General features: G+C 67.0%; 62 protein-coding genes, 4 tRNA genes and 1 pseudogene (2 of these 67 only partly in view). 18 read left to right on the top strand and 49 right to left on the bottom strand.

Annotated elements, in window-relative coordinates; all coding sequences use genetic code 11:
- On the bottom strand, positions 1-1,013 hold the 5' portion of the coding sequence (gene rfaE2 / locus HZ989_RS09790; protein WP_209320654.1) for a D-glycero-beta-D-manno-heptose 1-phosphate adenylyltransferase. Its footprint begins 460 nt before the window's first position; the window shows 1,013 of its 1,473 coding nt (coding positions 1-1,013); it begins with the start codon at positions 1,011-1,013; its stop codon lies beyond the left edge, outside the window.
- 17 nt (positions 1,014-1,030) lie between these two features.
- On the bottom strand, positions 1,031-1,897 hold the full coding sequence (kdsA, locus tag HZ989_RS09785; RefSeq protein ID WP_209320653.1) for a 3-deoxy-8-phosphooctulonate synthase: 867 nt from the start codon (positions 1,895-1,897) through the stop codon (positions 1,031-1,033).
- A gap of 117 nt (positions 1,898-2,014) precedes the next feature.
- Between kdsA and HZ989_RS09780 the strand changes: the two genes are divergently transcribed.
- Positions 2,015-3,487 (top strand): deoxyribodipyrimidine photo-lyase, encoded by a 1,473-nt coding sequence (locus HZ989_RS09780; RefSeq protein ID WP_245162334.1) that lies wholly within the window; start codon positions 2,015-2,017, stop codon positions 3,485-3,487.
- 33 nt (positions 3,488-3,520) lie between these two features.
- Complete coding sequence (locus tag HZ989_RS09775; protein WP_209320651.1) at positions 3,521-4,741, top strand: cyclopropane-fatty-acyl-phospholipid synthase family protein; 1,221 nt, start codon at positions 3,521-3,523, stop codon at positions 4,739-4,741.
- Here the strand turns inward: HZ989_RS09775 and HZ989_RS09770 are convergent.
- Positions 4,728-6,302, bottom strand: coding sequence for a cryptochrome/photolyase family protein (locus HZ989_RS09770; protein WP_209320650.1), 1,575 nt, complete (start codon positions 6,300-6,302; stop codon positions 4,728-4,730). The genes HZ989_RS09775 and HZ989_RS09770 overlap by 14 nt on opposite strands.
- On the opposite strand from HZ989_RS09770, the gene sseA reads away from it, so the two are divergent.
- A complete protein-coding gene (gene sseA / locus HZ989_RS09765) occupies positions 6,301-7,131 on the top strand; it encodes a 3-mercaptopyruvate sulfurtransferase (RefSeq protein ID WP_209320649.1) in 831 nt (276 codons plus the stop codon). The two genes, HZ989_RS09770 and sseA, sit on opposite strands and share 2 nt — an antisense overlap.
- A 3-nt stretch (positions 7,132-7,134) precedes the next feature.
- Here the strand turns inward: sseA and HZ989_RS09760 are convergent, their stop codons facing one another.
- Positions 7,135-8,448 carry a dicarboxylate/amino acid:cation symporter gene (locus tag HZ989_RS09760; protein ID WP_209320648.1) on the bottom strand — a complete coding sequence of 438 codons (1,314 nt, stop codon included), beginning with the start codon at positions 8,446-8,448 and terminating at the stop codon, positions 7,135-7,137.
- 47 nt (positions 8,449-8,495) lie between these two features.
- On the bottom strand, positions 8,496-9,608 hold the full coding sequence (locus tag HZ989_RS09755; protein WP_209320647.1) for an amino acid ABC transporter substrate-binding protein: 1,113 nt from the start codon (positions 9,606-9,608) through the stop codon (positions 8,496-8,498).
- Between the two features lie 97 nt (positions 9,609-9,705).
- Between HZ989_RS09755 and metC the strand changes: the two genes are divergently transcribed.
- Positions 9,706-10,872, top strand: a complete 1,167-nt coding sequence (metC, locus tag HZ989_RS09750; protein WP_209320646.1) for a cystathionine beta-lyase — start codon at positions 9,706-9,708, stop codon at positions 10,870-10,872.
- Positions 10,873-10,907: 35 nt separating this feature from the next.
- Here the strand turns inward: metC and HZ989_RS09745 are convergent.
- The 9 genes from HZ989_RS09745 to HZ989_RS09705 all read right to left on the bottom strand — a co-directional run bounded on the left by HZ989_RS09745 (position 10,908) and on the right by HZ989_RS09705 (position 16,453).
- A tRNA-Arg gene (locus HZ989_RS09745) sits at positions 10,908-10,984 on the bottom strand.
- 155 nt (positions 10,985-11,139) lie between these two features.
- Positions 11,140-11,445 (bottom strand): ETC complex I subunit, encoded by a 306-nt coding sequence (locus HZ989_RS09740; protein WP_209320645.1) that lies wholly within the window; start codon positions 11,443-11,445, stop codon positions 11,140-11,142.
- 182 nt (positions 11,446-11,627) lie between these two features.
- A tRNA-Pro gene (locus HZ989_RS09735) sits at positions 11,628-11,704 on the bottom strand.
- Between the two features lie 49 nt (positions 11,705-11,753).
- Positions 11,754-12,230 (bottom strand): DUF192 domain-containing protein, encoded by a 477-nt coding sequence (locus tag HZ989_RS09730; protein WP_209320644.1) that lies wholly within the window; start codon positions 12,228-12,230, stop codon positions 11,754-11,756.
- Between the two features lie 21 nt (positions 12,231-12,251).
- On the bottom strand, positions 12,252-12,812 hold the full coding sequence (locus tag HZ989_RS09725; protein ID WP_209320643.1) for a cold-shock protein: 561 nt from the start codon (positions 12,810-12,812) through the stop codon (positions 12,252-12,254).
- Positions 12,813-13,021: 209 nt separating this feature from the next.
- A tRNA-Glu gene (locus tag HZ989_RS09720) sits at positions 13,022-13,096 on the bottom strand.
- A 59-nt stretch (positions 13,097-13,155) separates the two neighbouring features.
- Complete coding sequence (gene recJ / locus HZ989_RS09715; RefSeq protein WP_209320642.1) at positions 13,156-14,973, bottom strand: single-stranded-DNA-specific exonuclease RecJ; 1,818 nt, start codon at positions 14,971-14,973, stop codon at positions 13,156-13,158.
- The gene (glpX, locus tag HZ989_RS09710; RefSeq protein WP_209320641.1) at positions 14,973-15,929 is read right to left on the bottom strand and encodes a class II fructose-bisphosphatase; all 957 of its coding nucleotides are present in this window, start codon (positions 15,927-15,929) and stop codon (positions 14,973-14,975) included. Before glpX ends, recJ begins: the two co-directional genes overlap by 1 nt.
- 62 nt (positions 15,930-15,991) lie before the next feature.
- The gene (locus HZ989_RS09705; protein ID WP_245162333.1) at positions 15,992-16,453 is read right to left on the bottom strand and encodes a hypothetical protein; all 462 of its coding nucleotides are present in this window, start codon (positions 16,451-16,453) and stop codon (positions 15,992-15,994) included.
- 69 nt (positions 16,454-16,522) lie between these two features.
- Between HZ989_RS09705 and phaC the strand changes: the two genes are divergently transcribed.
- Both phaC and HZ989_RS09695 read left to right on the top strand, forming a co-directional pair.
- Positions 16,523-18,484 carry a class I poly(R)-hydroxyalkanoic acid synthase gene (gene phaC / locus HZ989_RS09700; protein ID WP_209320640.1) on the top strand — a complete coding sequence of 654 codons (1,962 nt, stop codon included), beginning with the start codon at positions 16,523-16,525 and terminating at the stop codon, positions 18,482-18,484.
- Positions 18,481-18,855 (top strand): hypothetical protein, encoded by a 375-nt coding sequence (locus HZ989_RS09695; RefSeq protein ID WP_209320639.1) that lies wholly within the window; start codon positions 18,481-18,483, stop codon positions 18,853-18,855. The genes phaC and HZ989_RS09695 overlap by 4 nt, the downstream gene beginning before the upstream one ends.
- Here the strand turns inward: HZ989_RS09695 and msrB are convergent.
- From msrB to HZ989_RS09670, 5 genes are all read right to left on the bottom strand, one after another.
- Positions 18,836-19,342, bottom strand: coding sequence for a peptide-methionine (R)-S-oxide reductase MsrB (gene msrB / locus HZ989_RS09690; RefSeq protein ID WP_209320638.1), 507 nt, complete (start codon positions 19,340-19,342; stop codon positions 18,836-18,838). The genes HZ989_RS09695 and msrB overlap by 20 nt on opposite strands.
- A gap of 238 nt (positions 19,343-19,580) precedes the next feature.
- Positions 19,581-20,516: an N-acetyl-gamma-glutamyl-phosphate reductase gene (gene argC, locus HZ989_RS09685; protein WP_209320637.1), complete on the bottom strand. Its 936-nt coding sequence runs from the start codon at positions 20,514-20,516 to the stop codon at positions 19,581-19,583.
- A 256-nt stretch (positions 20,517-20,772) separates the two neighbouring features.
- The gene (rpsI, locus tag HZ989_RS09680; protein ID WP_245162523.1) at positions 20,773-21,252 is read right to left on the bottom strand and encodes a 30S ribosomal protein S9; all 480 of its coding nucleotides are present in this window, start codon (positions 21,250-21,252) and stop codon (positions 20,773-20,775) included.
- Positions 21,253-21,294: 42 nt separating this feature from the next.
- Complete coding sequence (rplM, locus tag HZ989_RS09675) at positions 21,295-21,771, bottom strand: 50S ribosomal protein L13 (protein ID WP_371812895.1); 477 nt, start codon at positions 21,769-21,771, stop codon at positions 21,295-21,297.
- 184 nt (positions 21,772-21,955) lie between these two features.
- Positions 21,956-23,047, bottom strand: coding sequence for a COX15/CtaA family protein (locus tag HZ989_RS09670; protein ID WP_209320635.1), 1,092 nt, complete (start codon positions 23,045-23,047; stop codon positions 21,956-21,958).
- A 134-nt stretch (positions 23,048-23,181) separates the two neighbouring features.
- Here HZ989_RS09670 and HZ989_RS09665 point away from each other — a divergent pair, with 134 nt between their 5' ends.
- Positions 23,182-23,433, top strand: a complete 252-nt coding sequence (locus HZ989_RS09665; RefSeq protein ID WP_209320634.1) for a transglycosylase — start codon at positions 23,182-23,184, stop codon at positions 23,431-23,433.
- Positions 23,433-23,657, top strand: coding sequence for a DUF2842 domain-containing protein (locus HZ989_RS09660; RefSeq protein ID WP_209320633.1), 225 nt, complete (start codon positions 23,433-23,435; stop codon positions 23,655-23,657). The genes HZ989_RS09665 and HZ989_RS09660 overlap by 1 nt, the downstream gene beginning before the upstream one ends.
- A 69-nt stretch (positions 23,658-23,726) precedes the next feature.
- On the opposite strand, the gene HZ989_RS09655 is transcribed toward HZ989_RS09660, so the two are convergent.
- The 7 genes from HZ989_RS09655 to HZ989_RS09625 all read right to left on the bottom strand — a co-directional run bounded on the left by HZ989_RS09655 (position 23,727) and on the right by HZ989_RS09625 (position 27,911).
- A tRNA-Pro gene (locus HZ989_RS09655) sits at positions 23,727-23,803 on the bottom strand.
- Positions 23,804-23,864: 61 nt separating this feature from the next.
- Positions 23,865-24,293: a MerR family transcriptional regulator gene (locus HZ989_RS09650; protein ID WP_209320632.1), complete on the bottom strand. Its 429-nt coding sequence runs from the start codon at positions 24,291-24,293 to the stop codon at positions 23,865-23,867.
- A complete protein-coding gene (locus HZ989_RS09645) occupies positions 24,293-24,592 on the bottom strand; it encodes an integration host factor subunit alpha (protein WP_209323091.1) in 300 nt (99 codons plus the stop codon). The genes HZ989_RS09650 and HZ989_RS09645 overlap by 1 nt, the downstream gene beginning before the upstream one ends.
- A gap of 102 nt (positions 24,593-24,694) precedes the next feature.
- Positions 24,695-25,672, bottom strand: a complete 978-nt coding sequence (locus tag HZ989_RS09640) for a beta-ketoacyl-ACP synthase III (RefSeq protein ID WP_209320631.1) — start codon at positions 25,670-25,672, stop codon at positions 24,695-24,697.
- Positions 25,669-26,715, bottom strand: a complete 1,047-nt coding sequence (gene plsX, locus HZ989_RS09635; protein WP_245162522.1) for a phosphate acyltransferase PlsX — start codon at positions 26,713-26,715, stop codon at positions 25,669-25,671. Before plsX ends, HZ989_RS09640 begins: the two co-directional genes overlap by 4 nt.
- A 129-nt stretch (positions 26,716-26,844) precedes the next feature.
- Positions 26,845-27,375 carry a DUF177 domain-containing protein gene (locus tag HZ989_RS09630; RefSeq protein ID WP_209320630.1) on the bottom strand — a complete coding sequence of 177 codons (531 nt, stop codon included), beginning with the start codon at positions 27,373-27,375 and terminating at the stop codon, positions 26,845-26,847.
- Positions 27,372-27,911 (bottom strand): ubiquinol-cytochrome C chaperone family protein, encoded by a 540-nt coding sequence (locus tag HZ989_RS09625; protein ID WP_209320629.1) that lies wholly within the window; start codon positions 27,909-27,911, stop codon positions 27,372-27,374. The genes HZ989_RS09630 and HZ989_RS09625 overlap by 4 nt, the downstream gene beginning before the upstream one ends.
- A gap of 89 nt (positions 27,912-28,000) precedes the next feature.
- Between HZ989_RS09625 and HZ989_RS09620 the strand changes: the two genes are divergently transcribed.
- Complete coding sequence (locus HZ989_RS09620; protein ID WP_209320628.1) at positions 28,001-28,480, top strand: outer membrane protein assembly factor BamE; 480 nt, start codon at positions 28,001-28,003, stop codon at positions 28,478-28,480.
- 101 nt (positions 28,481-28,581) lie between these two features.
- Here HZ989_RS09620 and HZ989_RS09615 read toward each other — a convergent pair whose 3' ends face one another.
- The 20 genes and pseudogenes from HZ989_RS09615 to HZ989_RS09530 all read right to left on the bottom strand — a co-directional run bounded on the left by HZ989_RS09615 (position 28,582) and on the right by HZ989_RS09530 (position 45,406).
- Positions 28,582-30,729 carry a sodium-translocating pyrophosphatase gene (locus HZ989_RS09615; RefSeq protein WP_209320627.1) on the bottom strand — a complete coding sequence of 716 codons (2,148 nt, stop codon included), beginning with the start codon at positions 30,727-30,729 and terminating at the stop codon, positions 28,582-28,584.
- Positions 30,730-30,914: 185 nt separating this feature from the next.
- A complete protein-coding gene (locus HZ989_RS09610) occupies positions 30,915-31,340 on the bottom strand; it encodes a hypothetical protein (protein ID WP_209320626.1) in 426 nt (141 codons plus the stop codon).
- 37 nt (positions 31,341-31,377) lie between these two features.
- Complete coding sequence (gene thiL, locus HZ989_RS09605; protein ID WP_209320625.1) at positions 31,378-32,367, bottom strand: thiamine-phosphate kinase; 990 nt, start codon at positions 32,365-32,367, stop codon at positions 31,378-31,380.
- A 4-nt stretch (positions 32,368-32,371) separates the two neighbouring features.
- Positions 32,372-32,902, bottom strand: coding sequence for a transcription antitermination factor NusB (gene nusB, locus HZ989_RS09600; protein WP_209320624.1), 531 nt, complete (start codon positions 32,900-32,902; stop codon positions 32,372-32,374).
- Positions 32,899-33,360 carry a 6,7-dimethyl-8-ribityllumazine synthase gene (gene ribH / locus HZ989_RS09595; protein WP_209323089.1) on the bottom strand — a complete coding sequence of 154 codons (462 nt, stop codon included), beginning with the start codon at positions 33,358-33,360 and terminating at the stop codon, positions 32,899-32,901. The genes nusB and ribH overlap by 4 nt, the downstream gene beginning before the upstream one ends.
- Positions 33,357-34,493 (bottom strand): 3,4-dihydroxy-2-butanone-4-phosphate synthase, encoded by a 1,137-nt coding sequence (ribB, locus tag HZ989_RS09590; RefSeq protein WP_209320623.1) that lies wholly within the window; start codon positions 34,491-34,493, stop codon positions 33,357-33,359. The genes ribH and ribB overlap by 4 nt, the downstream gene beginning before the upstream one ends.
- Positions 34,490-35,080, bottom strand: coding sequence for a riboflavin synthase (locus tag HZ989_RS09585; RefSeq protein WP_209320622.1), 591 nt, complete (start codon positions 35,078-35,080; stop codon positions 34,490-34,492). Before HZ989_RS09585 ends, ribB begins: the two co-directional genes overlap by 4 nt.
- 3 nt (positions 35,081-35,083) lie before the next feature.
- Entirely contained in the window at positions 35,084-35,716 is a 633-nt protein-coding gene (locus HZ989_RS09580; RefSeq protein ID WP_209320621.1) for a RibD family protein, read from the bottom strand.
- A complete protein-coding gene (gene nrdR, locus HZ989_RS09575; RefSeq protein ID WP_013269296.1) occupies positions 35,716-36,192 on the bottom strand; it encodes a transcriptional regulator NrdR in 477 nt (158 codons plus the stop codon). Before nrdR ends, HZ989_RS09580 begins: the two co-directional genes overlap by 1 nt.
- A gap of 9 nt (positions 36,193-36,201) precedes the next feature.
- Positions 36,202-37,497, bottom strand: a complete 1,296-nt coding sequence (gene glyA, locus HZ989_RS09570) for a serine hydroxymethyltransferase (protein ID WP_209320620.1) — start codon at positions 37,495-37,497, stop codon at positions 36,202-36,204.
- Positions 37,498-37,562: 65 nt separating this feature from the next.
- Positions 37,563-37,742, bottom strand: coding sequence for a hypothetical protein (locus tag HZ989_RS09565; RefSeq protein WP_209320619.1), 180 nt, complete (start codon positions 37,740-37,742; stop codon positions 37,563-37,565).
- Entirely contained in the window at positions 37,742-38,083 is a 342-nt protein-coding gene (locus tag HZ989_RS15355) for an aminotransferase class I/II-fold pyridoxal phosphate-dependent enzyme (protein ID WP_371813002.1), read from the bottom strand. Before HZ989_RS15355 ends, HZ989_RS09565 begins: the two co-directional genes overlap by 1 nt.
- Positions 38,084-38,189: 106 nt before the next feature.
- Positions 38,190-38,417, bottom strand: a pseudogene (locus HZ989_RS15350) (aminotransferase class I/II-fold pyridoxal phosphate-dependent enzyme); the annotation flags it as partial.
- Complete coding sequence (locus HZ989_RS15345; RefSeq protein ID WP_371812892.1) at positions 38,333-38,995, bottom strand: aminotransferase class I/II-fold pyridoxal phosphate-dependent enzyme; 663 nt, start codon at positions 38,993-38,995, stop codon at positions 38,333-38,335. The pseudogene HZ989_RS15350 and the gene HZ989_RS15345, both read right to left, overlap by 85 nt.
- A gap of 83 nt (positions 38,996-39,078) precedes the next feature.
- On the bottom strand, positions 39,079-39,984 hold the full coding sequence (mmsB, locus tag HZ989_RS09555; RefSeq protein ID WP_209320618.1) for a 3-hydroxyisobutyrate dehydrogenase: 906 nt from the start codon (positions 39,982-39,984) through the stop codon (positions 39,079-39,081).
- 64 nt (positions 39,985-40,048) lie between these two features.
- Complete coding sequence (locus HZ989_RS09550; RefSeq protein ID WP_209320617.1) at positions 40,049-40,813, bottom strand: class I SAM-dependent methyltransferase; 765 nt, start codon at positions 40,811-40,813, stop codon at positions 40,049-40,051.
- Positions 40,814-40,874: 61 nt separating this feature from the next.
- Complete coding sequence (locus HZ989_RS09545) at positions 40,875-41,648, bottom strand: class I SAM-dependent methyltransferase (RefSeq protein WP_209320616.1); 774 nt, start codon at positions 41,646-41,648, stop codon at positions 40,875-40,877.
- A 64-nt stretch (positions 41,649-41,712) separates the two neighbouring features.
- Complete coding sequence (locus tag HZ989_RS09540; protein ID WP_209320615.1) at positions 41,713-42,750, bottom strand: enoyl-CoA hydratase/isomerase family protein; 1,038 nt, start codon at positions 42,748-42,750, stop codon at positions 41,713-41,715.
- Positions 42,747-44,270: a tryptophan halogenase family protein gene (locus tag HZ989_RS09535; RefSeq protein WP_209320614.1), complete on the bottom strand. Its 1,524-nt coding sequence runs from the start codon at positions 44,268-44,270 to the stop codon at positions 42,747-42,749. Before HZ989_RS09535 ends, HZ989_RS09540 begins: the two co-directional genes overlap by 4 nt.
- Complete coding sequence (locus HZ989_RS09530; protein WP_209320613.1) at positions 44,267-45,406, bottom strand: acyl-CoA dehydrogenase family protein; 1,140 nt, start codon at positions 45,404-45,406, stop codon at positions 44,267-44,269. Before HZ989_RS09530 ends, HZ989_RS09535 begins: the two co-directional genes overlap by 4 nt.
- A gap of 251 nt (positions 45,407-45,657) precedes the next feature.
- On the opposite strand from HZ989_RS09530, the gene hemB reads away from it, so the two are divergent.
- Positions 45,658-46,662 (top strand): porphobilinogen synthase, encoded by a 1,005-nt coding sequence (gene hemB, locus HZ989_RS09525; RefSeq protein WP_209320612.1) that lies wholly within the window; start codon positions 45,658-45,660, stop codon positions 46,660-46,662.
- A gap of 60 nt (positions 46,663-46,722) precedes the next feature.
- On the opposite strand, the gene HZ989_RS09520 is transcribed toward hemB, so the two are convergent.
- Positions 46,723-47,235: a hypothetical protein gene (locus HZ989_RS09520; RefSeq protein WP_209320611.1), complete on the bottom strand. Its 513-nt coding sequence runs from the start codon at positions 47,233-47,235 to the stop codon at positions 46,723-46,725.
- A gap of 93 nt (positions 47,236-47,328) precedes the next feature.
- Between HZ989_RS09520 and HZ989_RS15280 the strand changes: the two genes are divergently transcribed.
- The 3 genes from HZ989_RS15280 to HZ989_RS09505 are packed head-to-tail and all read left to right on the top strand — an operon-like array spanning position 47,329 to position 48,485.
- Positions 47,329-47,619 carry a DUF4160 domain-containing protein gene (locus tag HZ989_RS15280; RefSeq protein ID WP_371812889.1) on the top strand — a complete coding sequence of 97 codons (291 nt, stop codon included), beginning with the start codon at positions 47,329-47,331 and terminating at the stop codon, positions 47,617-47,619.
- Positions 47,597-47,869, top strand: coding sequence for a DUF2442 domain-containing protein (locus tag HZ989_RS09510; protein ID WP_209320609.1), 273 nt, complete (start codon positions 47,597-47,599; stop codon positions 47,867-47,869). Before HZ989_RS15280 ends, HZ989_RS09510 begins: the two co-directional genes overlap by 23 nt.
- A 7-nt stretch (positions 47,870-47,876) precedes the next feature.
- Entirely contained in the window at positions 47,877-48,485 is a 609-nt protein-coding gene (locus HZ989_RS09505; RefSeq protein ID WP_209320608.1) for a peptidylprolyl isomerase, read from the top strand.
- Positions 48,486-48,722: 237 nt separating this feature from the next.
- Here the strand turns inward: HZ989_RS09505 and HZ989_RS09500 are convergent, their stop codons facing one another.
- Both HZ989_RS09500 and HZ989_RS09495 read right to left on the bottom strand, forming a co-directional pair.
- Positions 48,723-49,589, bottom strand: a complete 867-nt coding sequence (locus HZ989_RS09500) for an NAD(P)-dependent oxidoreductase (RefSeq protein ID WP_209320607.1) — start codon at positions 49,587-49,589, stop codon at positions 48,723-48,725.
- Positions 49,586-50,092, bottom strand: a complete 507-nt coding sequence (locus HZ989_RS09495) for a flavin reductase family protein (protein WP_209320606.1) — start codon at positions 50,090-50,092, stop codon at positions 49,586-49,588. The genes HZ989_RS09500 and HZ989_RS09495 overlap by 4 nt, the downstream gene beginning before the upstream one ends.
- A 96-nt stretch (positions 50,093-50,188) precedes the next feature.
- Between HZ989_RS09495 and HZ989_RS09490 the strand changes: the two genes are divergently transcribed.
- From HZ989_RS09490 to HZ989_RS09470, 5 genes are all read left to right on the top strand, one after another.
- Positions 50,189-50,530: an MmcQ/YjbR family DNA-binding protein gene (locus HZ989_RS09490; RefSeq protein ID WP_209320605.1), complete on the top strand. Its 342-nt coding sequence runs from the start codon at positions 50,189-50,191 to the stop codon at positions 50,528-50,530.
- A gap of 75 nt (positions 50,531-50,605) precedes the next feature.
- Positions 50,606-51,451, top strand: a complete 846-nt coding sequence (locus HZ989_RS09485) for a serine aminopeptidase domain-containing protein (protein WP_245162332.1) — start codon at positions 50,606-50,608, stop codon at positions 51,449-51,451.
- Positions 51,452-51,511: 60 nt separating this feature from the next.
- Positions 51,512-52,348: an aldo/keto reductase gene (locus tag HZ989_RS09480; RefSeq protein WP_209320603.1), complete on the top strand. Its 837-nt coding sequence runs from the start codon at positions 51,512-51,514 to the stop codon at positions 52,346-52,348.
- Positions 52,349-52,388: 40 nt separating this feature from the next.
- Positions 52,389-52,637, top strand: coding sequence for an XRE family transcriptional regulator (locus HZ989_RS09475; RefSeq protein WP_209320602.1), 249 nt, complete (start codon positions 52,389-52,391; stop codon positions 52,635-52,637).
- Between the two features lie 231 nt (positions 52,638-52,868).
- Positions 52,869-53,594: the 5' end (the start) of a UbiD family decarboxylase gene (locus HZ989_RS09470; RefSeq protein ID WP_209320601.1), read on the top strand. 801 nt of this gene lie beyond the right edge of the window; 726 of the gene's 1,527 nt are visible here — the first part of the coding sequence; it begins with the start codon at positions 52,869-52,871; its stop codon lies off the right edge, out of view.

Raw genomic sequence — 53,594 nt, 5'->3', positions numbered from 1 at the left:
AGATCATCCAGCGCCGTGACCTTGGCCAGGGCCGCGCCGGCATGCTGGCTCATCTCGGCCTCGATCAGTTCGGCGGGCGTCACCACCGCCGTACCGCTCTTTCCGACCACGACGCCCGACGCCAGGATCGCCAGTTGCACCGCCTGCTCCAGCGATGCGCCCGCGCCGAGCGCCAGCCCGAGCGCCGCCAGGCCCGTGTCCCCCGCGCCGGAGACGTCGAACACCTCGCGCGCACGGCCGGGAAAATGCCGGGCCGGCTCGCCGCGCCGCATCAGGCTCATGCCCTTGCCCGCCCGGGTGACGACGATGGCTTTCGCGGTCGTGGCGGCCAGCAGGGCCTCGAGCGCGGCCTCGATCTCCGCGTCGGTCTCGACCGGCAGGCCCGTGGCACCGGCCAGTTCCGAGGCGTTGGGCTTGATCAGGTCCACCGCGCCATAGCGGGCGAAGTCGCGCCCCTTGGGATCGACGATGACCACCGCGCCCGTGTGCTGGGCCTGCCAGAGGGCCGAGCGGATCAGCCGTTCGGTCACCACACCCTTTGCGTAGTCCGACAGAAGAATGGCGGAAGAATCTGAAAACACGTCCTCGCGAGCGAAACCGCCGACGGCGATCTCTTCCTCGTCCAGCCGCATCAGCTGCTGGCCGCCGGAGACATAGCGGGTCTTGACGACCGTGCCGGCGGGGCCGGTTCGGTCGATGAAATCCTCGATCCGGGCTTCCGCCGCGACCAGCCGGGCCAGTTCCTCGCCCGCCGCATCCGCGCCGGTGACGCCGCCCAGGCGGGCCAGACCGCCGAGCGCCGCCACGTTGCGGGCCACATTGCCGACCCCGCCGGGCATGGAGACCGTGCGACGGGACCGGAGCACAGGGATCGGAGCCTCGGGCGAGATCCGGCTGACATCGCCATAGACGTAGCGATCCAGCATCAGGTCACCGACGCAGGCCACCGTCTGGTCGCGCGCGCGGTCCAGCAGGCTCTGCAGGGTGCCGAGATCGAGGGTGCGGTCAGCCATGACCCGACCTATCGGATTCAGGCGGCCTTCGCCATCCGCGCTTTCGACAGGTCATCATAGGCCAGAAGTTCCGCGGCCAGGGCCTCGAACTGATCCAGCGGTACCATGTTGGGGCCATCCGACGGCGCATGGTCGGGGTCCTGATGCGTTTCCATGAAGACCGCGTCCACACCGACCGCCACGGCGGCACGGGCCAGGACCGGGACGAACTCGCGCTGCCCTCCGGACGATGTGCCCTGCCCGCCCGGCTGCTGGACCGAGTGGGTCGCGTCGAACACGACCGGGCAGCCGATGTCGCGCAGCACGGGAAGCGCGCGCATATCGCTGACGAGGGTGTTGTAGCCGAAACTGGCCCCGCGCTCGCACGCCATCACGTTCGGATTGCCCGCGCCGACGACCTTGGCGATGACGTTCTTCATGTCCCAGGGGGCCAGGAACTGGCCCTTCTTGATGTTGATGGCCTTGCCCGTCGCGGCGGCGGCCAGCAGCAGGTCCGTCTGGCGGCTGAGGAAGGCGGGGATCTGCAGCACATCGACGGCCTGGGCGGCCACGCGCGCCTGTTCCTCGGAGTGGACATCGGTCAGGACCGGCAGGCCGGTGACCTGACGGATCTCGTCGAAGATCGGCAGCGACTGGTCCAGGCCCAGCCCACGCGCGGCATTGGCGCTGGTGCGGTTCGCCTTGTCGAAGCTGGTCTTGTAGATGATGCCGACGTTCAGGCGCTGCCCGATCTCCTTCAGGGCGTGGGCCATTTCCAGTGCATGCTGGCGGCTTTCCAGCTGGCAGGGACCGGCGATAAAGGCGATGCGAGCGCCGCCGCCGATGACGACGGGCTGTGTGATGCCGTTGCCGGACAGGGTGATGACGGCGTTGGGGGCGCTCATGGGCTGGCCTTCTGAAAGCGACGTTCTGACGGGTGGTGCGTTGGCCCTTGCACCCTTATGGGGCGGTCAGGTGGCCGTTCGCGCCTGATGTTTCAACCTATCACGGAGACTCGCGGCGTGACCACCAAGGCGCAAGACGGTTCGGCCCCCGTCATCCTGTGGTTTCGCCGCGACCTGCGGCTGGCGGACAATCCGGCCCTGAACCAGGCCTACGCGACCGGTCGGCCGATCCTGCCGGTCTATACTCATGACGAAGGCGCCGGCGTTCGTGCCGCGGGCGCGGCGTCGCTGTGGTGGCTGGACAAGTCGCTGCGGGCTCTGGCGACCTCGCTGGCCGGGCGCGGCGCGACCCTGATCCTGCGCCGCGGCGACGCCGAAACGCAGCTTCGGCGACTGATTGACGAGACCGGGGCCGATGCCATTTTCCTGAACCGGCTGTTCGAGCCGGCCGCCTGGACGCGGGACGCCGACATCGCCCACAGGCTGAAGGCGGACGGCATCGAATGTCGGGGCTTCAACGGATCGCTGCTGGCCCGTCCCGGATCGCTGCTAAACGGCTCGGGAGGCCCCTACAAGGTCTTCACGCCCTTCATGAAGGCCCTGCGTGCCCGGGCCGAACCGCCGGCCCATACGAACGGACCGCGTGCCTTTGGCGGAGCACCGCACGTCGCCGGCGACGATCTGGACGACTGGGGCCTGCACCCGACCCGACCCGACTGGTCCGGGGGCTTCGACTGGGCGCCGGGCGAGGATGGCGGCATCGCCGCCCTGCACCGGTTCGTCACCGAAGGCCTGAAAGACTATGCCGACGGTCGCGATCGCCCGGCCCAGGCCGCGACCAGCCGCCTGTCGCCTCATCTGCATTTCGGCGAGATCAACCCCTGGCGCGCCTGGATCGCCGCCCGTGATGCAGCCGATGCCGGAACGGTCGCGCCGGATCAGGCCGACAAGTTCATCGCCGAACTGATCTGGCGCGATTTCTCGGCGCATCTGCTCCACCATTTCCCGACCCTGCCCGACAAGGCCTTCCGGCCCGAATATGACGCCATGCCGTGGCGCGAGGACGAGGCGGGCTTCACCGCCTGGACCCGGGGCCTGACCGGCTATCCCATCGTCGATGCCGGGATGCGGGAACTCTGGGCCACCGGCATGATGCACAATCGCGTGCGCATGATCGTCGCCTCCTTCCTCATCAAGGACCTGCTGATCGACTGGCGCAGGGGCGAGGCCTGGTTCTGGGACACGCTGGTCGATGCCGACCTTGCGTCGAATTCCCAGAATTGGCAGTGGGTCGCTGGATCCGGGGCCGATGCATCACCGTATTTCAGAATATTCAATCCGGTCACCCAGGGTCAGAAATTCGATGCCGAGGCTCGCTATGTCAAACGCTGGATCCCGGAACTGGCCCGCCTGCCCGCCCGATGGGCGCATGCGCCGTGGGAGGCTCCGCCGGAGGTCCTCCGCGACAGTGGCGTCCGTCTCGGCGCGACCTATCCCCGGCCTATCGTCGATCACGCGAGGGCCCGCGATCGCGCCCTCGCGGCGCTCAAGACCGTCACCGCCGAAAGACAAGATGCCGCAGCCGATTGACCGGCGTTCGGCCTTCGACGCAGGTTGCCGCTCATGACTGTCCAGACTGCTCACACCGAGGTCGCCCCCGACCGCACGCCGCGTGTCTTCTCGCTTCTGATCCGCCTGCTGTCGGCCAACTGGACCTACGGGCTTCTGACGCTGACCCTTCCGAATGGCGAGGTGCACCGTCTGGAGGGCGAGACGCCGGGGCCGCATGCCGTCATGACCGTGCTGGACTACCGCTTCGCCGGCCGGGTGCTGGCCAATGGCGACATCGGCTATGCCGAGGGCTATATCGCCGGTGAATGGGACAGCCCGCATCTGGCCGTGCTGCTGGAGACCCTGGCCAACAACTACGACCATATCCGCCGCCTGTTCGACGGCAATGTCGTCATGCTGGCGGTCAACTGGATCGCCCACAAGCTGAACCGCAACAGCCGTCGCGGGTCGCGGAAAAACATCACGGCCCACTATGATCTGGGAAACGCCTTCTATGCCGAATGGCTGGATTGCACGATGACCTATTCGTCGGCGAAGTTCCTGAACCCTTCCGAGCCGCTCGAGATCGCCCAGACCCGCAAATACGCCGCCCTGGCCCGGGCCATGGACCTGAAACCGGGCATGAGTGTGCTGGAGATCGGCTGCGGCTGGGGTGGTTTCGCCGAATATGCGGCCAGAGAGGTCGGGGCGACCGTCACGGGCGTCACCATTTCGCAGGAACAGCACGACCTGGCCCGGGAGCGTCTTTTCCGGGCGGGCCTGTCCGGCCGAACCAGCATCGAGCTGATGGATTATCGTGACATCACGGGCACCTACGACCGGGTCGCCTCCATCGAAATGTTCGAGGCGGTGGGCAAGGAATACTGGGGGGCCTATTTCGACAAGGTCCACGACGTGCTGAAGCCCGGCGGCCGCGCGGGCCTGCAGATCATCACCATCCAGGAAGACCTGTTCGAGGAATACAACGCCCGGACCGACTTCATCCAGAAATACGTCTTCCCCGGCGGCATGCTGCCGTCCGAGGCACGGCTGCAGCCGGTGGTCGAGGCTGCGGGGCTGAGCTGGGACAGCGTGGACCGCTTCGGCATCGACTATGCGGACACGCTGAGCCGCTGGGATCAGCAGTTCCAGTCGGCCTGGGACGACATCCGCAAGATGGGGGGCTTCGACGAGCGGTTCCGCCGCCTGTGGCGCTTCTATCTGGCCTATTGCGAGGCCGGTTTCCGGTCGCGCCGGACCGACGTGATCCAGCTGGCCCTCACCCGGGCCTGACCACGGCACCCAGCATCGTCCGTGCGGCCTCGGCCTCTTCCAGCAGGGCAGCCCGGCGCTCGGGACCGAAATTGTCGAGCGTGCGATAGGGCATGGCCAGCCGGACGTTGTCGCGCAGTCGGGGCCGGTTGCGCTCCAGAAAACCCCAGTACAGCCGATTGAAAGGACAGGCCTTTTCGCCCGCCTTTGCCTTGACGTCATAACGGCACGATCCGCAGTAGTCGCTCATGCGGTCGATATAGGCCCCCGACGCGGCATAGGGTTTGGACCCCACGATGCCGCCGTCGGCGAAGGTCGCCATGCCGCGGGTGTTGGGCATCTCCACCCATTCATAGGCATCGGCATAGACGCTCAGATACCAGTCGTCGACGGCGTCAGGGTGCACGCCCAGCAGCATGGCCAGATTGCCGGTCACCATCAGCCGCTGGATGTGGTGGGCATAGGCATTGTCCCGCGTCGTGATGACGACGTCGGCCACGCAGGCCATGTCCGTCTCGCCGGACCAGAAGAACCCCGGCAGCGCGCGATCGGCGTCCAGGAAGTTCCGCTGCCGATACTCCGGCACCTTCAGCCAGTAGATCCCGCGCACGAACTCGCGCCATCCCAGGATCTGGCGGATGAAGCCCTCGACCGCGTTCAGCGGGGCGCGACCCGACCGGTATTCCACCTCGGCCCGACGACAGGCATCCAGCGGGTCCAGCAGGCCCAGATTGATCGAGGTCGATATCAGCCCATGCCACATCCACGGCTCGCCCGTCGCCATGGCATCCTGCCAGTCGCCGAACCGGGGCAGGACCTGCGTCAGAAAGTCGGCCAGAACCCTCTCGGCCTGCCCGGCCGTCGTTGGCCAGCCGAAGGCCCCGGTGGTGCCGAAATGCTCCGGAAACAGGCGCTCGACATCGGCGATGGCGTCGACGGCCACGGTGTCCGGCGGCGTCCGAAGTCGCTTCGGCGGGCGCACGCCCCTGGTCAGCCCCTTCCGGTTCTCGGCGTCATAGTTCCATTTGCCGCCCACGGGCTGCCCATCGTCGAGCAGAATGCCCGTCGCCTTTCGCATCTCGCGGTAGAAGAACTCCATCCGTAGCTGGGACTTGCCCGAGGCCCAGCGCCGGAACCGGTCGTGGTTGCAGATGAAGCGATCGTCCTCCCGGATTTCCGGGCTCACCACGATTGACGCTGCAAACGCCGACAGCGCCTCCGCCAGCCGCCACTCGCCGCATTCGGTCATCACGACCGCATCGAAGGGCTGATCCGCCAGCGCCCGCTTCAGCTCGCCGAAGATGCTGTGGGTATTGCCGGCATCATCGATGCGGACGTATCGAACCGTCACGCCCCTCGCCTCAAGCCTCAGCGCGAAGCTGCGCATGGCGGCGAAGATCAGGGCGATCTTCTGTTTGTGGTGGCCAACATAGGTCGCCTCATCCCGCACCTCGGCCATCAGGACCACGTCGCGGCCCGGATCGAGGTCGCGCAGCGCCGAGAGGCCGTCCGACAGCTGATCGCCCAGAACCAGCCTCAGGGTGGCTCTGCCTTCGTTGTTGCGCGTGCTAGTCTCGGCCATGGCCTCGTTCCTGATCTCCACCGACGACCTCGCCCGCGACCTCGGCGCGCCCGACCTCCGGATCGTCGATGCCTCCTGGCATCTCGACGGCCGCGACGCCCGCGCAGAGTTCGAGCGAATGCGAATCCCGGGCGCGGTCTTCTTCGACCTCGACGCCGTGTCAGACCACAGCACGGACCTGCCGCATATGCTGCCCACCGCCGCAGCCTTCGCCGAAGCGGCGGGCGCGCTGGGGATTTCATCAAGCGACCGGATCGTCGTCTATGACACCGTGGGCCTGTTTTCCGCCGCCCGGGTCTGGTGGACCTTCCGGCTGATGGGCGCGCGGGACGTCCGCGTACTCGACGGCGGGCTTCCGCTCTGGCAGGCCGAGGGACGCTCGACCACGTCGGGTCCCGTCTCGCCACGACCCGCTGCCCGCTTCGAACCCCGCGAAAGACCCGATGCCGTGGCCGACATGGCGACCGTGCTGGCGGCCCTCACCGGTGACGCCCAGATCGTCGACGCCCGCCCCGCGCCCCGCTTCATGGGCGAGGCCGCCGAGCCGCGCGCGGGTCTGCGCTCCGGCCACATGCCCGGCGCGCTGAACCTGCCCTTCAAGGCGCTGCTGGACGACACCGGCCGCCTGCTCCCGGCGGCTGACCTGAAAGCCCGCTTCGCAGACGCAGGCGTGACCTTCGACCGGCCGATCATCACCAGCTGCGGTTCCGGCGTGACGGCCGCCATCCTGACCCTGGCCCTCGCGGAAATCGGCGAGGACAGCGCCCTCTACGACGGGGCCTGGGCCGAATGGGGCGGCCGGCCGGACACGCCGGTGGTCACCGGCTGATCATCAGGCCGGAGGCGCAACCGGATAGGGCTCACCCTTGGGCACCACATCGTCGGTCTCGCCGCGTGAGACCACGGTCGCCAGCACCAGGTCACCCGTGACGTTCAGCGTGGTGCGGCACATGTCCAGGAACCGGTCGACGCCCAGGATCAGGCCGATGCCCTCGGCAGGCACCCCGACCATGACCAGGATCATGGCGACGACCGGCAGGGACCCGGCCGGAACGCCGGCGGTGCCGACGCCGCCCAGGATGCAGACCAGCATCACGACGACCTGCTGGGTGATCGACAGCTCGATCTGGAAGAACTGCGCCAGGAACAGCACGGTAACGCCCTCGAACAGGGCCGTGCCGTTCTGGTTGGCCGTCGCCCCCACGGTCAGGACGAAGCGCGCGATCTTGCGCGGCAGGTGAAGTTCTTCCTCGGCCGCCTTCAGCGACACCGGCAGGGCCGCGTTCGACGAGGCGGTGGAGAAGGCCACCACCATCGGCTGGCGCACGCCATGGAAGAACCTGAACGGATTCATGCCCCCGCCGATCCAGACGACCAGCGGATAGACGACGAACATGTGGATCGCCATCGCCCCCACAGCCACGCCGACATAGGCGGCCAGCCGGACCAGCAGGTCCCAGCCGAACACCGCTGCCAATTTGAACATCAGGCAGGCGATCGCCAAAGGGGCCAGCTTGATGAAAAGATTGATCAGCTTCATCGTGACTTCCAGCAAGCCCTCGATGGTCCTCTGCAATTCATCGGTGGCTGGCGATCTGGCCATGACCAACCCAATTCCAAAGAACAGGGCGAAGATCATAACTGGCAAAATCTGGTTCTCCGACGCTGCCGTGAAGACATTGGAAGGGATCAGATCCAGAAAGAACTGGTCGAACTGCAGCCCAGAAGAGGCTCGGTCGACAATCTCTGTCGCTCCGGCCGCGCCCTGGGCCAGAAGCTGCTGAGCCAGCTCGGGCGGCACCCCGTCACCGGGTCGGAAATAGTTGACCATGGCAAGTCCTATGGCCACGGCAATCCCCGACACCACGATGGTCAGTAGCAAGGTCTTTATGCCTGCCCGCCCCAGAGACTTCAGATCGCCCATCTCGGCTACCCCGACCACAAGGGCTGAGAAAAGAAGCGGGATTACCATCATGAAGAGCAGCTTCAGGAAGATCTGGCCGATCGTCCCTGCGATCACGATGGGCAGCCAATCGGCGTCCGGCTGGAGCGCGAAATTGACCCACAGCCCGCCGCCCAGCCCGACCGTGAAGCCGATCAGCATCAACCAGTGAAGCGCGATCCCGCCCTTTTTCGTCGTGTTCATTCGTCCCCCGGAGGTGCCGACCGCGACGTGCGCGAGCCGATCGGATGTCAGCGGACCGGCAGGCCGTAGATCAGACCGGCCGGTCGAGCGTTCCATTGTGCATTGAGACCACGCGCCAGGTCGAGGGCCGATTGCGAACCCAGGTTTCTGTCGAAGACTTCACCGTAGTTTCCGACGCTGCTGATGGCGTCCCTGGCCCAGTCATCGGACAGACCCATCCGGGACCCGAACGCGCCTTCGGCCCCCAACAGGCGTCGCACCCGGGGATCACGCGACTCCCCGGCCTGGGCCTCGACATTGGCCTGGGTCACGCCCAGCTCCTCGGCCATGATCAGGGCGTTCTGCGTCCAGCGCACGATCGCCGTCCACTGCTCGTCGCCACGGCGGACGACAGGACCCAGCGGTTCCTTCGAGATGATGTCGGGCAGGATCACATGCTGGCCCGGGTCGGCCAGCGTCGTCCGTGCCGCCGCCAGCGCCGACACATCCGCTGACAAGGCGTCGCAGGCCTCGCGGCCATAGGCCTGCCGCGCAGCCGCTTCACTCGGCAGGACGACCGCGCGATATTCGATGCCCCGGCTCCTGAAATAGTCTTCGACGTTCAGTGCGCTGGTCGAGCCTGACTGCACGCAGATACGCGCGCCGGTCAGTTCGGTGGCGCTGTTCAGGTTCAGGGCGCGCCGAACCAGAAAACCCTGGCCGTCGTAATAGTTGATGCCGGCGAAGCTCAGATTGCCCGCCGTGTCTCTTTCCATCGTCCAGGACGTATTGCGCCAGAGGACGTCGATCCGACCGTCCGCCAGGGCCTGAAACCGGTTCTCCGCCGTCAGCGGCACGAAACGGACGGCGTCCGCGTCCCCCAGCACCGCAGCCGCCAGAGCGCGACAGAAGTCCACGTCGAACCCGCGCCACTCGCCGCGATTGTCCGTATAGGCGAAGCCGACGAGGCCCTGATTGACCCCGCAGTTCAGACGCCCCCGCCGCTTCACGGCCGTCAGGGTCGCGCTCTCGGCAACGGCGGCCGATCCGGCCCGGGCGGCCACGGTGGTCGTCGAAGGGGTTTCCGGGGCCTGGGCATCCGGCTTTCCGCAGGCGACCAGCAGCGCCAGGGCGGCAGCGGCCGCTGTCCAGATGCCAAAACCCGTGGCTCGCCGGCCCATGTTTCGTCCTGCATTGCGCATGCGCGACTCCCGTCGCCCGCGGCACCCCGCTGCTTTAGAAGACTTTGACGATCCCTCCGCAACCCTGGAGATGCCGATGGCACCGCTTTCCGATCGCACGCGACTGATTGCGACCGCCACACGACGCGGCGGCGGTCGTCGGCCGGTCAATCCGCCCATCGAACGGGCGTCCACCCTCCTGTCCGACTCCGTCGGCGATATGCGCGACGGGTCGCTGGGACCACTCTACGGGATCGAGGGCACGGCCTCGCAGGTCGCGCTGCGACGGGCGATCGCCGACCTTGAAGGTGCGACCGACTGCTGGCTTGCACCGTCGGGTCTGATGGCCGTCACCCTGCCACTCCTGGCTCTGACGCGTCCGGGGGACGAAATCCTGACGACGGATGCTGTCTATGGCCCGGTCCGACGGTTCCTGAACCGTCACCTGGCCGCCCGGGGCATCAACACACGGTTCCATCCCGCCGAAGCCTCCGCCGCCGAAATCGTCGCTGCCATCGGGGAACGCACCCGGCTGATCCTGATCGAGTCCCCTTCATCGCTGACGTTCGAGATGATCGATGTCCCCGCCCTGGCCGCCGAAGCCCGCGCCCGGGGCATCGTGACGGTGACCGACAACACCTGGGCGGCGGGACTCGGGTTCAAGCCCCTCGCGCACGCGGTGGACGTCAGTGTGCAGGCCCTGACCAAATATGTCGGTGGTCACTCCGACCTGATGCTGGGCGCGGTATCGGCTATCCGGCCCGAGGTCTGCAGGGCCTTGGCCGAGGCGGTGGAGGATATCGGCGTGTGCGTTTCACCCGACGACGCCTGGCTGGCGCTCAGGGGCCTGCGAACCCTGCCCTTGAGATATGCCGAACAGGCCCGGTCTGCGCTGGAGATCGCGAGGTGGCTGGCTGTGCGACCAGAGGTTTCCCGTGTGCTCTATCCTGCCCTGCCGGGTGACCCGAACCACGCCATCTGGTCTCGTGATCATGTCGGCGCGGCCTCCCTGTTCGGGGTGGTCATGAACGGCGGCGACGCGGCGGCGGCCCATGCTCTGCTCGACCGGCTGACCCTCTTCGGCCTCGGCTATTCCTGGGGCGGGTTCGAGAGTCTCATTACCTGCGAGACGCCGCAGATGGCCTGGAGGACATCGCCGCCCCGCCTTGAGGGGCCGCTGCTGCGGCTGCACATCGGACTGGAAGACCCGGCCGAACTGATCGCCGATCTGGACGCCGCCCTCGAAGGCTGGCGGAGCGTCTGACCGTCGATTTCGGGCATCGCTCTGTTTCAGGGAAATGGCGCACCCAGCAGGACTCGAACCTGCAACATCCCGCTTAGAAGGCGGGTGCTCTATCCGGTTGAGCTATGGGTGCTCCTGGCGCGGGACAAACCATGGCCCACAGAGGGTGCGTTAGCCGCAAACCCTGTCGCGGCTCAAGTCGCGACCGACCGTGTCGGGCGCGATAGCCGCCCTGAACACCGCGGCTCAAGTCGCGACCGACCGTGTCGGGAGCGACAGCCGCCCTTTCTAATGCGTCCAGGGCTGCTTGCGGTTGGTGGCGAAGTTGTCGGCATAGGCCTTCAGGATGACGGGCGGCTCCTGCGGCTCGTGCAGCCGGAATGGAATGCCGTGCCGCTCTGCATAGGCGACGGCCTCCTCGCGGGTCTCGAACGAAAGCCGCACCTGGCCGTTCATGTCCGAGGAACTGGTCCAGCCCATCAGCGGATCGATCGTGCGCGCAGACGCGGGTTCGAAGTCCAGCCGCCAGTCCTTCGACCTGGCCTTGCCCGACTGCATTGCGGTCTTGGCGGGGCGATAGATGCGCGCCAGCATGATGGTATCTCCACTAAAGGTCGCTCAACCGGCTGAGCGCCGCGTGCGAAGCGATGGCCACCCTTACCAATACCGGGCTCAAGCAGCGAGCGACCGCGTCGCGAGCGGTAGCCACCCTTACCAATAATGGGCTCAAGCAGCGAGCGACCGCGTCGCGAGCGGTAGCCCTCGTCAAGAAGGCCTGGTCGGAGTGAGAGGATTCGAACCTCCGACCCTCTGGTCCCAAACCAGATGCGCTACCAGGCTGCGCTACACTCCGGCGGAGGGGTCTGCCAGCATCCGGCCTTCACCGCAACGGGAAGATGGCCTCACGGTTTGAAAAAGGGGTGCCTGACGGTCGACCCTGGCACGGCCCCGATTTCCTCTGCGCGGCCCGCACGCAACTCCAGGACGCCATTGGCGGCACCGTTCGACGGCAATGGCACCTCGGAATACGGCGTGGCATGGCTCGCGATCGAGATGATGCGGCCGGTCGGATCGATGTAGATGATATCCAGCGAGCTGGGCGTGTTCTTCATCCAGAAGGCCTGCTCTTCGGCGACGGGGAACTGGAACAGCATGCCGCGATCCTCATCCAGCGGCGGGCGGAACATCAGCCCGCGCTGACGCTCGGCCTCATCGTCGGCGATCTCGACGAGGAACGGGTGCTCGCCGCTTGCGGTGACGATGGTGAGCGGCTCAAGCGGTCGACCTGCCGAATCGACTGGCCCGGTGTCCCCGGCACAGGCCCCCGTCAGAAGCGCCAGGCCCAGCCCGGCGGCGATCAGCAAACGTCTCGACAGCATATCCGCCCTTTCGGGGCGGGATCAGCCGCCCGGCTTGATTTCGGCAACCACCAGGCCCTTGGGCCCCGATGCGAAGCGTACCGCAACCGTCTCGCCCGGGACCAGATCGTCCAGCCCGCAGCGACGCAAGGTCTCGATATGGACGAAGATATCGCCCGGATCGGTTTCACGCACCACGAAACCGTATCCCTTGGTACGGTTGAACCATTTCACGACGGCCGGTTCCAGATTGCCCGTTGCGGTCGGGGGCGCCGACAGGCCGCGGGCATCGGACTTCAGTCCGTCGTAGCCCGCGCGACGGGGCGCGACCATCTCCGGCTCGCCGACTCCGAGGTCGTGAACCCTCACGACCTGCCAGCCCTTGGCGCGCCGGGCGCAGTCGCAATCGATCGCAGCGCCCTCGTCCGCCAGGTCCAGACCGGCATCCCGCAGGCTGGAAATATGCAGGAGAACGTCCTTGCGATCGGTCCGATCCGGGTCGTCGGGCACGATAAAGCCATAGCCCTTTCCCGGATCGAACCACTTTACGCGTCCGGCGACACGGACCACATCGGTCGTCTCCAGACTCTCAAATTCGGACACGTCAAGCCCCCCGCCTGCATGTCACGCAGACCTGCTTCCATTTAACACAGTTCCATGAACGCTGGAAAAGCGAAAAACACACGTTTCCAGCCTGGGGTGCGGCGGTCACTGGTCGAATGATGCGCAAAAGCGCCCATACTCTCGACAGCAAGGCGCGCACCGTCATCGGCGAAAGCGGCGCGATAGCGATGTCGGGGGCAAATCCCGCGTGGCAGTCCCTAGGGGAGTCGAACCCCTCTTTTCAGGTTGAAAACCTGACGTCCTAACCGATAGACGAAGGGACCGCTGCGCGAGAGCGGGCGATATAGCGGGCGATTCCGGGGGGCGCAAGCGCCGTTTCGACCTAAACCGCCATGCGGGGATCGGCGATGTCCTCGATCTCCAGCTGAACGCCCTTGCGCCCGTTCCAGTCGTCCGCCTTCAGACGACCGACGATGCTCAGACCGCCCTGCCCGGCCAGCAGGGCCTTGCCTGTCGGCAGGTCCGCACACCGCCAGGCGATCGCCTTGATCGACGATCCGTCCGCTCCGACGAGGCGGCATCGCACATGGCCGCCATTCATCTGCACCGGCTCGCGGGCCTGAACGCCGCTGAGGGCGAACAGCGGCTCGGGGTTGGCGGGGCCGAAGGGGGCCAGACGTTCGAACCCCTCGAACAGCGCGCGCGTCGCGGCACCCGGATCGATCAAGGCATCCACCTCGACCCAGTCCAGCGCATCGGCGTCGGCCTGTTCTCCGGCGAGCACCGTGTTCAGAAATCCCCGCAGGGCGTCGATACCGTCCGGCCGGACGGTCAGGCCGGCCGCCATGGCATGGCCCCCGCCGGCCATCAGAAGACCCTCGCGCCACGCGGCCTGGATCGCACGGCCCAGATTCATGCCCGGCTGCGATCTGCCCGACCCCTTTCCGACGCCCGCGACGGCGTCCACGCCGATCACCACGACGGGCTTGCGCCACCGCTCGCGCAGTCGCCCGGCCACGATCCCGACCACCCCCGGATGCCAGTCCTCGCCCGAGACGACGACCACCGCCGATCCGTCCGCATGATGACCCGCGGCTTCGACCCGGCGTGTCGCCGTCTCTGTGACCTCGCGCTCCACCTCGCGGCGGGCGATGTTCAGCGCGTCCAGTTCCTCGGCCAGGGCGCGCGCCTCGTCCGGATCGTCGGTGGACAGCAGACGCGCGCCCAGATCCGCCCGACCGATCCGGCCGCCCGCATTGATGCGCGGGCCAAGAACAAAGCCGGCGTGGCTCGACTTGGCCGGTCCGGGCTCGCTACCCGCAACGGCCAGCAGCGCCCTCAGCCCGGGATTGCCCCAGTTCGACATGACTTTCAGGCCAAGCCCCGTCAGCGCGCGGTTGAACCCGGTCAGTCCGGTGACGTCGCAGATGGCTCCCAGGGCCGCGAGGTCCAGCCACTGGCGAATATCGGGCTCCGGCGTCTCCGCAAAAAGGCCCCGCTTGCGCGCCTCGCGGTTCAGCGCCGCCAGCAGGACGAAGACGACACCCGCCGCCGCCAGATTGCCCTGACCGGAGGTGTCTCCCGGACGGTTCGGATTGACCACGGCAATGCAGGCCGGCGGTTCCTCGCGCATCATGTGGTGGTCGATCACCACGACGCGCAGACCGATCGCGCCGGCATGGGCGATAGCCTCGTTCGCCGCGGCCCCACAGTCGACCGTGATGACCAGATCGGCCCCGGAAGCCTTCAGCCGGTCGAACGCCATCGGACTGGGGCCATAGCCCTCGGTCAGGCGATCGGGGACATAAAGGGGCAGATCGTGGCCCAGCGCCCGGAACCAGCGGACCAGCAAGGCCGCGCTGGAGGCGCCGTCGACGTCGTAGTCGGCGAAAACGTGGATGCGCTCGCCGGCCTCGATCGCGGACACGATGGCCTCCGCCGCGACGTCCATATCCATGAAGCTGGACGGGTTGGGAAACAGCGCCTTCAGCGTCGGCTCCAGAAAGTCGGCTCCCTCCTCCGCCTTCACGCCGCGAGCCGCCAGGGCGCGCGCCAGCGGTTCCTCCAGACCCAGCCCCTGCATGAGAGCGCGGATGACGGATGCCTCCGCCGGCCGCTGTCTCCAGGCACGCCCGGACAGGGAGCGCGCGACATCGAGGAACCCCGGCGTCAGCAGCGCGGCCGGCGGTCCATCGGCCATCAGAGGGGACGGGTCGTGCGAATGCGGCGCACGGTCCGGGTCGAGGAATCCATCACCAGCGTGTGGGTCGTGACGAAGTGGGCACCCATCTGAACCCCATCCAGCATGGCCCCCTTGGTCACGCCGGTGGCGGCGAAGACGGCATCCTTCGAGACCAGTTCATGCAGGTCGTATTTGCGATCGAAATCCGTGACGCCCGTCCGCTGGGCCCGCGCGCGCTCATCGTCGTTGCGGAACAGCAGCCGTCCCTGGAAATGCCCGCCGACACACTTCAGCGCCGAGGCTGCCAGAACGCCCTCGGGCGCGCCGCCCGATCCCAGGTACAGGTCGATGCCGGTCTCTGGCTCGGCCGTGTGGATCACCCCCGCGACGTCGCCGTCGGTGATCAGCATGACCCTGGCACCGACCTCGCGCAGGGCGGCGATCAGGGCTTCGTGGCGGGGGCGGTCCATGACGCAGACCGTGATCTGGTCCGGTCTCACGCCCTTGGCCGAGGCCAGGGAGCGGACATTGTCGCCCGGCGTCATGTCCAGATCGACGGTGCCCGGCGCATAGCCCGGCCCGATCGCGATCTTGTCCATATAGGTGTCGGGCGCGTGCAGCATGCCGCCGCCGGCCGACATCGACAGGACCGTCAGGGCATTGGCCATGGCCTTGGCCGTCAGGGTGGTGCCTTCCAGCGGATCAAGGGCGATGTCGATGACCGGGCCTTTGCCGGTGCCGACCTTCTCGCCGATATAGAGCATCGGGGCCTCGTCGCGCTCGCCCTCGCCGATCACGATCTTGCCGTCGATGTCCAGGCTGTTCAGCGCGGTGCGCATGGCGTCGACCGCCAGCTGATCGGCGTGCTTTTCATCTCCGCGCCCGATCTGGGCCCAGGAGGCGATGGCCGCCAGTTCAGTGACCATGGCGGCATCGGCCGCGAGGGTCGAGGCGAAGGGGGCCGTATCAGCCATGTGAAATACTCCTGAGCGGGATGATCCCCGGATTCTCTCGGCCGGGCGATGGATTTCGCGGATCAGCGCGGCGCGGGTGCCCGATCGATCGGCGGCGGGGCGGTACCGCGGCGGCGCTGCTCGGCGGCGAAAGCCTCCACATCGGCCTGTGTCTGCGCGGTGGCCGGCGCGATCTGCCGGGCGTCGATGCGCACCCGGGTCTCGGCAGCAAACACCAGGGGATCGCCCAGGGTCCATTCGATTCGCGAGGCCTCGCCGGCCAGGGCGCCTGCGGAGGCCTTCAAGGTATTGACACGCGCTGCGACCTCGAGCGGCTGTGGCGTATCGGTCGCCGTTGCCGGGAAGTCCGCCCAGCGCGGATACTGGCGATTGGCATCGACGAGCGCCTGGACGCGCGGTGCCACCGGCGAGGAGGCATCGGTCGTCGGGTCAAACGCCGCAGCGCATCCGGACGTCCCCGCCAGGAGCAGCAGCAGACCCGCTATCTTTTTCGCCTGATGCGCGTTCATGTCGGGGCTGGTCATATGCCATGATGATGACAGGCGGAAGGGCGGAGCAGGCCCGGACCGATCAGGAAGCGCAGAGAGGACCCCATGGCCCGTACCCCGACCCCACCGCCTCCCACGCTCGCCGCCGCCAAGGCTCCACGCAAGGCGGGTCGCCCGACGTCCGCCAAACCGCGCGCCTCCAAACCCAAACCCGCCGCCAGGCCTGAGCTGGAAGCCATCCCGGAACCTGTTCGCGGCCCGGACCCGCAAACGGCATCGCCCTTCGCCCTGCCTGATATGGCCGCCGATCAGCGCCAGATGATCGAGACCCTGTCGCTGAATCTGGCCCGCGCGGCCATGACGGCCCAGTCCGCCATCGCCGAGGCTGCCCTCAGCCAGGCCGACCGGCCGGCCGCCCTGTCACCCGACCCGTTCAACGTCGGCCCGGCGATGAACTCGGTGATGACCAGCCTGGCCGCCCGCCCGGACAAGCTGTTCGCCGCCCAGGCCGACCTGTTCAATCGCTATATGGACCTGTGGGCCTCAACCACCCGCCGCGCGGCGGGCGAGGAGCCGCCCCAGCCATCGAAGGACAAGCGATTCAAGGATCCGGCCTGGTCCGAGAACCCCATGTTCGACATGATGCGCCAGTCCTATCTGGTCACCTCGGACTGGATGAACGGGCTGGTCTCGTCGGTAGAGGACGTCGATCCGATCACCAAACGCCGTGCCGAGTTTTTCACAAAGCTGCTGACCGACGCCTTCTCCCCGTCCAACTTCCTGGCCTCCAACCCCGCCGCGCTGAAGGCCATGGCGGAGACCAACGGCGAGTCGCTGGTCAAGGGGATGCAGAATTTCGCCGCCGACCTGGAACGCGGCATGGGCAAGCTCAAGATCAGCCAGGCGGACTACGGCAAGTTCGTCGTCGGCGAGAACGTCGCCACCGCGCCCGGCCAGGTCGTCTGGCGCGACGAACTGTTCGAACTGATCCAGTTCGACGCCGCCACCGACAAACAGCGCGCCATACCGCTGCTGATCTTCCCGCCCTGGATCAACAAATTCTACATCATGGATCTCCAGCCGGAGAACTCCATGATCCGCTGGCTGTCGGCCCAGGGGTTCACGGTCTTTGTCTGTTCATGGGTGAACCCGGACATCGACAAGGCCGACTTTGGCTTCGACGATTATCTGGAAAAAGGGATCTACCGCGCGGTCGAAAAGGCGCTGGAGCAGTCCGGATCCAAGACGCTGAACACCGTCGGCTACTGCATCGGCGGGACGCTGATGGGGGCGGCCCTGGCCCATATGGCGGCCCGGAAGGACACACGCATCGGCGCGACCACCTTTTTCGCCGCCCAGCACGATTTCGCCGAGGCCGGCGATCTGCTGCTGTTCACAGACGAACACTGGCTGGCCCAGATCGAGGAACAGATGGACGCGGCGGGCGGCGTCCTGCCCGGCGCGGCCATGGCCGAGACCTTCAACGCCCTGCGCGCCAACGACCTGATCTGGTCGTTCTTCGTGTCCAACTATCTGATGGGCAAGTCACCGGCGGCGTTCGACCTGCTGTTCTGGAACGCAGATCAGACGCGGATGCCGAAAAAGCTGCACATGGACTATCTGCGCTCGATGTACGGCCAGAACCTTCTGTCGAAGGGCGAGTTCAGCATCGGCGGCATCACGGTCGATCTGTCGAACGTGAAGATCCCGCTGTATTTCCAGGCCAGCCGCGAGGACCATATCGCGCCGATGAACTCGGTCTATCGCTCGGCCAGAGCCTTCTCGAACGCTGACGTGACCCTGACCCTGGCGGGGTCGGGCCATATCGCAGGCGTCATCAATCCGCCGTCGGCGAAGAAATACCAGCATTGGACCAATGCCGCCCTGCCCCCGTCTCTGGCGGAATGGCAGGCAGGGGCGGTCGAACATCCGGGCAGCTGGTGGAACCACTGGGCCACCTGGCTGCATGACAGGTCCGGTGAGTGGATCGATGCGCGCGATCCGAAGACGGGGCCGCTGAAGCCCATCGAGCCGGCCCCCGGCAGCTATGTGAAGGTCAAGTCTTGAAGGTCGAGCCCAATCTGCTGCTGGCCGTCGCCACCGGCACCGCCCTGGTCCTTCTTGTCCTCACCGCCGGGACCTTCGGCCGCCCCGACTATCTGTTTCGCTATTCGGTCATCGCGATCGGCTTTTCGGCCTGCTACGTCGTGCTCAACACCCTGATCGAAAGCCGCGCGGTCGCCCCGCCCCGGCCCATGGTGTCGCGCGAGGTCCGCGCCCTGCCCTGGGCGGCCTTCATCCCGGCCTTCGTGCTGCTGTCGGCGGCGGTGCCCGTGATCCTGACAGGCCGCGACTTTGCCCTGCTGGTCATCGTCTGCACCGTCCTGTTCGGGCTGACCGTGCGCTCTGCCATGCGCGTCAGGCCGGCTGGAACGTAAGCGCCACGCCATTGTTGCAATAGCGCTTGCCCGTCGGACGCGGACCGTCATCGAAGACGTGGCCCTGATGCCCCAGGCAGCGGGCGCAATGGTATTCGGTCCGCGGAATGCCGATGGCGAGATCGGTCTTGAACCCCAGCGACCTCGGGATGAAGTCATAGAAGCTGGGCCAGCCGGTGCCCGAATCGAACTTGGTCTGCGACCGGAACAGCGGCAGTTCGCAGCCCCGGCAGACGAAGGTTCCGGCCCGGTGCTCGTCGTTCAGCGGGCTGGTGCCCGGCCGCTCGGTCGCCTCGTGACGCAGCACATTGTAGCTGGCGGCCGGCAGCCGCGCGCGCCACTGGGCATCGGTGATCCGGCGGAACGGCGAGTTCGCATACTGCGCCTCCGACGCATCCGCCTCTCCGGGCGAGGAACAGGCCGCAAGCCCGGTGGCGGCGGCACCGAGCAACAGGGTGCGGCGCGAGGTCGTGAAGGTCTGGGTCATGATCTCACATACGTCGGGAAGACGCGCGAGGTTTCAAGGTGCCGGATGGCCTCTCCCCTCTTTCGTCATCCTCCGGCGAGCGCAGCGAGACCGGGGGACCCAGCGGCGCCGAAGGCGAACTGTTCAGGCAGGATGCTTGGAGCGACGCACTCCGCGACAGGTTCGCGCTCTCGCGCGCCGCTGCGTCCCCCGGTCTGCGCCGCTGGTGCGGCTTGCCGGAGGATGACGAAAACACAGATCAGACCAGCCCCGTCGTCTCGTCCAGTCCCAGCATCAGATTGAGGTTCTGCACCGCCGCCCCGGACGCGCCCTTGCCCAGGTTGTCCAGCAGGGCCACCAGCCGCGCCTGCGAGCCGTCGCGGTCGCCGAACACGTGCAGGCGCATCCGGTTGGTGCCGTTCAGGCCCTCGGGATCCAGGCCGGTCATGGCGTCCGTCTCGTCCAGCCCGGCCACCTCGACGAAGCGCGCCGCGTCATAGGCCTCGACCAGGGCCCCATGCAGCCGGTCGATCGAGGGCGTCTCGGGCAGGGCTGCCAGTTGCAGCGGTACCTCGACCAGCATCCCCTGACGCCAGGCCCCCACAGCCGGGGCAAACAGCACGTCATGCTGCAGGCCGCTGTGCCGGGTCATCTCGGGCACATGCTTGTGGTGCAGCGACAGGCCATAGGCCCGGAACGCCGGTCCGGACCCGCCCTGTTCATAGTCGGCAATCATAGATTTTCCACCACCGGAATACCCCGACACCGCATTCACCGTGACCCTCCAGTCGGCAGGCACCAGCCCGGCCTTCACCAGCGGCCGCATCAGGCCGATGAAGCCGGTCGGATAGCAGCCGGGGTTCGACACCCGCCGCGAGCCGATGATCTCGCCCCTCTGGACCGCGTCCATCTCTGGAAAGCCATAGGTCCAGCCCGTGGCGACGCGGAAGGCGGTGGAGGCGTCGATGACCCGCACGTCCGGGTTCTCGATCATGGCGACGGCTTCCTTCGCCGCCTCGTCGGGCAGGCACAGGATCACCGCATCCGCCGCATTCAGCGCCTCGGCCCGCGCAGCCGGATCCTTGCGCCGGTCGCCGGTCAGGGAGATGAACGCCAGATCGGCCCGCCCCTCCAGCCGCTGCCGGATCTCCAGCCCCGTGGTCCCGGCCTCGCCGTCGATGAAGATCGTCGCCATCGTCGTTCCCCGATCCCTCTCCCGGAGGGAGAGGGCTTGAGCGCACGGCGGGCGAACGCCCGTCGTTCTTGCGCGAAAGGGTGAGGGGTTTCGCCCTCACCGGTTGGCACATTAACCCCTCACCCTTTCGCCTGACCAATCGCTTCGCTCCTGGAGGCTCAAGCCCTCTCCCACCGGGAGAGGGAAGGGACAAAGAAAAAGGCGCTCCGGGTTCCCCCGAAGCGCCCCTTCGTAATCCCGCTGCCGGGATCGGCAGTTAGCGCTTCGAGAACTGGAAGGACTTGCGGGCCTTGGCGCGGCCGTACTTCTTGCGCTCGACGACGCGGCTGTCGCGGGTCAGGAAGCCGTGCGGCTTCAGGACCGGGCGCAGCGCCGGCTCATAGTGGGTCAGGGCGTGCGACAGGCCATGGCGGATGGCGCCGGCCTGGCCGGACAGGCCCGAGCCCTCGACCGTGCAGACCACGTCGAACTCGGTCTCGCGACCGCAGACGACCAGCGGCTGGGCGATCATCATGCGCAGGATTTCGCGGGCGAAATACTGCATCTGATCCTTGCCGTTGATCGTGAACTTGCCGGTGCCGGGCATGACCCAGACGCGGGCGATAGCGTTCTTGCGCTTGCCGGTCGAATAGGCGCGACCCTGGGCGTCGACCTTCTTCTCATAGACGGGCGCCGAGTTGTCGTAGCCGTTGTCCGAGGTGGTCGCGAGGCCCTTCAGGGCGTCGAAGCCGCCCATCTTTTCCGGGGAGGCCGCTTCTTGCGTGACGTCGGTCATGGCTTAGAGGCTCCGGGTGTTCTTGGCCGAACGGCCGGCGAAATCGATGGTCTCGGGCTGCTGGGCTTCGTGGCTGTGCGTGGCGCCGGCGAACAGGCGCAGGTGCGTCATCTGCTTGCGGGCCAGCGGGCTTTCCTTGGGCAGCATGCGCTCGACGGCCTTTTCGAGCACGCGCTCGGGGAAGCGGCCGCCCAGCACCTTCTGCGGGGTCGTCGACTTGACGCCGCCCGGGTGACCGGTGTGCCGATAGTAGACCTTGTCGGTATTCTTCTTGCCGGTGAACACCACCTTGTCCACGTTGGTCACGACGACATAGTCGCCCGAGTCCACGTGGGGGGTGTAGGTCGGCAGGTGCTTGCCACGCAGGCGCATGGCGATGAAGGTCGCAAGACGGCCCACCACGACGCCTTCGGCATCGATGTGGATCCACTTCTTCTCGACCTCGGACGGCTTCAACGCAGCCGTGGTGCTCTTCAGCATGAGGTGTTTCCTGAAACAGGGGCGAAACGGGGTCGCCACGGTCAGGCCGCAGCGAGCGAAGGCGCGCTAGTAGAGGAAGGGTCGTCGGTCGTCAATGGCACCCGCACGCACCGGGAAGACATAACACATGGTTTTAGAGGTGTTTTCTGACAACGGTATTAAAATACCGCATTTCATTCAGGCGCTAGAAGCGCGGTCCCGACATGAAAAGTCGCGGTTGGGACCGCCGGACCATCCACAGATTGGCCGTGGCCAGGGCCAGTACGACCGCCGCCCCCGCCTGGTGCAGACCGCCCAACCACAGCGGCACGACGCTGACCAGGGTCACGATGCCCAGAAGCGCCTGCATCCACAGCGCCCCGCCGAGGACGAAGGCCGATGCGCCCAACCCCTCGGCCAGCTTCCAGCGCCAGGCCTGGACCGCATAGAGGGTCCCGCCGATCAGCAGGCCATAGGCCCAGATCCTGTGATTGAACTGCACCAGCGCCTGATCGTGCAGGAAGGCCCAGCCCCCCTTGCCCCAGTCGACCGGGGCCAGCAGCGCCCCGTTCATCAGCGGCCAGTCGGTGTAGATGAAGCCCGCCTTGGCCCCGGCGACCAGTCCGCCCAGCAGGCACTGGATGAAGACCGCCGCCAGCAGGATTGCGGCACCCCGGCTCCAGCCCTGCGGCGCGCGGTTATGCGCCTCTCCGTTCCAGGCCTCCAGACCGGTCCAGATCAGGCCGGCGAAGATCAGCAGCGCCAGGCCCAGGTGGGTGGTCAGCCGCTCCGGCGCGACATCGACCCGCTCCGACAGTCCGGACGACACCATCCACCAGCCGATGACGCCCTGCATCCCGCCCATGACCAGCAGCAGGGCACAGCGCCAGATCAGCCGCGTCGGCATGGCCAGCCGCCCGGGCAGAGACCGCGCCGGGAACAGCCGGCAGATCAGGAAGAAGAAGAACGGCAGGGCGAACACGGCCCCGATCAACCGCCCGAACAGCCTGTGCGCCCACTCCCACCAGAAGATGGACTGGAAGTCGGCCATGCTCATCCCCGCATTGACCTGGGCGTACTGGGGGATGGCCTTGTACTTCTCGAACGCCTCGGACCAGTCTGCTGCGGTCATGGGTGGCAGGGCCCCCATGATCGGCTTCCATTCCGTGATCGACAGGCCTGACCCCGTCAGCCGCGTGATGCCCCCGATCACCACCATGGCGAAGACCAGGGCCGCGCAGGCGAAAAGCCACATAGCCACCGGACGGGATTGGCTGGAACTTGCGAAACGCTTCATTCGACGCCTGTCGATTGGACGGATACAGTGACGCCTCATCGGGCGACCGGCGCGGTATGCTCCCGCCCGGTGGCAAGATCGAGTCGGGTTTGATGACGCAGGCGTGACCGGTTGGCGCGCTTCAGGAGATGGCCTTGGATTATGCCGATATCGTCGTGGCCGTGGTGGGCGTGTTCGCCGTGGCCTGGATCGCCGACCTGCTGACCGGTCGGCGTGGCCTGTTCGCGGCCTCGCTGGTCGCCGCGACCGGGGCGGCCTGCGGCTGGTTCCTGGCCGTGCGCGTGTTCGGCGTGGCGACGATGGATGATTTTCTCTGGACGGCCTGGGCCATCGGCGGGTCGGTTCTGGCCCTGATCGCCTTCTATCTGTTCCGGAATACGCGCTGATGGGCCTTCGCACCCGCAGGGCCGTGGCCTCACTCGGCATCGTCGCCTTCCTGACCTTCTACGTCTGGCTGGTCATCGCCATCGGTGCCCATGTGCCGGATCATCCGCTGGTACATCTGCTGTTCTACGGCATCGCCGGCACGGCCTGGGGCATTCCCCTGCTGCCCCTGCTGAGCTGGGCGGAAGGTCGCCCGTTCGGATCTGGACGCTCGAAGTCGGACTGAAGCCCGCTGGCCCAGGGTGAGCCCTCATGCCGCGCGCGACAGGCCAAAAAGGACCGGGTCAAGGGAAGATGGTCGGAGCGACAGGATTCGAACCTGCGACCCCTTGACCCCCAGTCAAGTGCGCTACCAGGCTGCGCCACGCTCCGAGAGGCCGGTCCTATAGCGGGGGGTGCGCATCCCCGCAAACCCTAAAAGTCGCAATCGCGTTCAGGCGGTCAGAACGGCGTCGAGACGGGCCCTGGCCTGTTCCAGGTCGGCGAGAACAGCGCGCAGACGGTCGCTCCGGTCACTGGAAGTCGCCGACGGTTCGCTGCCGGTTCTTTCGACACCGGCACCGGGTTCGGCATCCATGCTGAAGGCGGCATCGGGGTCGCCATAGGCGGCCAGGCGGGCGAGCCCCTGGTCCTTGTGCAGCCGCTGCACGCCCCTGATGGTCAGGCCCTCGTCGTGAAGCAGTCGGCGGATCGCCTTCAGCACCACGACATCCTGGGGCCGATAGAAGCGCCGGCCACCGGCCCGCTTTACCGGCGTGACGAAGGCGAACTTCGTTTCCCAGAACCGCAAAACGTGCTGTGGCGCGCCGACTTCCTCGGCGGCCTCGGAGATCGACCGAAAGGCGTTGGGGCTCTTGGCCATCAGCCGCCGTTCACCGCGCCGTGCACGCGTGACTTCATGATCTGGCTCGCGCGGAAGCTGATCACGCGGCGCGGATTGATCGCAGCCGGTTCGCCGGTCTTCGGATTGCGACCCATGCGGGCGCGCTTTTCGCGGACCTGGAACACGCCAAATCCGGACAGCTTGACGGTCTCGCCCTGCTCCAGGCTTTCGACGATCAGTTCCAGCGTACGTTCGACCAGGGTCGAGCACTCCTGCCGCGACAGGCCGACTTCGTCGACCACAGCCTCGCACAGATCCGCGCGGGTCAAGGTCTGCAGTTCACCCAAGGCCTGATCCCCTCAATCCGATGCCCAGCCCGGCATCGATCCCATGCATCATAAAGGGGGAAAACGCCGCGAAGTCAAAGCACGCAGAGACCGTTACAGTCGAAAGGCGCAGGCCCCCCAGGTCAGACCGCCGCCCATGGCTTCCAGCAGGACCAGATCGCCGCGCTTGATGCGCCCGTCACGGATCGCCGTATCCAGAGCCAGCGGGATGGACGCGGCCGAGGTGTTGGCATGCAGGGCCACGGTAGAGATCACCTTCTGCTCGTCCAGACCCAGCCGGTCGCCGACGCCCTTGATGATGCGCTGATTGGCCTGGTGCGGCACAAACCAGTCGACCTCGGGTACGGTGATGCCGGAGGCGGCACAGGCCGCCGTGATGGCCTCGGCGATATTGACGACCGCGTGGCGGAAGACCTGATTGCCCGCCATCCGCAAATGCCCGACCGTTCCGGTGCTGGACGGTCCCCCGTCGACATAGAGCAGGTCGGTCTTGCTGCCGTCTGCGCGCAGGGCGAACCCCAGCAGCCCCTGATCGGCGGACGTCCCCTGCCCCTCCCTCGGCTCGACCACGATGGCTCCCGCTCCGTCGCCGAACAGGACGCAGGTCGTCCGGTCGGTCCAGTCCATCAGGCGCGTCATCTCTTCCGCCCCGATGACCAGAGCGCATTTCGACAACCCGCGCGCCACGAAGCCGTCAGCGACGCTCAGCGCATAGACGAAGCCCGAACAGACCGCCTGGACGTCGAACGCGATGCAGACCGGCGCGCCCAGCTTGCGCTGCACGATCGCGGCCGTGGCGGGAAAGGTCATGTCGGGCGTGGTCGTCGCCACGATGATCATGTCGACATCGGCCGCCGTCCGCCCCGCATCGGCCAGGGCGCGTCGCGCGGCCTCGGTGGCCAGGTCGCTCGTCGGCTCGTCATCTCGCGCCTTGTGGCGCTGGCGGATACCGGTCCGCTCGATGATCCATTCATCAGAGGTGTCGACGGTCTTCGACAATTCGTCGTTGGTGACGACCTGTTCCGGCAGATAGGAGCCGACGCCGGTCACGGCGCTGCGGATGACGCTCACGATACAGTCTCTTCTCGCGGGGAGGCGGAAACGGGGGGAAGATTGTCCAGCACGGAGCCGAGGCGGCCGAGATTGGCCCCCACAGTCTTCATATAGTCGCTGCGCGCCAGGTCGACCGCGATGCGGATAGCGTTGCCGAACCCCTTGGCATCGGCCCCCCCGTGGCTTTTCACCACGATGCCATTCAAACCCAGCAGGGGTCCGCCGTTGATCGCGCTGGGGTCGATCTTGCGCCCCATGGCTTTCAGCGCCGGCATGGCGATCAGGGCTCCTGCCCTGGCCTGCAGACTGGAGGTCAGCGCCTCCTTCAGCAGGGCCGAGATGAATCGCGCGACGCCCTCGGCGGTCTTCAGGGCGATGTTGCCGGTGAAGCCGTCGGTCACGACCACGTCCACCGTGCCCCGGGCGATGTCGTCGCCCTCGACGAACCCGTGGTAGTTCAGGCCCAGACCGCCCTCGCGCAGGATACGCGATGCCTCACGGACCTCCTCATGGCCCTTGATGTCTTCTGAACCGACATTGAGGATCCCGACCGTCGGGCGGTCCACCCCGTGAACCGCGCGATGGAAGGCCTCGCCCATGATGGCGAACTCGATCAGCTGCTCGGCATCGCTCTCGATATTGGCCCCCACGTCCAGCACGGCTGTGACGCCGCGCAGCGTCGGCCAGCTGGCGACGATGGCGGGACGTTCCAGACCCGAAGCCGCCATGCGCAGGATCAGCTTGGAGATCGCCATCAATGCCCCGGTGTTTCCCGCCGAAACAATGGCCCCGGCCTCACCCGACTTCACCGCCTCGATCGCGTTCCACAGGCTGGAGCCCTTGCCGCGCCGCATGGCCTGGGCCGGCTTTTCATCGGAGGCGATCTTCTTGTCGGTGTGCCGCACATCGCAGACGTCTGCGGAGACGTTGAGACGGGTCATCTCGGCCCGGATCGCGGTCTCATCACCGTGCAACAGGAACCGCACTCCCTCGCCACCATGACGACGGATGTAATCCCGGATTCCGCCGACGACGACGGGTGGGCCATGGTCGCCGCCCATGGCGTCCAGAGAGATCAGCGTGGGGGCTGGCAAGGGCTCGTTCGCTCCGGGCGCGCGTCAGGGCGGCGCTCATCTTGTGGCGTTCAGGATACCGTCACGCCGCCGGGATGCAACGGGGACGACGCAGGGTCAGCTTTTTCCCGGATCGTCCGGCCGCTTGAAGGTCTTCAGCACCGCGAAAGGCGAGATTTCAGCCGGTTCCTCGGGCTGCACGAACTCGGCGCCGGGCTTTCTGGGAAAGGGATCGAGCGCCAGGGCGAACTGTTCCACCGCATACTGGCCCAGATCGATTCGCCCATCCTCGATGACGTCGGGCGCATCGTCGTCCAGAGAGACCTCCACCTCGACCGCGTCCGGCTCGCGCGTGCTCGCTTCGACCAGGTCGATGGAGAATCGTTCGTCGATCCGGACCGGCAGGGGCTCCAGCGTGATGCCACACACCTGCTCGGCGACTGCCGTCACGCGCCCCGACAGGGTCCATCCGCCTCTGGAAGGCATGACACTGAGCTCGGAGTCGAAGCTGGAGAGGGTCGCCAGGTCCAGCGCCTTCACGATCCGCGCCCGCGCCGCCTCGTCCGGCACCAGGTGCCGCGTCAGCCCCGTGCCGATCTCGTTGACCCGCACGACCTCGCTGAAGGGCAGGATGCGCTCCGGGTTCATGCTGCGATCTCCGGCCACTGCGGAGCCGTCAGCACGGTCTCCATCGGCTGCGCGGCCAGACGCGCACGGGCTGACAGCGCATAGGCGGCCAGCCCCCGGGCGACCCCGGCCTCGGAGCTCTCATAGACATTGCGGGCCAGGCCGGCAGCCAGGGTGGCGGCGTCCTCCTCGCGGATCGCCGGTTCATAGGCGGTCATGCGGCCGTACAGGGCTTCGCCCAGCTTGCGCATCTTCTTGGCCATGGTGACGTCGTGAACGCCCAGCTCGCGCAGGGAGTTGTCCAGCGCCGACACATAGACGTCGAACAGGTCCTGCCCCGCCTCCGCTCCCGCCAGGGTGTTCGGCGCGGGTTCCTCGCGCAGCCGCATGACCAGCAGGAGGACATGCAGCGTATACAGCTCGAACCGCGCGTCGATCTGGTCGGTGACGCCGAGGTCGCGATAGAACCCGGGTTGCCGCGCCTGCGCGACGGCGGCCTCATACAGGGCCAGACCGGGACGGGTGCGCTCGCGCGATCGGAACAGGTTCTTCAGCATGGTCAGCGGCCCCTTTTCTGCCGCGCCGTTGAACTAGGACGCGGGTCCGGTTAGGTCAAAGACCTTGTTTCGTCGCAGGCGCCCGCTCCATGCATAAAATCGTCGCTCGTCTGGCTGTCGTTTCGGCCCTCGCGGCCCTCGCCGGGGCCTGTGCGCCCGTCATCGGCCTGCAGGGATTTCAGGTGGTGGACGTCAAGCCCGCGGACATAAAGGTCGGCGAGGACACCAAGGAAACCGTCGTCGCCCAGCTCGGTTCGCCCTCGGCCGTGTCCACCTTTGAAGACAACATCTGGTACTACATCTCCCAGACGACCGAGCGTTACACCTACAACATCCCGCAGGTGTCGCAGCGCACGGTGACGGCGATCACCTTCAACGAGACGGACGACAAGGTCGCAGAAGTCCGCAACCTCGGTCTGGAAGACGGCCAGCAGATCGCCATGGCCCGCCGCGAGACCCCGACCCGCGGCCGCCAGCTGACAGTGCTGGAACAGCTCCTCGGGAACGTCGGCCGCGGCCAGCTCCCGCGCACGGAAGAAAACGTCCCCGGCCAGCGCCGCCCGGACTGACCGCTTCACCCTCAAACAGAAAAAGGCCCCGGAGAGCGATCTCCGGGGCCTTTTCCTTTGTCTCCTCTCCGCGCCAGAGGCGTGGAGAGGAGAAACGATGATCAGCCGATGCTTCCGCTCGCCAGCACCGCCAGCAGCAGCAGGGCCACGATGTTGGTGATCTTGATCATCGGGTTCACCGCCGGGCCGGACGTGTCCTTGTAGGGATCGCCAACCGTGTCGCCGGTCACTGCGGCCTTGTGGGCCTCGGAACCCTTGCCGTGGACGACACCGTTCTTGTCGGTGAAGCCCTCCTCGATCACCTTCTTGGCGTTGTCCCAGGCCCCGCCGCCCGAGGTCATCGAGATGGCGACGAACAGGCCGGTCACGATCACGCCCATCAGCATGGCCCCCAGTGAGGCGAACGCATTGGCCTTGTCCGAGATGAACAGGATGGCCACGAACAGCGCGATCGGCGACAGCACCGGAAGCAGTGACGGCACGATCATCTCGCGGATCGCCGCCTTGGTCAGGATGTCGACGGCCCGGCCGTACTCCGGCTTGACCTGATAGGTCATGATCCCGGGGTTCTCACGGAACTGGCGACGCACCTCCTCGACGACCGATTCGGCCGCGCGGCCCACCGCCATCATGGACATCCCGCCGAACAGGAAGGGCAGAAGCCCCCCGAACAACAGGCCGACGACGACATAGGGATTGGTCAGGTCGAAGGTGACCGCGCCCATATTGGCAAAAAACGGATAGTCCGCCGGATTGGCCGCGAAATACTGCAGGTCCGACGTATAGGCCGCGAACAGCACCAGGGCGCCGAGGCCCGCCGATCCGATCGCATAGCCCTTGGTCACCGCCTTGGTGGTATTGCCCACCGCATCAAGGGCGTCGGTCACGTGACGCACATCGGCCGGCAGACCCGCCATCTCGGCGATGCCGCCGGCATTGTCGGTGACGGGACCAAAGGCGTCCAGCGCCACGATCATGCCTGCCACGCCCAGCATGGTCGTGGTGGCGATGGCGATGCCGAACAGGCCCGCCAGCTGGAAGCTGACGATGATGCCGACGATGATCGTCAGGGCCGGAAGCGCGGTCGCCTCCAGCGAGACGGCCAGACCCTGGATCACATTGGTGCCATGGCCCGACACCGAGGCGTTGGCCACCGACCGAACGGGCCGGAAGTTCGAGCCTGTGTAGTATTCCGTCACCACCACGATCGCGGCGGTCACGGCCAGACCGACCAGCCCCGACAGGAACAGGTTCATCGGCTCGATCTGCAGCCCGCCCGTGGTCACGACCGGCCCGGTCACCAGGGTGTTGATGACCCAGTACACGGCACCGATGGACAGCACGCCGGTCACGATCAGACCCTGATACAGGGCTCCCATGATGTTCTGGCTCTTGCCCAGACGCACGAAGAACGACCCGATGATCGAGGTCACGATACAGATGCCGCAGATGGCGAGCGGCAGTAGCATCATCACGTCCACATAGGGCTGGCCGCGGAAGAAGATGGCCGCCAGCACCATGGTGGCGACTGTCGTCACCGCATAGGTCTCGAACAGGTCGGCGGCCATGCCGGCGCAGTCGCCGACGTTGTCGCCCACGTTGTCGGCGATGGTTGCGGCATTGCGGGGATCATCCTCGGGGATGCCGGCCTCGACCTTGCCCACCATGTCGCCGCCGACGTCCGCACCCTTGGTGAAGATACCGCCGCCCAGACGCGCGAAGATGGAGATCAGCGACGCACCGAAGCCGAGTGCCACCAGACCGTCGATGACCTCGCGCCCCGTCGCCTCGAGACCCAGACCCTGGGTAAGCACGGCGTAATAGCCTGCGACGCCCAGCAGGGCCCCTCCGGCGACGAACATGCCGGTGATGGCTCCGGACCGGAACGCCAGGTCCAGACCCTTGGAAAGGCTCTGTGACGCGGCATGTGCCGTCCTCACATTGGCCCGTACCGAGATCAACATTCCGGCGAACCCGGCCAGGCCCGACAGCAAGGCCCCGATCACAAAGCCGATGGCAGCATATTGACCAATCAGCAGCCAGGCGGCGATCAGGATGACCACCCCGACCATGGCGATGGTCGTGTATTGCCGGTTCAGATAGGCGGAGGCGCCTTCCTGAATGGCGGCGGCGATTTCTCGCATCTTGTCGTTGCCGGTTTCGGCCTTCATCAGACTGGCGGTCTGGACGAGCCCGTAAAGGACCCCCAGCGCGCCGGCGGCTATCACTAGCCACAGATAGTTCGTCATGGGCGTTTCCATACCTAATGCATTGGGCGCGCGGCCCTTGGCGCGGTGGGCGTTTGCCGCCTCTGTCCGCCTTCCGGTTCCCCCGTGCGCAGTGTGGACGCATGATCGCGCCCTTCGGGAAGTGCCCCGAAAGCTTACAACTGCGACGGACCGAAGCAACCGGCCATTTCAGTGAAATTCAGCGATCAGGCCCGATGCATGCCCGTGCGGCGGCGGGGCATCTGCGTTGCCACCTCGGCCCGGACGATCGCCCCGGGGCCCGCGATGCGTGGCGCGACCCGCATCAGCATGGCGCAGACCGCCGCCGTATCGATGACGGTCCAGTCGCTCTGAACGACGAACGGAGTCACATGCGCGGCCTTGACCAGGGCGTCGCGAAAATGGGGCTCCTTGGCCCGCAACTGGTCGGGCATCTGACCTGCGCCCAGTGTCAGACGGATAGTGACAAAGACATAGTTGCGAATCCGCCCGTCGATGATGATCGGCAGACCGACCCCGGCGATGTCCAGCGACTGGTCTCCCGCGGGCGCGTCCTCGGAGGCAGCCGCCGATCCCGCAGCCGCCGCCGCGATGGCCAGGGTCCCGAGTGCGAAGATATCTCTGCGAAGCATGGCCCTCACATGCGCACGGATCGATTAGGATTCCGTTTCAGTCATGGGTCCAACCGGCCCGGTCGATCATGACCGGCTGCCCCAGATAGCGCACCGTGACACCGCTGCCCGCGACCACCTCTCCGATCCGGGTCAGGCGCAGATGGAGACGATCCGCCTCCTTCTTGAGTTTCGCCCCATCCCGTGGATGGACGCTCAGCGCGATCTCATAGTCATCGCCGCCCGTCACCAGATCTGCCAGCGCGGCCTGGGGATCGATGCGCGCATCCAGCCAGATTCGCCCGGCGGCCGACACCGGCGTGGCCTCCAGATCGAGCATGATCCCGACGCCGCTCGCCTCCGCGATGTGCCCCAGATCAGCAATCAGTCCGTCCGAAACGTCCACGGCAGCCGTCGGAAAACCTCGCACCGCCTGGCCGAAATCGAGGCGCGGCATCGGTCGGCGGTAATGCTCCGCCAGGTCCGCGACCCGCTCGGGCCCCAGCGACAACCGCCCCTGAGCCGCCTTCAGGCCCAGCCAGCCATCTCCGATCGTGCCGGTGACATAGATCGCGTGTCCGGGCCTGGCACCCGATCGCGCGACGGCCTGCCCCCTGGGCACCCAACCCAGCATCGTCACCGAAAACGAGGCCGGACCCGGCGTCGCCACCGTGTCGCCACCCAGCAGGAAAATGCCGAACCCGGCCTGATCCTGCTTCAGCCCGGCCGCGAACGCCTCGCGCTCCGGCCATCCGCAGCGCGGGGACCAGTGACAGGCCAGGAGGTAACCGAACGGCTCCGCCCCCTTGGCCGCCAGGTCCGACAGGTTCACCCGCAGCAGCTTCTGCGCCACCTGGTCCAGCGGATCGTCGGGCAGGAAATGCACGCCTTCGACGATCGCGTCCTTGGTCAGGACCAGATCGAACCCGGCACGCGAGGGCAGCACCGCCACATCGTCCATCAGGCCGCGCGCATGGTCTGGGTGGGCCAGGGGAGCCAGCAGCCTGCGGATCGTCTCGAACTCGCCGACGGCGTCGAGTCCGGTCATGGGCCTAGGCCCTGGGCCGCACGTCGCGGGCCACGCCATCCAGCGCCGCATTGACGAACCTGGCCTCCGCCTCGTCGAAGAAGGCCTTGGCCAGCTCGACATATTCGTCGATCACGATCTCTTTCGGCACGTCGGTCTTGTGCGCCAGCTCCCAGGCCCCGCAGCGCAGCAGGGCCCGCAACGTCGCGTCCAGCCGTTCCATCCGCCAGTTGGACGCCAGCCTCGCCTTGACCGACGCATCGATCTCGCGCTGGCTGTGGATCACGCCACGCACGACGTCGGCGAAATAGGCCTCGTCCGCCTCGGCCAGCGGCTCGCCCTCGATGTCGGCGTCGAAGCGGTGGTTGGAGAATTCGGTGATGACCGTCTCGACCCCCTCCCCGGCCAGTTCCATCTGATACAGGGCCTGGACCGCCGCCAGACGGGCCACCGTGCGCGCGCGGCGCTGGCGGCTGGTCAGCTGCGGTTCGGCCTGGGCCCGTTCGGTCTCGGCCAGTTGCGCCAGCACGGCCTGGATGGAGTTGGGTTCGGTCATGCGCCGAGCCCTAGGCGCAATCGCTTCTTCAAGGCAATCAGGTCCAGGCACGCCCGCGCCGCCCCGCCGCCCTTGTCGCCCTCGGACGCACGCGCGCGCGCCCAGGCCTGGGCCTCGTCCTCGACGGTCAGGATGCCGTTGCCGATAATCAGGCCCCTGATCCCGAGGTCCATGATGCCGGCGGCCGACTGATCGGACACGATCTCGAAATGATAGGTCTCGCCGCGGATCACGCAGCCCAGGGCGACATACCCGTCATAGCGCGGTGCCGTCGGGTATTTCCCGGCCTCCTGCGCCAGGGCGATCGCTGGCGGGATCTCCAGCGCGCCGGGCACGGTGATGACGTCGAACGCCACACCCTGCGCCGTCAGCGCATCCCTGGCCCCCTCCAGCAGGGCATCGGCCAGCTCGTCGTAAAAGCGCGCCTCGACGATCAGGACGCGGGTGGGTTCGCTCAGGATTGGTCTTCTCCGTCCATGTCACGCCAGCCGACGATGCGCAGGCCATAGCCTTCGATGGCGGCGGGCTCGGGGCGTGTGGAGGACATGACGATCATGTCCCTGACGCCCAGGTCCAGCAGGATCTGCGCCCCCACCCCATAGTTCCGCAATGACCGGTCCAGGGCCGTCGGTCTGTCCACCCCCGCCAGCCGCTCGGCCAGACCCTGCAGCGTCGGATCGCGCAGGAACACGACCACGCCGGGGCCGTCATGCCGGGTGATCGTCTTCAGCGCGTCCGGGATGTAGCTTTGCCGTTCCTCGACATGACCCAGCAGGTCGGCGGCGAAATCCACCTGGTGCATCCGGACCAGGGTCGGCCTGTCCGGGTCGATGTGCCCGTGGACCAGGGCGACATGCTCCGCACCCTCGATCGTGTTCCGGTACAGCATCAGGCGGAAGGGTCCGCCGTGGACGCTCTCGAACGGCTGATCCATGACCCGCTCGACGAACCGCTCGGTGCGGCGGCGATAGGCGATCAGGTCGGCGATGGTGCCGATCTTCAGTCCATGCAGCTGGGCGAACTCGATCAGGTCCGGCAGCCGCGCCATGGTCCCGTCTTCGTTCATGATCTCGCAGATCACGCCCGCCGGGGTCAGGCCCGCCATCCGGCTGATATCCACGGCCGCCTCGGTATGGCCGGTGCGGACCAGCACCCCGCCGTCCCGCGCCACCAGCGGAAACACGTGGCCGGGGGACACGATGTCGTCGGCGGTCTTGGTCGGATCGGACGCCACCTGCACCGTCCGGGCCCGGTCGGCCGCGCTGATGCCGGTCGTCACGCCTTCCGCCGCCTCGATCGAGACGGTGAAGGCGGTCGTCATGCTCTCGCGATTCTCGGCGGCCATGGGCGGCAGACGCAGCTGCTTCGCCCTCTCTGCCGTGATGGCCAGGCAGATCAGGCCGCGCGCGTGGCGGGCCATGAAGTTGATCTGGTCCGGCGTGGCGAACTGGGCCGGGATGATGACGTCGCCCTCGTTCTCCCGGTCCTCGGCATCCACCAGGATGTAGGGCCGTCCGTTGCGGGCATCCTCCAGGATGTCCTCGATCGGGCTGATCGGGCTGTCGGGGTTGCTGGCGGCCAGGTGCATCATGCCGTCTCCTGCCACCGCGCGAGGTATCGCGCCAGCATGTCGATCTCCAGGTTCACCCGGTCGCCGACCTGCAGCCGCCCCAGCGTCGTCGCCTCCCAGGTGTGCGGGATGATGTTCACGCCGAACCGCTGCCCGTCCACGCTGTTCACCGTCAGCGACACACCGTCCACGGTGATCGATCCCTTGGCCGCGATGAACCGGTGCAGCGGCGCGGGGGCTTCGATCGTCACACGATGCGAGCCGCCCTCCGGCGTGACTTCTATGACGGTTCCCAGCCCGTCGACGTGGCCCGAAACGATATGCCCGCCCAGTTCGTCGCCGACCTTCGTCGCCCGCTCCAGATTGACCGGCGTGCCGGCGACCCAGCACCCGAGAGTCGTCCTGTCCAGGGTCTCGCCCGACACCTCGACCGCAAACCAGCCCTCTCCCTTCTCGACCACGGTCAGACAGCAGCCCGCATGACTGATCGAGGCACCGAGGTCGATGCCGGACACGTCCCAGGCCGTCTCGACCTCGTAGCGACGATCGCGCGCCGTCGGGGCGACCGAGCGGACCCGGCCGATGTCGGTGATGATGCCTGTGAACACGGTTCAAGCCTTCTCGTAACGTTCCCACAGGTCGTCACCCATGGGCTCCGCCGCAAGGCGTCGATAGCGCGGCGCATGCGCCAGTCGTGCCAGGGCCAGGGCCGCCACGCCCGGACGACCGTCGCCGCCCAGCAGGATCGGGGCCCGGAACCATTCGATGGCATCGACCACGCCAGCGGTGACGAAACAGGCCGCGACCCGGCCTCCGCCCTCGATCATCAGCGACGTCACCCCGCGCGCCGCCAGGGTCTGCAGCACGGCATCGACCGTGGGCCGTCCCTGGCTGTCGCCCGCCACCCGGACGATTTCAGCCTCGCCGATCACGACAGGCTCGCGCGTCGTCAGGATGAGGGTTCCTGCCCGGGCCAGCCGGGCGAACGGCGGCGTCCGCAGCCGGCTGTCCAGCACAACGCGCAGCGGATCGGTGCCCGTTTCCCCGTCCGGCAGTCGAACGGTCAGCCTGGGATCATCGGCCAGGACCGTCTCCACCCCGACCAGGACCGCGTCATGCGCGGCCCTCAGCCGATGGCCCTGCTCGCGCGCCTGCGGGCCGGTGATCCACTGGCTTTCGCCCGTCGATGTGCCGATGCGCCCGTCCAGCGACGTGGCGACCTTCCAGGTGATCCGGGGCCGCATCAGGTCCTCGATGGTCCCTGATCGTCGTCCAGCCCCTCGTCGCCGAGGAACCGCGCGAAATCGCCCGTCGCCCGGAAGTCCTTGTAGACCGACGCATAGCGGACATAGGCCACCTCATCGACGCCCTTCAGCGCCTTCATGATGAAGTCCCCCACGACACTGGACGGGATCTCGGTCTCGCCGAGACTCTCCAGCTGGCGCACGATCCGCGAGACCATCTGCTCGACCTGTTCGGGCTGGATCGGCCGCTTCCGCAGCGCGATGGCCAGCGATCGCTCCAGCTTGTCCCGGTCGAACGGCGTCCGTCGACCGTTTCGCTTCAGGATCACCAGTTCGCGCAGCTGCACCCGCTCGAAGGTGGTAAAACGCCCGTTGCAGTTCGGACAGGACCGGCGGCGCCGGATGGCCGCGCCGTCGTCCGACGGGCGGCTGTCCTTCACCTGGCTGTCCATATTGCCGCAGAACGGGCACTTCATGCGAAAACCCTATCCGTAGATCGGGAAGCGGCCGGTCAGCGCGCGCACCTTGCCCGCCACCTCGGCGATCACGGCCGGATCGGCCTCGTCCCCGCCGTTCATCGAGGAGACGACGTCGGCGATCCAGTGACCGACCTTCTGGAACTCGGCCACGCCAAACCCGCGTGTCGTTCCCGCCGGCGTCCCCAGCCGCACGCCCGAGGTCACGGTGAAGGGCGCGGTGTCGAACGGCACGCCGTTCTTGTTGCAGGTCATCAGGGCGTGTTCCAGCTGCAGCTCGGTCGCCTTGCCCGTCACGCCCTTGGGCCGCAGATCGACCAGCATCAGGTGGCTGTCGGTGCCGCCCGACACGATCGCCAGACCCCGCTCGACCAGCACGGCCGCCAGGGCCTGGGCATTCAGCACGACCTGTTTCGCATAGGCCTTGAACTCGGGCTTCAGCGCCTCGCCGAAGGCCACGGCCTTGGCGGCGATCACATGCTCCAGCGGTCCGCCCTGAAGGCCGGGGAAGACGGCCGAGTTGATCTTCTTGCCGATCTCCACATCGTTGGACAGGATCAGGCCACCGCGCGGCCCCCTCAGGGTCTTGTGCGTCGTCGTCGTCACGATATGGGCGTGCGGCACCGGGTTCGGATAGACGCCACCGGCCACCAGACCCGCATAGTGGGCCATGTCGACCATCAGGTATGCACCCACGCTGTCGGCGATCTCGCGGAACCGCACGAAGTCGATGTGACGGCTGTAGGCCGAGGCGCCCGCCACGATCAGCTTGGGCTTTTCCTTCAGCGCCATCTCGGCGACATGGTCATAGTCGATCAGGTGGGTGTCCTCGGTCACCTTGTAGGTCACCGGCCGGAACCACTTGCCCGACTGGTTGGCCGGGCTGCCGTGCGTCAGGTGCCCGCCGGCGGCCAGATCCATGCCCAGGAAGGTATCGCCGGGCTGCAGCAGGGCAAAGAACACCGCCTGGTTCGCCTGCGCCCCCGAGTGCGGCTGGACATTGGCGAAGGCCGCGCCGAACAGTTCTTTGGCCCGCTCGCGCGCCAGATCCTCGGTCACATCGACGAATTCGCAGCCGCCATAGTAGCGACGGCCCGGATAGCCCTCGGCGTATTTGTTGGTCAGAACGCTGCCTTGCGCCTCCAGCACTGCCTTGGAGACGATATTTTCCGACGCAATCAGCTCGATCTGTTCCTGCTGGCGGTGCAGCTCGCCGGTGACGGCGTCGAAGACATCCGGATCGCTCTGCGCCAGACCGCGCGAGAAATAGGCGTCATGGATGAAATGAGCGGTCACGGGCGGCATCCGGGGCTGGCGAAACGGGAGGCGTCCTATCTAGTCCCGACCGCCGTTAGCCACAACATCTTGTGTCAGGACGCGGCGATCAGACGCCTGAGCTTGGCTATGGCCAGCCGCTCGACCGCCTTGGGCTCGGCGGCCGGACCCACGGCGGTCGCCTCGATACCCGTGGCGACGTGAACGGCCGTGACCTTCAGATAGACGCCATTGCGGGTGGACTCGACAATGACCTCTCCGAGGTCGTCGTCCATCAGGCCGCGACCGGCATCCGGGCGACGTTGCAGTGGGTCCACAGCCGGTCCATGGCCGTGACCAGGGCGTCCATCATGGCGTCGTCGTGATTGGGCGAGGGGGTGAAGCGCAGGCGCTCGGTGCCCTTGGGCACAGTCGGATAGTTGATCGGCTGGACATAGATGCCGTGGTCTTCCAGCAGCATGTCCGAGATCATCTTGGCATGGACCGGATCGCCGACGAAGACCGGCACGATATGGCTCTCGGACGGCATGACCGGGATGCCCGCCTCGGCGAAGCGGCGCTTCAGGGTCGCGGCCCGTTCCTGATGGGCGTCGCGCAGTTCGGGGTGGGTCTTCAGGTGACGGACCGAGGCCAGGGCTCCCGCCGTCAGGCTTACGGCAGGAGGTGGTGAAGATGAAGCCCGAGGCCCAGCTGCGGACCGCGTCCACGATCACGGCGTCGGCGGCGATATAGCCGCCCATCACGCCGATGGCCTTGCCCAGGGTGCATTCGACGATGTCGATGCCGTCCAGCACCCCGTCCCGCTCGGCCACGCCCGCCCCGGTCGCGCCGTACAGGCCGACGGCGTGGACCTCGTCCAGATAGGTCAGGGCCCCGTATTTCCGGCCAGGGCGATGGTGCCTGCCAGGTCGGCGATGTCGCCGTCCATCGAATAGACGCTCGAACGCCACCAGCCTGGGCGCATCGGCCGAGCCGCCGCCAGCAGGGTCTCCAGATGCACCAGGTCGTTGTGCCGGAAGACATGCCGCTCGCAGCCGCCGTTCCGGATGCCCGCGATCATCGAGGCATGGTTCAGGCTGTCGGAGAAGATGATCAGACCCGGCAGGATCTTCTGCAGCGTCGTCAACGTCGCCTCATTGGCCACATAGCCCGAGGTGAACAGAAGCGCCGCTTCTTTCCGGTGCCAGGCTGCCAGCTCGGCCTCCAGATCGACCGCCGAGCGCGTCGTGCCACTGATGTTGCGCGTGCCCCCGGCCCCGGCGCCCACGGCGTCCAGCTCGGCCGACATGGCCTCCAGCACGGCCGGGTGTTGGCCCATGCCGAGATAGTCGTTGGAGCACCAGATCACGCAGTCCTGCTCGGTCCCGTCCGCGCGACGCCGCACGGCCCGGGGGAACTGACCCCGCACCCGCTTCAGATCGGCAAAGACCCGATAACGACCCTCGTCCCTGACCTGATCGACGGCGGACTGGAATGCGGCGGTGTAGTCGAACACGGGGACGGCTTTCGGCTGCGTCGGAAACGGCAACGGGTTGCGCCGATGACACTCCAAAGTCCACCTGCAGAGCAAGGCGAAATCGTCGCAAGCCCTTAATCGATAACGGTTCTCAACTAAGCCTTCGGCAGGTCTTCCAGCTTCCCGCGCAGCATCTGCAGAATGCCCGAGAAGTCCCGTCCGCCGTAACCCAGCCGGTCGAACAGCTGGAACAACGCCTCCGACTGCGCCCCCAGCGGCGTCGCCGCCCCCGCCTTTGCCGCCGCGTCCTGGGCCAGCTTCAGGTCCTTCAGCATCATGGCCGTGGCGAACCCGCCGTCGTAGTTGCGGTTCGACGGCGCGGTCGGCACCGGTCCGGGCCATGGATAGTAGGTGGTCACCGACCAGCTCTGCCCCGACGACTTGGCCGCAATGTCGAAGAACTTGACCGGGTCCAGCCCCAGCTTCTCGGCCAGGGCGATCGCCTCGCAGGTCCCCAGCATGGTGATACCCAGGATCATGTTGTTGCAGATCTTGGCCGCCTGCCCGGCCCCGTGGTCGCCGGCCCGGAAGGTCGCCCGGCTCATCGGCTCCAGTGCGGCCTCGACGCGCCCGAAATCCGCCTCGTCGCACCCGACCATGAAGGCCAGGGTCCCCGCATCCGCCGCCATGGTTCCGCCCGAGACCGGGGCATCAGCGAAGGCATAGCCGCCGTCCCGCGCCAGACCGGCGACCTTGCGCGCCGTGTCCACGTCGATGGTCGAACAGTCCAGCAGCAGGGCGGACGACGGGGCCACGCCGATGATCTGCTCCGAATAGACCTTCAGCACATGCGGCCCGGCCGGCAGCATGGTGATGACCACATCGGCGTCGCGGACCGCATCGGCCACCGACGTGACCGGCGAACACCCCGCCGCGCCCGCGCGCTCCAGTGCGGCGGCCGACAGGTCGAACGCGGCGACGGCATGACCGGCTTTGGCCTGGTTGGCGGCCATGCCGCCGCCCATATTGCCCAGTCCGATGAAGGCGACCTTGCTGGTCATGACGTCTCTCCCGAAAGCGATTTTTCTTTCGGGTTAGCCCCTCGTCCCGCTGCCCGCCAGACCGTCAGGCCGGTTTTCTGAACCGCAGCATGAACTGGTCGGTGTGACCCCGGATCGCCGGGTCGAAGACATTGGCCGTGTGCGGATCAGCCGGATTGGCCAGCACATCGCTGTCGGCCTCCAGCACGAAGCCCGCCGCCTCGACCTCCCGCTTCACGTCGGCCACGTCGATCCGGTGCAGACTGTCCGCCGCCTCCAGCCCCGCGCCCGGCAGGGCCGCGTGGTCGACGATGACATAGAGCCCGCCCGGCTTCAGTGCCGCGAACACCGCCGCATTGACCCTGGCTGCCGTGTCCGCCGGGAAGGGTTTCAGATGCAGGTCGTGATAGTTCTGGGCCGTGAAGATCAGGTCCATCCCCGACGGAAACTCCGGAGCCCCGATCGGCGAGCGGATGGCCGAGACATTGTCCATGGCATCGGCCGCCGCCAGGGCCTCGCCATAGCTGGCCTGAAACGCGACGAACTCCGCCGGCTGCCACGCGACCACCTCGCCCCCGGCTCCGACCGCGCTGGCGAACACGCGGGTGAAGAAGCCGCCGCCGATGATCATGTCGCCGACCTTTTCGCCGGGTTCGACCTCTGCGAACGCCAGGGTCTCGGCCGTCTTGCGGGTCGCGTCGCGGGCGCGGTCCGCCTCGGGCCGGGCGGTGTCGGACAGCACGGAGGCATAGGCTCCGGCGTCCTGCGACAGGGGTGCCATCGCCCCGGTCGTCAGCAGGATCGTGGCCGAAACGGCCCCGGTGAGCAGAAAGGCGAGCGAACGACGCATCAGGACCTCCTCGAACGCCGGGCTGGCGCGAGGACCAGTCTAGCGCGTGGCCGCAGGGCCGTCAGCCCGGCTTCCTGAACCGCAGCACGAATTGATCGGTCCGGCCCCGGATCGCCTCGTCGAAGACCGACAGGCTGTGGTCGTCGGCGGGGTTGCGGACCGCGTCCGTCTCGCCGTCGAAGACGAAGCCCGCCGCCTCGACCTGGGCCCGCAAGGCGGAGGCCTCGATCCGGTGCAGCGTCCCGACGACCGTCGTCCCGGCCCCCGGCGCGGCTTCGTGGTCGAGGATGACATACAGGCCGCCGGGCTTCAGGGCCTTGAAGACCGCCGCGTTCATCCGGGTCACATCGACGCCGAACCGGTCGATCACGAAGTCATGATACTCCTGGCCCATGAAGACCACGTCCAGTGGCTCGGGGAACGTCAGGTCCTCCAGCGCGCCCGTGATCCGCGTCACGTTCGGATAGTCGGCCGCCAGGGTGTCGCCATAGGCGTTCTCGCGTGCCGAGGTCTGGTTCGGCACAAAGGCATAGACCCGCCCCTCGGGTCCCACGGCCCGCGCGAACAGACGGCTGAAATAGCCCTCCTCCGGACGCACGTCGGCGATCCGCTCTCCGCCCCCGATTTGTGCAAAGGCCAGCATCTCGGCGGGCTTCCTCAGCGGGTCGCGGGCGACTTCGGACGCGGGCCGCAGCGGGTCGGCGATGGCCAGAGCATAGTCCTGAACGACCGCCGACGGCCGCTCGTCAGGATCGGCCGCCGTCTGGCCGGCACAGACCGGGGTCGCGGCCAGCAGGGCCAGGGCGGAGACGGCGATCAGGGTCGACTTCAGCATGGGAGGATCCTCGAACATCGGTTGATCCACTTACGCGCGGGACCGCGCCCGGATGCAAGCCGCATCAGGCCAGCGGCGTCCATTCCTCGCCCTCCGGCAGGGGCGCGAACAGGGCCTCGATCGCCACATCGTCGACCTCGGCCAGGGTCGCCGGCGACCACTGCGGCGCATTGTCCTTGTCGACGATGACGGCGCGCACGCCCTCCTGGAAATCGTGGGTCCGCACGATCCGCCCGCCCAGCCGGTATTCCATAGCCATATTGTCTGCGAACGAAGTCATCCTCGCGCTCTCGCGCAACTGGCGCAGCGTGACCTTGAGCGACTGCGGCGACCGCGACGTCAGGATCGCCCGCTGCGCCAGCGGCCAGTCGCCGCCGTCGGCTTCCAGCGCCGCAAGCACCCCCTCGACCGTGTCATGCCCGAACAGCGGGATCAGGATGCCCGGCACCGGCACGATCGGATCGCCATCAGTCGCCAGCCCGTCCAGCGCCGACAGCCCGTCCGCGACCAGGGCCGTCTTCAGGGCCTCGACCCCGTCGCTCCCGACGAAATGCGTCGCCACAGCCGCTGCCACCGTGTCGCGCCCCTTCAACCGTGCGCCCGTCAGGGCCAGCCAGGTCCCAAGCTCCGGCTCGGGCAGGCGCGGCAGGAACCACCCGCCGCCCACATCGGGAAACAGGCCGATGCCCGTCTCCGGCATGGCGAAGGTCGTCCGCTCGGTGGCGATCCGCACATCGGCGGGCATCGAAATCCCGACCCCGCCGCCCATCACGATCCCGTCCATCACCGCGACGACGGTCTTCGGATAGCGGAACAGAAGGTCGTTCAGCCGATATTCCGCATGAAAGAAGGCCCTGGCCTCGACGGCATCGGTCGCCCCGCTCGCGGCGATCATCCGGATGTCGCCCCCCGCACAGAACCCGCGCTCGCCCGCATGGTCGATCAGCACCGACCGGACCACGTCGTCGTCGCGCCAGTCCAGCAGAGCCGTCGTCATGATCTCGCACATGCCCAGGTTCAGGGCGTGCAGGGCCTTTGGCCGGTTCAGGGTAATGCGCCCGACGCCGTTCTCGACGCGGGTCAGGACCTCGGCCTCGCTCATGCCGCTACCGGGTCCATCGCCCACATCCCATGGCTCTTCAGGTAGGCCTCATGCGTCGGCAGGGCCTCGGCCGTCGCCGCCCAGCCGCGTCGCAATTGCTCCAGCCCCGCTGCGACCTGTTCCGGGTTCTGGTAGTCATAGAGCGGGTTGTGGGTCCGGGGCACGATCCCCTGCCCGTACATGACGGCCAGCCAGGACGTCGGCTGGAAATACTCGTCGGCCCCGACCTGGAACATCAGGCCCCGGTCGCGGAACAGCTCGACCCGTTCGGCCAGGCTGTCGGGGATCGGCATGTCCCGCACATACCGCCAGAACGGCGTGTCGTCCCTGTCGGTCGCGTGATAGTGCAGGATCACGAAATCCCGGACCATCTCGATCTCGCGCACCAGCCTGCGGTTATAGGCCTTTGTGTTCGTCTGGCTGAACGCCAGGTCCGGCCAGTGCTGCAACAGGCGGAAGATCCCGACCTGCACCAGATGGATGCTGGTGGACTCCAGCGGCTCGATGAAGCCCGACGACAGGCCCAGCGACACGACGTTCTTGTCCCACAGCGCCTTGCGCCGGCCGGTGACGAATCGCAGTGGCCGGGGCTCGGCCAGCGCCTCTCCGTCCAGATTGGCCAGCAGGGTCTCGCGCGCCGCATCGTCGTCGACATAGTCGCTGCAGTAGACATGGCCGTTGCCGGTCCGGTGCTGCAGCGCGATGCGCCACTGCCAGCCCGCATCGCGCGCCGTGGACGAGGTATAGGGATCGACCGCCCGCACCTTCGCGCACGGCACCGCCCAGGCCCGGTTCATGGGCAGCCAGTGGGACCAGTCCTCATACCCGGCCTTCAGCGCGCCCTCGATCAGCAGGCCGCGGAACCCCGTGCAATCGATGAACAGGTCGGCCTTCAGCGTCCGACCGTCCTTCAGCACCACGTGGTCGATGAAGCCGTCCTCGGGCCGCTGGACCACCTCGACGATCTCGCCCTCGATCCGCTCGATGTCCCGCCGGGCGCAGACCTTCCTCAGATACTGGCCGTAAAGGACCGAGTCGAAATGATAGGCGGTATGCAGCCCGCTGAGCGGCGACCGGGGATCCGGCGAGCGCGCCCCGACCCTGCCCCGCCGTGCGGCATGGGCACAGATCGAATAGGCCTCCAGACTCAGCGCCCGCCCCTGTTCGCGCATGGCGAAATACGACCCCGGAAAGTCCCCCAGCGTCGACCCGCCGCCATAGGTGCCGAACGGGTGGAAATAGGCGCTGTCCTTCCTGCCCCAACCATTGAATTCAATCCCCAGCTTCAGCGTCGCCCGGGTCTCGCGCATGAATTCGGCCTCATCGAGGTCGATCAGGGCGTTGAAGTCCTTGATCGTCGGCACGGTCGCCTCGCCGACCCCGACGACGCCGATATCCGCGCTCTCGACCAGCCGCACCTCCGCGTTCGGCCCCACCGACCGCTTGATCGCCGCTGCCGCCATCCAGCCGGCCGTGCCGCCGCCGACGATCAGGATGGATTTGATGGGGGTGTTGCTCATTGCCGCATCATCTCCCGCGCGGTGATGACGCGCATGATCTCGTTCGTCCCTTCCAGGATGCGATGCACCCGCAGGTCACGCACGATCCGCTCCAGCGGATAGTCCTTCAGATAGCCATAGCCGCCATGCAGCTGCAGCGCCTCGTCGGCGATGTCGAAACAGGCGTCGGTGGCCATCCGCTTGGCCATGGCGCACCACTTGGTCGCTTCCGGGTGCCGGGTGTCCAGCGCCCAGGCCCCGCGCAGCACCATCAGCCGCGCCGCCTCCAGCGCCGTGGCCATGTCGGCCAGCTTGAACTGGGTGTTCTGGAACTCCGCCAGCGCCTTGCCGAACTGTTTACGCGTCGCGACGTAGGCCTGGGCCGTCTCCAGCGCCAGCCGCGCCCCGCCGATCGAACAGGCCGCGATGTTCAGCCGTCCGCCGTCCAGCCCCATCATCGCATAGCGGAATCCGTCGCCTTCCTGGCCCAGCATGTTGGCGGCCGGCACGCGACAGTCGTCGAACTGGACGATGGCGGTGGGCTGGCTGTTCCAGCCCATCTTCTTTTCCTGCGCGCCAAAGCTGAGCCCCGGCGTGCCCTTTTCGACCACGAAGGCGGAGATCCCCTTCGGCCCCGGCTCGCCCGTCCGCGCCATCACGACATAGAGATCGGACGTCCCCGCGCCCGAGATGAAGGCCTTGGACCCGTTCAGCACCCAGTCGTCGCCGTCCCGGGTCGCCGAGCTCCGCATCGCCGCCGCGTCCGATCCCGAGCCGGGCTCGGTCAGGCAGTAGGAGGCGATCAGCGCCATCGTCGTCAGGCGCGGCACATAGCGGCTGCGCAGATCATCCGACCCGAACCGGTCGATCATCCAGGTCGCCATATTGTGGATCGAGATGAAGGCCGCCGTCGACACATCGCCGCGCGACAGCTCCTCGAAGATCACCGCCGCCTCGACCCGGCCCAGCGCCATGCCGCCATGTTCCTCGCCGGTGTAGATGGCGGCGAACCCGGTCTCGGCCGCCCGGCGCATGACGTCGACCGGAAAATGTTTGGTCTCGTCCCACTCAGCCGAATACGGGGCCAGCTCGGCCTCGGCAAAGGCCCGCGCCGCATCCTGGATGGCGCGCTGGTCGTCGGTGAGGGCGAAATCCATGGGGTCTCCCGTGTGTGTTTTGTTGGGCTTTTAGCGATCCTGAGGTGCGACGTCACCAAACCCCTTTTCGTCATCCTCCGGCGAAGCGCAGCGAAGACCGGGGGACGCAGCGGCGCCGAAGGCGACCTGTTCACGCGCGATGTCCAACGACCTGGTCCGCGACAGGGTCGCGCTCGCGCGCGCCGCTGGGTCCCCCGGTCGCTTCGCGCCGGAGGATGACGAAAGGTGGTGCCTGCGCTAAGCCCATCGCCATGACCCTGCCCTTCGCGCCCGCCCCCTATCCGCTCGCCCGCCCGCGTCGCCTGCGAAGCCAGCCCTGGATCCGCCGTCTGGTCGCCGAGACGACGCTGACGCCGTCTGACCTCGTCTGGCCCCTAATCGTCCACGATGGTGCCGAGGACCGCATTCCCGTCGACTCCATGCCCGGCGTCTTCCGCCTGTCGCCGAGGGCCGCGGCCGCCGCCGCCGTCGAGGCCCGCGATCTGGGCATTCCCATGGTCGCCCTGTTTCCCAACGTCGATCCTTCGCTGAAGGACACGGTGGGCACACGCGCGACCGACCCCGACGGTCTGGTTCCCGACTGCATCCGCGCCATCAAGGATGCGGCCCCGGAGGTGGGCGTCATGACCGACGTGGCGCTGGACTGCTACACCGACCACGGCCACGACGGGGTGCTGGAGGACGGCCGGATCGTCAACGACACCACGCTGGAGCGCCTCGCCGAACAGGCCTTCATCCATGCCCACGCCGGGGCCGACGTGGTGGCCCCCTCCGACATGATGGACGGCCGGGTCCAGGCCATCCGCGAGGCGCTGGAGGCCAACGGCTTCCAAGACACCCTGATCCTGTCCTATGCGGCCAAATTCGCCTCGGCCTTCTATGGCCCGTATCGCGATGCGGTCGGCTCGGCCAGGCAGCTCAGTGGCGACAAGAAGACCTATCAGATGGATTACGCCAACGCCGACGAGGCGCTGAAAGAGGTCGCCATGGACATCGCCGAGGGGGCCGACATGGTCATGGTCAAGCCGGGCATGCCCTATCTCGACATCGTCCGCGCGGTCTCCGAAACCTTCAGACTGCCGACCTTCGCCTATCAGGTCAGCGGCGAGTACGCGATGATGCAGGCCTCCATCGCCAACGGCTGGCTGGACGAGGACCGCGCCATCCTGGAGACCCTGCACGGTTTCAAGCGCGCCGGCTGCGCCGGGGTGCTCAGCTATTTCGCGCCCAAGGCTGCGCGGCTGCTGGCTCGGTGATTTGCTACTGACCGACGGGTGCCCAATAGAGCCCGCAAGAACTGTTGGGCAACAGGCCGTTCAACGGCGACACCGCCTCAAGCAATCTTCACGTATTCTTTGGTCCACAGCAGGATTTAAGTCCTGTAGAGGTTGGCAGCGTTCCCAGCAGGCTTCGGCTTCCCTTCGGTCCTGGCTATAGGAAGATGAACTTCCTTGACTAGAATTCCCTCGCGGACAGAAAAGTATGCAAAGAATACCTCCGACAACCACAGCAGTGCCAGCGGCATAACCGTCGCTTTGCTGGCGCGATCTGTAAGGTGTATAATATTCTCTCGCATTTCCCCAGCCGGATTGACCCGAGGAAGTCTGCCATAAGATTTGCTGGTTATACGTACTGACATTCAATACTGTAACGTCGATGACCTGACCGTTTCCACGGTAAACAAGAGTTTGTCCGATAAGATTGCTATTTAACAAACCGTCATCAACGATGTTGCATCCATAACTACAATTGCTTTGCGGCGCGGCAGAAACATTTAACGGGAAGAAGGCAACAAGAAACGCAGAAAATATAACCGCCAGCGCGCGCATGCTTTATCCTCCTTTTTTCGGTTAACTTGTGTTAACAAACATCTTGGTTGCAGTCAACTCCCTGAGCCTGTCTGAAACGCCCTGGTTACTGGTATGATCTTGGCCCAGACCATGAATTCATCCGTCGGCAGACTGAACCTGAGGCCTCGCGGCCAGATTCTGGAACCTTGCGCGGTCATCAGCCAGGCATTGCACGAACCGGGCGAGCCATCCCACGTTCACGTCGCGTCCGGAAGGCAGACGGCCAAGGTGTGGCTGCAACCGGTCGCCCTGGCTCGGAGCACGGGTTTTCCTGCGCATGATCTTGGCGCTATCATCCGTCTCGTAAGGGACCATCGCGAAGCGTTCCTGGAGGCTTGGCATGACCATTTCAGCGCGAACTGAGGCTGGCATCCCCATGATCCGCAACGTGTCCTTCGATGATGCGCGGATCACCGTGGAGTTTCAGGATGGACGCGCCGTCGCCTTGCCGCTCGCCTGGTATCCTCGCCTTCTGGATGCGACGCCCGCTCAACGCGATGCCTCGGCGTTCATTGGTGACGGTGAAGGCCTTCACTGGGAAGAGATAGACGAGGACCTCAGTGCCGAAGGCCTGTTGCGCGGCGCGCCCGCTCCCAACTGGAAAGCCGCTTGAGCGTCCCGTGCTGAGACACACCCTCCTCGCCCTCGTCACCGCCTTCCTCTGGCCTGCCCTCGCCACCGCACAGGACGCTTCGGCTCCCCTGCCCCGCGTGCAGATGGAGACCTCTGCGGGCCGCATCGTCATCGAGGTCGAGGTCGTCAAGGCACCGGTCACCGCCGCCAACTTCCTGCGCTATGTGGACGAGCACCGACTGGACGGCACCACCTTCTACCGCGCCATGCAGGCGGCACCCGGGGCCGGTCTGGTCCAGGGCGGGGTGAACAATGACCCCGACCGCGTCCTGCCGCCCATCGCCCACGAGCCGACGACCGTCACGGGCCTCAGCCACATCGACGGCGCAATCTCTATGGCCCGCTACGGGCCGGGCACGGCAACCGGCGATTTCTTCATCTCCGTCGGACCCACGCTGTCCTACGATGCAGGCCGGCCCTTCTCGGTCGATCCGGATGGCTTCGCCGTGTTCGGCCGGGTGGTCGAAGGCATGGACGTCGTCCGCACCATCCTCGCGTCGCCCACCTCGCCGACCGAGGGCGAAGGCTTCCTGCGCGGCCAGATGCTGGACCCGAAGATCGTCATCGCCCGGGCCTGGCGCGAGACCCAGCCCTGAGCGTTCACGACACTGTCGGGAATATATTCCTGACACCCCCTTGCAACTTCACGGGCAGGATCCCACCTCGCCGACGGGTCTTTGACAATGGAATCCGCGACGGCGCATTGCACCCGGTTTGCACGCGAGTCCACTGAGGATATTGCGCTAACCTGTTGATCTCGTGTCAATCGTACTTCGATTGCACGTTTTGCACCCGGTTTTTTTGGAGTCCAGGCCGGGACAGGGTGCGCGTCCCTATTTCGCGGGCGGGGTTTGCAGCCGCGCCGCCAGGCTGGAGGTGTCCCATCGATTCCCGCCCATGGCCTGGACCTCGGCGTAGAACTGATCGACCAGGGCCGTCAGGGCAAGCCGCGCGCCGTTGTCCCGAGCCTCGTCCAGCACCAGCCCCAGATCCTTGCGCATCCAGTCGACGGCGAAGCCGAACGCGAACTCGCCCCTGGCCGCCGTCTTCCAGCGATTGTCCATCTGCCAGGACTGGGCCGCACCCTTCGAGATGGCGTCATAGGCCGCGTCGGTGTCCAGGCCCGCGACCTGGGCGAAATGCACCGCCTCGGCCAGACCCTGGACCACGCCCGCGATGGCGATCTGGTTGACCATCTTGGTCAGCTGCCCCGCCCCCGACGGCCCCATGTGCTGGATGGCTTTCGAATAGGCCATGACCGTCGGGCGCGCCGTCTCCAGCGCCGAAGCGTCTCCGCCCGCCATGACGCTCAGCTGGCCGTTCTCGGCGCCCGCCTGACCGCCGGACACAGGCGCATCGATGAAGGCCAGACCGTGCGCGTCGCACAGCGCCGCCATCTCGCGCGCGATCTTCGCCGAGGTCGTGGTGTGATCCATGACCACCGCGCCCCGGGGCAGGACCGCGACCGCCTCGGTCACGACCTGACGCACATCATCGTCCCTGCCGACGCACAGGATCAGCAGCTCGGCCCCTTCGGCGGCCTCGGCCACGGTCGGGGCGAACCGGCCGCCGTTCGCACTGGCCCAGGCCTGCGCCTTGCCGGTCGAGCGGTTGTATCCCGCCACGTCGTGGCCGGCCGCCACCAGATGACGCGCCATCGGGCCACCCATGACGCCCAGGCCGACAAAACCGATCTTCATGCGTCCTCCGCCGTGCCGTACCGGCCCCGGAAATAGGTCAGGGTCGGGCCGTCGCTGGCCTCGAAGCCTTCGACTTCTCCGACGATGGTCATGTGGTCGCCCATCTGGACCCGCTGATAGGTCCGGCAGTCGAACCGCGCGACAGCCCCGGACAGGCGTGGCGGGGCGTTTCCGACCCTCAGAAACTCACCGTCGGACAGCAGGCCTACGCCCCTGGCGAAGCGGTTGGACAGGGCTTGCGACCCGGCATCCAGCACATGGATCGAGAAGGCCTCGGCGGCCGAGAACGGGGCCCACCGCTCTGATCTCTCGTCCAGACACCACAGCACCAGCCGCGGGGTCAGCGAGACGGAGGTGAAGGAGTTGATCGTGATCCCCAGCGGTCCCGCCTCGCTGTCGGCCGTCACGACGCAGACGCCGGTCGCGAACGCACCGAGCGCGCGGCGATACGCGGACGCGTCCGCCTGGCGGACCGCTTCTTCGGACAGGGGTTCAAGGCTCACCTCCCGGACCTAGGCGAGCCTCGCCCGCGAGGCAACCGGGCCGTCGCCGGCACGGTATACATTTCGTCGCACGCCGACTGGGTCTAGGCTGACGGCATGACCCCCTCCGAACTCCACGCCATGATCCTGACCTTCCCGGAAACCCAAAGCGGGACGTCCTACGGCATGCCGTCCTACAAGGCGGCCGGAAAGTTCTTTACGCGCCTGCGGGCCGAGGACGACAGCGTCGTCGTCTATGTCGACAGCCTCGACCACCGCGACCTGCTGATGGAGGCCGAGCCTGAGACCTTCCACATCACCGATCACTATCGCGGCTATCCGGTCGTTCTCGCCCGTCTGGCGACCGTCGATCCCGTCTGGCTGCGCAAGACGCTGGAGAAGCGCTGGCTGAAGGTCGTGCCGAAGCGGGTCTCGCGGGCCTATGACCCGGCCTCTTGACCTTCCGCTACGTCACCATGCCAGCTTCGTTTCCATAAAGGACGGACCCTGGAGACGGCCGTGTCGGAAATCAGCGTGCAAGACGTCGTCGCGGTCGCCGGAGACGGTTACCGTTTGTCGGCGCGGCTGTTCGCGGGCGCGGCGCCGACCCATGCGGTGCTGGTGACCTCCGGCACAGGTTTCCCAAAAGGCTTCTACGAGCGGTTCGCCCGCCACCTCGCCTCCCGGGGTGCCATCGTGCTGACCCATGACATGCGGGGCATCGGGGCGTCCCGACCCGACGATCTCGCCGCCCTGCAGATGACCTATGAGGATTGGGGTCGTCTCGACATGCCCGCCGCGCTTGACGCCCTGATCGCGGCCGCACCGGGGCTGCCCGTGGTCCATGTCGGCCACAGCGTCGGCGGCCACTTCGCCGGCTTCATGCCGAACCATGCGAAGATCGCCCGCCACGCCTTTGTCGCCGTGGGCTCGGGCTACTGGCGGAAGCACCCCGTGAGCTACAATCCGACCGAGCTGTTCTTCTGGTGGATCTACGGCCCCCTCAGCCTCGCCCGGCACGGCTACATCAAGGGCGGAACGCTGTGGCGCGGCGCTGATCTGCCACGCGGCGTCTTCATCCCATGGCGTCGCTGGTGCCATGACCCGGACTATTTCGGCACGCGCCTGTCGGGCGAGTTGCAGCCCAACCATTTCGGCGATGTCACGGCCCCGATCCGCTCGTGGATCTTCACCGACGACCCGATTGCCAACCCCGTGACGGGGGCCGACATGCTGAAGGTCTATCCCCATGCCCCGTCCGATCTGATCGTGCGCTCGCCCACCGGGCAGGGCGTCCCCCGCATCGGCCACGAGGGCGCGTTCCGCCGCGGCATGGAGCCCCTGTGGAACGAAATCTACGACTGGTTGACGCAGCCCTGACTGGAGAACCGCGTCCCTCGCCCCATATCGGGCCTTCACGCCTTGTCGCCGGAGCGTCCCATGCCGAACCCCCCGCTGTCCCTGACCATCGATGGCCTGACCATCCCGCAACTCGGCTTCGGCACCTGGCAGCTGGAGCCCGCAGACGCCCGCCGCATGGTCGCCGAAGCCCTCCGCATCGGCTATCGCCACATCGATACGGCCTGGATCTACAGGAACGAGGCGGCCGTGGGGGACGGCATCCGCGATTCCGGCGTGGCCCGGCAGGACATCTGGCTGACCACCAAGATCTGGACCGCCCATTTCGAGCGCGACGCCCTGCTGCGCCAGGCCGAGGAATCGGCCCGGAACCTGGGGTTCACGCCCGATCTGCTGTTGCTTCACTGGCCCAGGGCGAAGCCGACCTTCGCCGAGACCATCGGGGCCCTGAATGAGGCCAAGGATCAGGGCCTGACCCGCGCCATCGGCCTGTCCAACTTCCCGTCCGGCCAGTTCCGCGAGGCCCGGCGTCTGTCGAAGGCCCCCCTGGTCACCAACCAGGTCGAATACCACCCCTATCTGTCGCTGCAGACGCTCCGCGACACGGCGGCCGAACTGGGGTCCTCGATCACGGCCTGGTCGCCGCTCGCCCAGGGCAAGATCGCCGACGATACGGTCATCGGCGAAATCGCCCGCGCCCACGGCAAGACGGCCGGTCAGATCACGCTTCGCTGGTTGATCCAGCAAGGCGTCATCGCCATTCCCCGCACCCTGAAGCCGGAACGCGCCGCCGAACACTTCGACATCCGGGATTTCGAGCTTTCCGACGAGGACATGGCCCGCATCCATGCGCTGAATCGCGCCGACGGGCGGCTGGGCGACTGGCTCGACAAGGACTTCCAGTGGGATAAGGTCTGACCTGAAAAGCAGGCCGAATGGCCGCATTCAGGAAGCGACCATGGGTTCTGTTCACGGATTTCCCGGCATCGATCCACACGACGCAGCGATCGGTGCCCGCCTGAAACGCTGGCGGGAAGAGCGGGGCATGGATGTCGACACCGTCGCCGCCGCCCTGAAGATCACCCCGGAAGAAGAACGCCGGGCCGAGGCCGGACGCGCCCATCTGACCTCGCTGCAGCTGGCGGCGGCGACCCATCGCCTTCGCCTGCCGGTCTGGGCGCTCGTTTCAGACACCCGCGCCTACTGACATGACCAGACCGCTCGCAGACCTGGTCAGGGGCTTCAGGGCCGGACTGCGCTCTGGCCAGGGCCTTAAGGCTGTAGTGCTGGCAGGGGCCGGTGCGGGCATCCTTGCTGGTTTCGCCGGATGCCTGTTTCTGGCGCTGAATTGATCCCGCGACCGAGCGCGGCGCTTGACCGCGCCCGGATGCGGTCGGTCATGGGTGACAGCCCGCGCCCGGCGGCCTAATCCGACGCCATGGCCTATAAATCCCTGCGCGACTTCATGGCCCAGCTGGAGGCCTCGGGCGAATTGGTCCGGGTCCGGGAGCCCGTGTCCACCGTGCTGGAGATGACCGAGATCCAGACCCGACTGCTGCGGAACGGCGGCCCCGCGGTCCTGTTCGAAAAGCCCGTCATGCCGGACGGTTCGATCAGCCCGATCCCGGCGCTGGCCAACCTGTTCGGCACGGTCAAACGCGTCGCCATGGGCGTGACCCTGGACAAGAAATCCCGCACCACCGCCGGCGAACTGCGCGAGGTCGGCGAGTTGCTGGCCTTCCTCAAGAACCCGACGCCGCCTCGCGGCCTGTCCGACGCCATGGACATGCTGCCTCTGGCCCAGTCCGTCCTGGCCATGCGGCCCAGGGTCGTGAAATCCGCTCCGGTGCAGGACATCGTTCTGAAAGGCGACCGGATCGACCTCGGCAAGCTGCCCATCCAGACCTGCTGGCCCGGCGAGCCCGCGCCCCTGATCACCTGGGGGCTGGTCGTGACGAAGGGTCCGTCGGACGACCGCGAGGACGACTTCAACCTCGGCATCTACCGCATGCAGGTGCTCGGCAAGGACCGGGCCATCATGCGCTGGCTGGCCCACCGCGGCGGGGCCCAGCACTATGCCCGCCACAGGAAGAAGAAGACCGGCCCCCTGCCCTGCGCCGTCGTCCTCGGGGCCGATCCCGGTACCATCCTGGCCGCCGTGACC

Origin of the sequence: Brevundimonas sp. AJA228-03 (assembly GCF_017795885.1) — a bacterium.
Taxonomy (GTDB): Bacteria; Pseudomonadota; Alphaproteobacteria; order Caulobacterales; family Caulobacteraceae; genus Brevundimonas.
This window is presented reverse-complemented; position numbering and strand designations above follow the sequence as displayed.

Bases quoted from the DNA above. Each gene is read 5' to 3' on its own strand.
- kdsA (WP_209320653.1), bottom strand. From the start codon at position 1,897: ATGAGCGCCCCCAACGCCGTCATCACCCTGTCCGGCAACGGCATCACA.
- HZ989_RS09775 (WP_209320651.1), top strand. From the start codon at position 3,521: ATGACTGTCCAGACTGCTCACACCGAGGTCGCCCCCGACCGCACGCCG.
- sseA (WP_209320649.1), top strand. From the start codon at position 6,301: ATGGCCTCGTTCCTGATCTCCACCGACGACCTCGCCCGCGACCTCGGC.
- HZ989_RS09770 (WP_209320650.1), bottom strand. From the start codon at position 6,302: ATGGCCGAGACTAGCACGCGCAACAACGAAGGCAGAGCCACCCTGAGG.
- HZ989_RS09760 (WP_209320648.1), bottom strand. From the start codon at position 8,448: ATGAACACGACGAAAAAGGGCGGGATCGCGCTTCACTGGTTGATGCTG.
- HZ989_RS09755 (WP_209320647.1), bottom strand. From the start codon at position 9,608: ATGGGCCGGCGAGCCACGGGTTTTGGCATCTGGACAGCGGCCGCTGCC.
- metC (WP_209320646.1), top strand. From the start codon at position 9,706: ATGGCACCGCTTTCCGATCGCACGCGACTGATTGCGACCGCCACACGA.
- HZ989_RS09740 (WP_209320645.1), bottom strand. From the start codon at position 11,445: ATGCTGGCGCGCATCTATCGCCCCGCCAAGACCGCAATGCAGTCGGGC.
- HZ989_RS09730 (WP_209320644.1), bottom strand. From the start codon at position 12,230: ATGCTGTCGAGACGTTTGCTGATCGCCGCCGGGCTGGGCCTGGCGCTT.
- recJ (WP_209320642.1), bottom strand. From the start codon at position 14,973: ATGGCCGATGGACCGCCGGCCGCGCTGCTGACGCCGGGGTTCCTCGAT.
- glpX (WP_209320641.1), bottom strand. From the start codon at position 15,929: ATGGCTGATACGGCCCCCTTCGCCTCGACCCTCGCGGCCGATGCCGCC.
- HZ989_RS09705 (WP_245162333.1), bottom strand. From the start codon at position 16,453: ATGACCAGCCCCGACATGAACGCGCATCAGGCGAAAAAGATAGCGGGT.
- phaC (WP_209320640.1), top strand. From the start codon at position 16,523: ATGGCCCGTACCCCGACCCCACCGCCTCCCACGCTCGCCGCCGCCAAG.
- msrB (WP_209320638.1), bottom strand. From the start codon at position 19,342: ATGACCCAGACCTTCACGACCTCGCGCCGCACCCTGTTGCTCGGTGCC.
- argC (WP_209320637.1), bottom strand. From the start codon at position 20,516: ATGGCGACGATCTTCATCGACGGCGAGGCCGGGACCACGGGGCTGGAG.
- rpsI (WP_245162523.1), bottom strand. From the start codon at position 21,252: ATGGGCGGCTTCGACGCCCTGAAGGGCCTCGCGACCACCTCGGACAAC.
- rplM (WP_371812895.1), bottom strand. From the start codon at position 21,771: ATGCTGAAGAGCACCACGGCTGCGTTGAAGCCGTCCGAGGTCGAGAAG.
- HZ989_RS09670 (WP_209320635.1), bottom strand. From the start codon at position 23,047: ATGAAGCGTTTCGCAAGTTCCAGCCAATCCCGTCCGGTGGCTATGTGG.
- HZ989_RS09660 (WP_209320633.1), top strand. From the start codon at position 23,433: ATGGGCCTTCGCACCCGCAGGGCCGTGGCCTCACTCGGCATCGTCGCC.
- HZ989_RS09650 (WP_209320632.1), bottom strand. From the start codon at position 24,293: ATGGCCAAGAGCCCCAACGCCTTTCGGTCGATCTCCGAGGCCGCCGAG.
- plsX (WP_245162522.1), bottom strand. From the start codon at position 26,715: ATGGGCGGCGACCATGGCCCACCCGTCGTCGTCGGCGGAATCCGGGAT.
- HZ989_RS09630 (WP_209320630.1), bottom strand. From the start codon at position 27,375: ATGAACCCGGAGCGCATCCTGCCCTTCAGCGAGGTCGTGCGGGTCAAC.
- HZ989_RS09625 (WP_209320629.1), bottom strand. From the start codon at position 27,911: ATGCTGAAGAACCTGTTCCGATCGCGCGAGCGCACCCGTCCCGGTCTG.
- HZ989_RS09620 (WP_209320628.1), top strand. From the start codon at position 28,001: ATGCATAAAATCGTCGCTCGTCTGGCTGTCGTTTCGGCCCTCGCGGCC.
- HZ989_RS09615 (WP_209320627.1), bottom strand. From the start codon at position 30,729: ATGACGAACTATCTGTGGCTAGTGATAGCCGCCGGCGCGCTGGGGGTC.
- HZ989_RS09610 (WP_209320626.1), bottom strand. From the start codon at position 31,340: ATGCTTCGCAGAGATATCTTCGCACTCGGGACCCTGGCCATCGCGGCG.
- thiL (WP_209320625.1), bottom strand. From the start codon at position 32,367: ATGACCGGACTCGACGCCGTCGGCGAGTTCGAGACGATCCGCAGGCTG.
- nusB (WP_209320624.1), bottom strand. From the start codon at position 32,902: ATGACCGAACCCAACTCCATCCAGGCCGTGCTGGCGCAACTGGCCGAG.
- ribB (WP_209320623.1), bottom strand. From the start codon at position 34,493: ATGATGCACCTGGCCGCCAGCAACCCCGACAGCCCGATCAGCCCGATC.
- HZ989_RS09580 (WP_209320621.1), bottom strand. From the start codon at position 35,716: ATGCGGCCCCGGATCACCTGGAAGGTCGCCACGTCGCTGGACGGGCGC.
- nrdR (WP_013269296.1), bottom strand. From the start codon at position 36,192: ATGAAGTGCCCGTTCTGCGGCAATATGGACAGCCAGGTGAAGGACAGC.
- glyA (WP_209320620.1), bottom strand. From the start codon at position 37,497: ATGCCGCCCGTGACCGCTCATTTCATCCATGACGCCTATTTCTCGCGC.
- HZ989_RS09565 (WP_209320619.1), bottom strand. From the start codon at position 37,742: ATGGACGACGACCTCGGAGAGGTCATTGTCGAGTCCACCCGCAATGGC.
- mmsB (WP_209320618.1), bottom strand. From the start codon at position 39,984: ATGACCAGCAAGGTCGCCTTCATCGGACTGGGCAATATGGGCGGCGGC.
- HZ989_RS09550 (WP_209320617.1), bottom strand. From the start codon at position 40,813: ATGCGTCGTTCGCTCGCCTTTCTGCTCACCGGGGCCGTTTCGGCCACG.
- HZ989_RS09545 (WP_209320616.1), bottom strand. From the start codon at position 41,648: ATGCTGAAGTCGACCCTGATCGCCGTCTCCGCCCTGGCCCTGCTGGCC.
- HZ989_RS09540 (WP_209320615.1), bottom strand. From the start codon at position 42,750: ATGAGCGAGGCCGAGGTCCTGACCCGCGTCGAGAACGGCGTCGGGCGC.
- HZ989_RS09535 (WP_209320614.1), bottom strand. From the start codon at position 44,270: ATGAGCAACACCCCCATCAAATCCATCCTGATCGTCGGCGGCGGCACG.
- HZ989_RS09530 (WP_209320613.1), bottom strand. From the start codon at position 45,406: ATGGATTTCGCCCTCACCGACGACCAGCGCGCCATCCAGGATGCGGCG.
- hemB (WP_209320612.1), top strand. From the start codon at position 45,658: ATGACCCTGCCCTTCGCGCCCGCCCCCTATCCGCTCGCCCGCCCGCGT.
- HZ989_RS09520 (WP_209320611.1), bottom strand. From the start codon at position 47,235: ATGCGCGCGCTGGCGGTTATATTTTCTGCGTTTCTTGTTGCCTTCTTC.
- HZ989_RS15280 (WP_371812889.1), top strand. From the start codon at position 47,329: ATGATCTTGGCCCAGACCATGAATTCATCCGTCGGCAGACTGAACCTG.
- HZ989_RS09510 (WP_209320609.1), top strand. From the start codon at position 47,597: ATGACCATTTCAGCGCGAACTGAGGCTGGCATCCCCATGATCCGCAAC.
- HZ989_RS09500 (WP_209320607.1), bottom strand. From the start codon at position 49,589: ATGAAGATCGGTTTTGTCGGCCTGGGCGTCATGGGTGGCCCGATGGCG.
- HZ989_RS09490 (WP_209320605.1), top strand. From the start codon at position 50,189: ATGACCCCCTCCGAACTCCACGCCATGATCCTGACCTTCCCGGAAACC.
- HZ989_RS09480 (WP_209320603.1), top strand. From the start codon at position 51,512: ATGCCGAACCCCCCGCTGTCCCTGACCATCGATGGCCTGACCATCCCG.
- HZ989_RS09475 (WP_209320602.1), top strand. From the start codon at position 52,389: ATGGGTTCTGTTCACGGATTTCCCGGCATCGATCCACACGACGCAGCG.